Below are 57,671 nucleotides of genomic sequence, written 5' to 3'. Positions count from 1 at the left end.
GTGATCGTGCCGGCTTCGATTTCCTTCGGCTTCCGGAAAACAGTCTTCAGCGTGTTGGCCATCACTGTTCCGAAGCGGGTGAAAATGACAGCTTTGGTTTTGAATGTCAGATATACCCCTGTCCCCAGCATCAGGACCAACATGGGGATCCCCCAGATGATCGTATCGTTGAGCCATTTTACGATTTCCATTATGATTTCCTCCTTTGTCGGAGTACCAGCAGGAACAACAAGTCACTTCAGCGTAAGGGGGGGAGATTGCTCATCTGCCTTTGTTTTTGTGCCCGTACAAACTGTTGACGGTGAGAGAGGTGCCTACCAAGCCTAAAATAATGATATAGCCAGCGATGAAACCGGCCGAGATATACCCGCTGAGCGTCAATGCAAAGGCGGCCAACAGGTCAGCACCCTGGTAAGAAAGGGAGCTGAAAGCCAGATAGGAAGCTTGCTTATCTTCAGGAACAAGATCAACTTTGCGGGCGTTGATGTTCGGGGAGGAAGCCAACTCGCCGATCGTAGCCAAAACCATCAGCGGAATCAGGATATAGATATTGTTCATGACGGCAATCAATCCATAGCTGACGATATAGATCAAAAGACCGTAGAGGATGGTCGCCTTTTCGGATCGCTTTTCGGTGAAGCGCGAGACGAGGAAGGTGAATCCGACGACAAGGAGTGTATTGAGGACCTGCAGCAGGCTGAGCATCCTGACGCCGTCGATCGGAACCGCGAAGAGAGTCAGCGTTGCGAACTCTTTCGAAAGCCGGACGGCGGTATAGGTCTTCAGCGAAAACTCGGCCGTGTTGAACAGCGCCATGCCCAGGATCAAGAAGAGCCAACGGGTGTCCTTCGCGGCGATGCTGTAGTTCGAAAATAGGTCCTTCAGCCTGTTGTTATGCTGTTTCTGCGCGGTGGCATTCGTGTAGTCCAACTGGCTCCGAAACAACAGGGCCATCGCCAGTTGGGCTATCCCAGCTACTAGGAACAGTTGGAACAGGAAGTGCCGGAACAAGAATCCGCCGAGTGAAAATCCCAGCGCCATGGACAAGTTGAAGGTCCAATATTGCCATTGGTAGGCCTGCTTGCGATTTTCGATGGTGGTACAATCCATCAATACAGCATCGTACGCAGGCGAATAAAGATTGAAGGAAATACCGCAGACGAGGTAACCGAGAATCAACCAGCCATCTGCCGAAAGCAAGCCTAAAAATCTAAGGGCAATCAAAAGCAACGATCCGCCATACAAGGTTTGGAAAAGATACAGAATTTTCTTTCTTTGAAAATTATCGGCAAGGTAACCACCGATGATGCCTGCCAAAAAGCAGACGACCACATTTGTCATAACGAGCAAGCCGGTCAGTTGCGGATTGAAGATGCCGGCGAGATAGATGACCAGAAAAGGGATCGTGCAGGAATAGATCAAACTGTTTATGAAAGAACTGGCCAAAGTCGATCGGATGTTCTTTGAGAATGTTGTTGCCATAAATCACCTATCTTATTAAAGTTTCTATACATTGAAAGTATCATAGCTGCTGATATTTTTCCAGCCCGAACCGCCTATCCGCGCAAGACAGCTTTACTTTTTCTCCTGAAAAAATCTTAACTTTCTTTTTATGGACAAAACGCAGGGAAGTGTTTATAATCGGGGAAGAAAATCCGACTTTAGTCAGAGGCATGCACAGGGCGAATGCGTTATACTGAGGACACAGAAAAGGAAGCGTCGTCAATTGATTCGATTCACTGAATTGATAAGGTAAATTCACAGGAAATTAATTTTTGTAAGGTATAATCAGAAATAAGACAGCACCAAAAAGTGATAAGAGGTGAAAAAGTGGAATTGGAAAACACCACCCATCAAGGGATTGCATTGAACCGTAAGATCGTTCAGATTTCGACAGTAGTGGGAACAGTCGCGACACTTATCTTAGGCATTTGGATCTATCGGACAGGCTTTTTCGAAGCTGAGGGCAGTTTGAAAGCATTGTTGCATGGAATGGGGATATATGCGCCCGTCATTTTCTTGTTGATTCAAATTGTCCAGGTCGTCTATCCAATCATTCCGGGCGGAGTAACGGTCGTAGTGGCTCCTCTGGTGTTCGGTCCGTTGTGGGGCTTCATATACAGCTTCATCGGCGTGTTGATCGGTTCAATCATTAATTTCATCTTGGCCCGCAAATATGGGAAAACATTCGTAAGAGCCTTTGTTTCGGAAGAAACCTACAGAAAATATTATGGTTGGTTGATAAAAGGGAATCGTTTCGAATGGTTGATGGCCTCAGCTTTTGCGCTACCCGGCTTCCCGGATGATTTCCTCTGCATGGTTGCCGGTCTGACGAAAATGTCAATGAAGCGTTTCCTGGTCATATTCCTCTTGTTCAAGCCGATTACGCTGTATTTCTATGGCATCGGCGGGGCATCAATTGTGACATGGGTATTCCTGAATATGCCGACCCTCATCAAAGGGTGGCTTGCTATCCAACCGGTATTGCAGTGAAATCCAAAAAAAAAACGATGAGCCACAGAGGCTCATCGTTTTTTTTACGCTCATTTTCTGCGGACCTTCATCAGGGCAGTCGCAATGAATGGGGCGATTAAGCCGGCTGCGACGGCTTCGCCGATTCCGTTGGTTGCAACGATGCCAGCCAGCACTTTCAACAGGTTGGATGGATCCACATTCAGGGCTGTGGCGTATTCATTGCCATAGAAAAGGGCGATGAATCCTAGTACAAGCAGCGTATTAGTCAAGGATCCCAAAACAGCCGCGATTACCATCCCGCGTTTTTCCTGTTTGCGTTTCAGGAAAGCATGGAAAACAAGTCCGGCCACAAGCCCAACCATCACACGCGGAACGACTGCGATGATTGGGTTGGTCCAGAGCAACAGATCTAACGGTGAAGCCGGCAGCGTATAGGCTTTGACCATGCGCGCCAAACCCCAGACAAGCCCGATCAGCATGCCATCCTTCGTGCTCAGAACGAAAGCGGCCACGATGACCGTGATATGGATAATGGTCGGATTCAATGGCGGAATGGGAATGTTGCCCAGGAAGGGAACGAATGTCTGGATAATGATGAACGCAGACAGAATGCCCAGAATGGCGATGCGGTACGTTTTATTTTTTTGTGTATTCATGAAGGCTCAACCTCTTTTTATATATGCATTTCGGCAAGCACCGATATATAGGTATTCTACCAAATTGTTCCGAAAAAAAATAGCGGCAGCAGAAGTCCATTTATTATGATACGCAATTATTTTATTTTACAGAGAAAAAGGGTAAAATAGCAGTATAGAGCCAGAAAGGAAGCCGCCATGAAGAAAATTTTTATAGGTTTGATACGTGGTTACCAGAAAGTGATATCTCCACTATTCCCGCCGAGTTGCCGATACTATCCGACCTGCTCGAACTATTCGGTCCAAGCCATCCAAAAGCATGGTGCAATCAAGGGCAGCATAATGGGCATCTCACGCATTCTCAGATGTCATCCTTTTGTCAAAGGCGGCTACGATCCGGTGCCTGAACAATTCAGCATCCGCCGCAACAAAGAAGAAGAACACAGCCACTCAGAGCATGAACATTTCCACGAGCACTAAGATTTTTTGAATTTTCCCATTTCAACAATCAAAGGAGAGATTAAAATGGATGAATTAAAGAAGATTTTCTTAGCAGGTGTCGGCATAACTTCCACTTCGATCGAGAAGGCTGAAAAGTTGATTAATGAGATGGTCGAAAAAGGACGCGTTACGGTCCAAGAAGGAAAAGAACTGCAGACGGAGTTGACCCGGAAAGCTTCTACCATCGTACCAGCAACGAAAGCGGAGCTTGATAATCTGCCGTTCGCAAAAAAAGAGGACGTGGAGGCGCTGGAAGCCAAGATGGATGCCATCAACGCTAAACTAGATCAATTGTTGAGCAAATAAGCGATCGCAAAAGATGAAGGAGGAATCAGGATGGCAAGAGACGAACGGTTGCATGAAATAGTCCGGATCCTGTCTTCCTACGGGCTTCAATTCCTTTACCACAACCAGGTGAAGCCGAGCCGAAAAGATCAAGATCCGGAGAACCTTCGTCTTGCTTTCGAGAAACTCGGGCCAAGCTTCATCAAAATCGGCCAGATCCTTTCCACGCGCATTGATATTCTCCCGCAGGCCTTCGTTGAAGAGTTGGCGCATCTGCAGGACAAAGCGCCAGAATTTCCGTTTGCGGAAGTCGAACGCATCTTTATAGAAGAAACCAAACTTTCATTGGGCGAAGCCTTCCTATCCATCGATGAAAAACCGCTCGCCAGCGCCTCGATTGCACAGGTCCATCGGGCGGTTCTCCGCACAGGGGAGGAAGTGGTCGTGAAAGTGCAACGTCCGATCATCGACGAGCTCTTGATCCGGGATCTGGATATCCTGATACGGCTCAGCGGGAAGATCCCGAAGGAACTGGTTGAGGTGGTCGATCCCAAAGAAGCGTTGGAGCAAGTGAAGGCGAACACCTTGATCGAACTGGATTTCCGCAACGAAGCACAGCTCTTGCAACGTTTCCGGGACCTCAATGCCAGCATAGCCTGCATCGGCGTCCCGAAAATCTATTCCGGGCTTACGACACGCAGGGTATTGGTGGAAGAGTATATCGAAGGGACCAAAATCACCAACCGCGAACAGTTGGACTTGCTTGGCTATGATTCGGATGACATCAGTCGCAAATTGATGCTGGCTTATCTAAAACAAGTATTCCACGACGGCTTTTTCCACGGGGATCCCCATCCCGGAAACTTGATCATCAAAGAAGGCAAAATCTATTTCATCGATTTCGGCATCATGGGGGACCTGTCGGAGACCACGAAAAAATCGCTGAACGATATTCTCCAGGGATTGGCCTCTAAAGATCTGGATCGCATGGTAAAAGTCTGTCTGGAATTGGGGACGCCGAAAGGACGGGTCGATAAACGCAATCTCTATGCCGACGTTGAGATGCTGTTCGATATGTATCTTTCGAACAATATGCTGAACGTGAACCTTGGGACGTTCATCACCGATTTCATCAGAATGTTCAAACGGCATAACATCGCCATTCCGAGCGACCTGACGATCCTCGCGAAGTCTTTGTCGATACTCGAAGGCGTTTTTCTGGAAATTTCTCCTGAATTGAACCTGATTTCGATCGCGAAGGACTATCTGAAGGAAAGTTTTACGCTTACGACGCTGATGCAGAAATTTTCTGCGGAAAAGTTGGCTTTGCGGGGCTATGCATTCATCAAGGACAGCAGCGAGATCCCTAGCAGTCTTTTGTCTCTGCTGAAGCAAACGGCAAGCGGCAGGACCATGTTGCGGATTGATGTCGATCAGCTGGATGATAAGTGGAAGGACGTCAAAAAAATGTCCAACCGCGTCGTCATCTCCTTGATTGTTGCCGGGTTGTTGCTGTCATCCGCTATTATGTCCGGTACGCCGGGAGGACAATTCTTGGGGCAAGCGGGTTTTGTGATTGCCGGCTTGTTCAGCATCTGGTTGCTGATTTCCATTTTCCGGTCCGGGAACCTATAAGTGTAGAAGTTTGTACTTTTTCAGAGTTGTCACCTCATTAAAAACTTTTAAAAATTGAATTTGACCTCTTGAAAATCGATTGCCGCTGGTATATTATATATTGGTCAGCTTTTTAAGGAAAGCTAACGGAGGGATAGCGAAGTGGCTAAACGCGGCGGACTGTAAATCCGCTCTTTCGGGTTCGGCAGTTCGAATCTGCCTCCCTCCACCATTGGGCTATCGCCAAGCGGTAAGGCAACAGACTTTGACTCTGTCATTCGTTGGTTCGAATCCAGCTAGCCCAGTCATGCGAGCTTAGGAAGCTCATTGGAAACGAACGGTTTCTTTAAAAAGATGTTCCTGAAATCATTTTTGATGATTTTGGGGCATCTTTTTTGTATTCTGCGGTGTTGATTCCTACATGTCGCGATAGAAAAGTTCATAATTTAGTAAAAAGTTTAAACAAAAAAACATGATATGATGGATAAGGCGTATGTTCCAAAAAAAATAGACAATTATCGAAGAGAAAGTAGGGGAAATACAATGGCTAAATGCACAGATTGCAACGTTGGTTTAATTGAAGGCTTAGGTTTGTATTCGCAAGGGGTTTATCTTGTTGAGTTGGCGAAGGAAAAAACATTGAACGGACACACAAAAGCGGCATTGGAAGCGGCAGTTTGCCCACAATGCGGTAAAGTATCGTTCTACTTGCCTGAAGAGCAATTAATGAAACTGGTCGATTGATTCTTATGAATAGAAAAAACGAGCCCGGGATTAATTTCCCTGGGCTCGTTTTACTTTTCCTAATTAATGTTCATTTGGGTCGTTTCTAGCATCTTCATGGGTTGGGTGGACGGTTCCGGGAACATGGTCAGGGCCTGCATAGATTGTATACAGCTTGAGTGGTTTGTCCCCTGTGTTGATGATGTTGTGCCATTTGTCGGCAGGGACAAAGACTGCATCATCGTCGGAGACTTTCTGTTCGAAATACAGATCGTCCTCGGAGTCGCCCATCACGCACATACCATCGCCTTTTTCGATGCGGATGAATTGGTCGACGCCATGGTGGACTTCCAATCCGATATCATCGTTCGGTTGGATCGTCATCACAGTCACCTGTAATTTTTCGCCGGTCCAGATCGTTGTGCGGTAATTTTCGTTTTGCAGGGTTGCGTCCTCGATGTTCACTACGTAAGGTTTCTTGCCGTGATCTTTAAAATCGATACTCATTTGAATTCCTCCCAATTTAAATTAATTATCTTATTGTAATAAATATAAACTAAGTGTAGCAAAGTGAGCCAAATTTGCAAACGATATGCTTCAGTTGGGAACGCTAGCCCATCTGCCTCCATTGTAACGCTACTGAAGCGCTTTCTCAAGGGAACAGTACCATGAGCTCGGATTATTTGTGATATAATTGACGATATAACTTTGAACGTGGAGGTGCGCATGTGTCAATCAATTGGGGAGAAGTGATCACCTGGAGCAATGCCTTTGATATAGTGGATATCCTTTTGGTATGGTATCTGGTCTACAAGTTGATCATGATTTTAAAAGGTACGCGTTCCATTCAATTGCTGAAAGGGATCGGAATCATCGTGCTGATCAAACTGGCTGCGGTCACGCTTCAGTTGCAGACCATAGATTGGATCATGAACCGTGTTATCCAATGGGGTGTCGTAGCGGTCATTATTGTGTTCCAGCCGGAAATCAGAAGAGGTTTGGAGCATCTGGGCAAGACAGGATTCAGAAAGAAAGCCAAACGCTCGGTCAATATGAGCGAACGCTTGGTGACGGAGTTGGATAAGGCTGTCCAATACATGGCAAAGCGAAAAATCGGAGCATTGATATCCATCGAGCAGCAAGGTTTGCTGGATGAGTACGCTGCAACGGGGATAAGGATCGGCGGAGAGGTAACTAACCAGCTGTTGATCAATATTTTCATCCCCAACACGCCTTTGCATGATGGAGCAGTCATCATCCAAGATTACAAAATCGCGACGGCTGCCAGTTATTTGCCACTATCAGAAAGTTCCTTCATCCCGAAGGAGTTGGGAACAAGGCATCGTGCTGCAATCGGACTCTGTGAAGTCAGTGATGCCATCACAATTATCGTTTCGGAAGAAACCGGGGGTGTCAGCATTGCTCATAAGACGAGCCTTTTGCGGGAAATGAACCGTGAGGATTTTGTCGCCTACCTGACGGACCAGTTGGTCGTGGGGGAAGAGGAAGAAAAGACTACCAATTTCATTCAGGATTTCTTTGACAATACGAAATGGGGTGGTTCTGAATGAAAAAGCAGAACGAAGATAATTTTTTGGAAAACAAGTGGGTTGTCAGAGGACTCTCTTTCGTGATTTCCTTGTTGCTGTTCGCCTATGTCTACTCAGAGAACTATGGTTGGTCCACGAGTACCAGCAACAGTTCGATCAGCACCAGCAAGCGGGAAACCATTTCGAATGTCCCGATCCAAGTGAACATCGATACGGACGAATATTTCATTTCAGGATTGCCGGAAACGGTGGTGTTGACCATGACCGGTCCGGAGAGCCTACTCGTGCAGACGATTTCCGCTGCGGATTACCGCATTGTCACTGAAGACTTGGACGAACTGGGACCGGGCAACCATACGATCCAGTTGACGGCCGAAAATCTTTCGAATGAAATCGATTATTCGATTACGCCATCGCGTGTGAATGTAGTCATTGAAGAGCGAGTTGCCATCGAGAGCCCAGTGGAAGTCCGATTTGACGAATCATTGGTCGATCCGCAATATATAGCAGGCGTTCCAGAACTGAGTGTGGATACCGTGACGTTGACCGGACCCGCTTCTACCATAAAGCGCGTGGATAGTGTTTACGTGACGGTTGCGGCTGAAAATGGCTTGACAAATACTGTGAATATGAATACTGTAATACAAGTAGTGGATGCAGGTGGGAATAAGTTGAATGTTTCCGTCGATCCGCAAGAGATTTCCGTCAAGATTCCGATCTCTCTATACGGAAAAGAAGTGCCGTTGGTCATCCAACAAATCGGTGTTCCGCTTGAAGGCAAAATCTTTACGATTGAAATGGATGGGCCATCCAGTGTGACCTTGACAGGCGATAAGTCTGTGCTTGACGAGATTGATGAAGTGATTCTGCCTGTCAGTGTCACGGGTGTAGAAAGCAACACCACCCAAACGCTCACAATTCCGGTCCCGAATGACACTTTGACGGCTACGCCGACCACAATCAAGGTAAATATCCGCGTCTCTGATGCTGCATCTGCTGCAGCCGATTCGGAGTCTTCCGCTGATGAAAAGGCGTCCTCCTCCTCATCAGACGAAAGTAGCGCTATCGCATCTTCGGCCTCGGATAGTCAGGACAGCGAAAAGGGTCAATCAGAGAGCAGCTCATAAAATTAAAAATCAAACAAATCCATGCAAAGAAAATAAATGAAAAATCTAAAGGAGATTACAGGTAATGGGTAAATATTTTGGAACAGACGGTGTCAGAGGCGTTGCGAACAGCGAATTGACGCCGGAATTAGCTTTCAAATTAGGCCGTTTTGGAGGATATGTCCTAAGACAGCATGCTAAAGATATCGCACACCCGCTTGTGTTGGTTGCGCGTGATACGAGAATTTCTGGTCAATTGTTGGAATATGCATTGGTTTCCGGCTTATTGTCAGTCGGTATCGAAGTATTGCAATTGGGAGTCATCCCAACACCCGGCGTCGCTTATCTGACACGCATTCAAGGTGCCGTTGCTGGAGTCATGATTTCTGCATCCCACAATCCTGCAGGCGATAACGGCATCAAATTCTTCGGAGCTGACGGTTTCAAATTGTCGGATGAACAGGAATACGAAATCGAAGCCTATTTGGATCAAGAAGGGGACGATTTGCCGAGACCTTCCGCAGACGGCTTGGGTACGGTGGATGAATATCCTGAAGGCGTCCTGAAATATGCACAATATTTGCAGACGACCATCCCGGATGATCTTTCCGGTATCACAGTCTGCCTGGATGCGGCAAACGGCGCAGCATCAACGGTTGTCAATCGTTTATTCGCGGACTTGGAAACAGATTTCTATACAATGGGTGCAAATCCGGACGGCATCAATATCAACAAAGGTGTCGGTTCTACGCATCCGGATGTCCTAGGTAAATTTGTCGTTGAGAAAAAAGCGGATGTCGGCTTGGCATTCGATGGCGATGCCGATCGCTGTATCGCTGTGGATGAAAATGGGCGTATCATTGACGGCGACAGAATCATGTTCATTTGCGGTAAATATTTGAAAGAGCGTAATAAATTGAATCAAAACACAATCGTTTCGACGGTAATGAGCAATCTGGGCTTCCATTTAGCAGTGGAAGCGGAAGGCATGACTGCTTTGAAGACGCAAGTCGGCGACCGTTATGTTGTTGAAGAAATGCGCAAAAATGGCTATAATTTGGGCGGCGAGCAATCCGGACATGTTGTCTTCCTGGAAATGAACACGACCGGGGATGGTCTACTGACTGGGATTCAATTGTTGAACGTCATGAAACAAACCGGTAAAAAGCTTTCCGAATTGGCTGATGAAGTGACACTTTACCCACAAGAATTGGTGAACGTACGCGTTTCCGAAAAAGACGGTGTAATGGAGATTCCGGCTGTGAAAGCTGTCATCGAAGAAGTTGAAGCCGAAATGGCAGGTAAAGGCCGCATTTTGGTGCGTCCAAGCGGAACAGAACCGTTATTGCGTGTTATGGCGGAAGCTGAAACGGATGAAAAATGCCACGACTACGTTATGCGCATCGTAAATGTCGTAAAAGCCGAAATCGGCATCTAAGATACAGAACCAAACATTATAGGGTCGTGGAACACTGCAGTTGGGGTGCTCCACGGCTTTTTTGTTGTCAGTCGGCAGTGATTCCTGAACTTGACGGGGTGCCTGCATCCATCATCTAGGATAATGATTGCAAATGTACACAACCGCATGATTATATGTATAATGAGTTGGAAACATCCACGACAATGTAAGCGAAACCAATGCGGAACGGGTGTGGCCCAGAAAAAAGAAAGAGAGGTGTGATCATGAGAAGACCAAAAAGATCCTATGCGAAGGAAGCTACGTTTGACTTGCTGAAAATAAGACGGTTCGGCCATTATCTCAGCGGAATGATCATGCCGAACGTCAGCGTCTTCATCACTTGGGGGATCATAACGACGCTTATCCAGTATTTTCAGGGCCCGCTCCAACAATCATTTATTGAAATGGATCACCTCATGATTCAATTTCTGCTGCCGGTTCTGATTGCCTATACTGGGGGACGCTTGATCGAGAAACGGGCGGGGGTCGTGGCAGCCATCGCGGTGATCGGCATGCTCGTGGACTCAGAAGATCCGCAGATACTGGGAGCCATGGTGATAGGGCCGCTGACTGGCTGGAACGTTTTTCTCTTCGATAAGTATATTTTCCCGAGGGTCAAAGCAGGGTATGAAATGTTGGTCCGTAATTTTTCGGCAGGGATCATCGGCATGCTGCTGGGCTATTTGAGTTTGGTTTTTATAGGTCCGTTCATTGCGGGCATCACGCAGCAAATCAGTCTGTTGGTCGGCTGGTTGATCCAGCGCAATCTGCTTCTGCTGACGAACATTTTCATAGAGCCGCTGAAGGTCTTATTTTTGAACAATACGCTCAACCACGGCATTTTGACGCCTTTGGGTATTGAGCAGGCGGGGGATGCGGGAACGTCGCTACTGTTTCTGATCGAAACCAACCCCGGCCCGGGCCTAGGAGTTCTGTTGGCTTTCATTCTGTTCAGCCGGAAAGAACTGAAGGCCAGTGCCAGTGGGGCCTTTATGATCCATCTGATCGGCGGGATCCATGAGATTTACTTCCCGTTTGTTATGTTGAATACCAGGTTGTTTGCCGCAGTCATTTTGAGCGGGATGAGCGGTACGCTGGTTTTTGAGTTGTTTCAAGTGGGCTTGAAAGCACCGGCATCCCCTGGATCGATCGTGACGATTTTGGCAAATACGCCACAGGATATGTTGCTGGGGGTTGCCTGCGGCATTGGGGTAAGCACGCTGGTAAGTTTTTTACTGGCAGGCTTCGTGATCAGGAAAGACCAGACAAAAAAAGAAATTTCAGAAAAGGTGAAGAAAGTGACGGAAATTCAGAAAATCTTATTTGCTTGTGACGCGGGCATGGGCTCAAGTGCCATGGGGGCTAGCATTATGCGCCGGCAATTGAAAGAGAGCGGTGTGTCGATTCCCGTGGATTACACATCCATTTACCGCGTGCAGGACGATCCCCACCTGTTGCTGATTACCCAGAATGAGCTGAAGCATTTGGCCGAAATGCAGGCCCCAAACGCCCAAATCGTCACAATCGGGAATTTTTTGGATCGGACAGAGTACACGAAAGTTGTCGCGCTGCTGACTGATGAACAAGAAAATGAAATGATTCCGGAAGCGATTGGAGAAAAGCTGCCGTACCAGAAAGTCGTCTTCTTATATGCGGATGGTGTGCGTGGTTCGCAGACGATGGCCATGCAAGCATTCCGAAACTTAGCGGAAAAGCATAATGTGAGGGTAGACATCGAAAAGCAGCCATTGGAACAGCTGATTGCGGACCAAAGGAATCTGTACATCGTCACTGAGGCTTTTGCAGCTGAGAATGTCCTCCCGGAGTGTCCGCTGCTGGTCGTCGGGCATCTTATCGCTACGAATAAATACGAGAAACTATTAAGGGGAGATTTGTCAGATGTTTCTAACTCCTAGAGAGACCATCATTTTAAAAGAATTGCTGCATTCCGCCTCGCCGGTTACCGTGGAACGCTTGATGAGCCTGCTGAAAGTCAGCAAGCGTACGGTCTACCGCGAGTTGGCAAATCTCGAGCTTTCTTTGGAAGCCATCGGGGCAAAGCTTGAGAAAGAAAGCCGGGGCCGTTTCCGCTTGATTGCGGAGGGTGCCGCAAAAGCAAAAATCCTTTCCATTGTGTCTGAGGATGAACCTTCTGAATTATCCGCCACCGAACGCCAACATGCCATTTTGCTGCAGCTGTTGAACAGCGACGACCCGATCAGCATGCAGACGTTCCTGGATGAATACTTGATCAGCAACACCACGTTCTTTGCCGACATCAAACAGTTGGAGCTGCGTTTGGCGCGCTTGCCCTTGACGATCACGAGAAACCGCGGCTATGAACTTGCCGGCAGCGAAAAGTATCGCCGGCTCCTATTGGCCAATATTTTGGGAATCGAGATCAATGAGTACCACTTCTTCCACTTTTCGGAATTGGAGGATAAAGAAAGTTTCTTTCTGCAATTCGTCAACCAGGAGCAGCTGCTGTTTGCTCAAAAATTGGTGCGGGAAATCGTCGAACCCCGTTTTTCCGACTTGAGTGATCGGAAACTGGAATTTTTGATTTTGATGCTGACCATTTCCATGGATCGCGTGCCGCGAGGCTGCCAACTGGTGGAGGATTCCTATGCGGGACAAATCAATAAGGAACTTTTGGATTTGGCGAAGCAAATTTTTGCCAAAATCGCAGCGCACACGAAGCAATTGTACGCGGTCAGCGAAGTCGTCTTCTTCGCTAATCTGTTGGGCGATTTTTTCAGTGACTTGGACAACGATTTTTTTAACGAAAGCTTTGATACGCGTTTGGCTTATCAAGTGAAGCAATTGATCGAAAACGTCAGCCGCGATGCCGAAGTCAATTTCTTTGAAGACAGCAATCTGTACAAAATGCTCTTGACGCACCTTTCCGCGGCGTTGAGCCGCGCCATCCTGAACCAAGGAAGCCTCAACAATCCCATCCTGGAGCGGATCATGGGCCAATATTCGGAAGTTGCCGGTGCGATCCGCAATGCCTTGCCGAAAGTGTTCCCGCAACAGGAATTCTCAGAAGAGGAGATCGCCTATATGGTGCTGCATTTCGCCAATTCCCTGGAACGCAGCCCGAAAGTCATTGCGGTGGATATCGCCGGTATTTCCCCAAGCGGATTGGCTTCGACGCGGATGCTGGAAATGCGTTTGCGGAAACATTTTCCTTTCATCAATGAGATCGTCTTTTTCCGGATAGCCGACCTCGGAAAACTCAATCTGGAAGAAAAGTTTGATTTGACCATCTCCACTTCACTGTTGCCGGGATACAGCGGGAAATATCTGTTGGTTTCCCCGTTGCTTTTGGAGGACGAAATCAAGCAGCTCAAAGAGACTTTCCGCGCAATCGATCATACGAAGCGGCATGTTCAACCCGCGGCGAAGCCTAGCCTGCCGGAAAATGATGACTATCAGGAGGTCATGACGTTCATCGATGAAATCAACCAGTTGCTGAAGCACTTCTTCGTCAAGACGTTGGAAAACAGCGCCAGCATTTCTGAAACCGTCGCTTTGGCAGTGGGGAATATTTCAACTGAAATCGTTGCGGACCCGGCAAAAGTCCGGGATAAATTGATGAGCCGCTATCAGCAAGCGCCGATTGGGATACCAAATACCCATTTTGCTTTGTTCCACGCCTCCCACGCAGCTGTCCTAGAGCCTTGTTTTTGTGTCTTTGATCTGCAGACGCCACTGGAAATAGTCGGGATGGACAAAGAGATGATGAATTTAACGCGGATGCTGGTCATGCTGGCCCCCGATCCGATCGAAGAGAATGTCGCAAAGATGCTGGGGAAAATCAGTGGAGCGATCATCATGAACGATCTGGGGATGGAGATTTTCAATTCCGGCAATGAAGCGATCATCTACCAATTGCTGTCCGCCCTCCTGATCGAAGAAGTCAAAAAGTAAAGAAGTAATGCAGTAAGGGAGTGAAGAATCCGTATGATTACGATCAAAGATGAACATATTCTGCTGGATCAAACGTACAGCAACGCCGAAGCGGCGATTGTCGCTGCCGGGGAATTTCTGGTGGCGCAAGGCTTGGTATCTCCTCCTTACATCCAATCGATGCTGGCGCGCCACCTCAAAGTGAGTGTTTACGTCGGTAATTTTGTCGCTTTGCCTCACGGTGACAGTGACGGGAAGCCCTATATTGAAGAAGAAGGCATCTGTTTGATCCAAGTGCCGGACGGCGTCAATTTCGGCAGTGGACAGAAAGCGCAAATCGCGACTATCCTTTTTGTGGTGGCCCTGAAGGAAAAACAATTGGAAGCTTTGCAGGACATCGCTTTTTTCTGCTCGGATATCGAAAACGTGATGGCGTTGAGCGATGCCAAAGATCTGCGGGCGGTCCAAACCATTCTCCAAAACAGCTAATAGGCATAAATCGAATTAAATTCAAAAAGCAAGCAGCATCCCACCTGGTGGGAGGTTGCTTGCTTTTTTTGTTTTCGTGCGCCAGCTAACCGGAGGAGCGCGAAGGAATGAGGAATGAGGGCTCAGCTCCGATGAAGGATCTACTTCCTGGAGCACGCTGGTAATAATCCTACTTAACTCCGATGAAGCCGTGCTTATCGGAGGACACGAGCAGAATATGGGCCGAACTCCGGCGAAGCCTCCGTTCCCCGGAGAAGAATAGAGCGGATACCGGCAACGGCAACGGTGCCTCGAATACGAGTATCAAGACCTGGCACAAATAAACGTGCCAAAGCACGACTATAAACCGGAAAGGGAAGCGCATACAATAAAGACATCAAAAGAAACAGTTTGAAGGGAGAAACAAAAAGATGGAACAGACACAACAAGCCTCGCTGAAGGCAAAGGTTCAAAAGTTAGGCAGCACGCTTTCAAGCATGGTGATGCCGAATATAGGGGCACTGATCGCCTGGGGAGTCTTAACGGCATTATTTATCCCGGATGGCTATTTGCCGAATGAATCCTTCGCTTCGATGGTCGGCCCGATGCTTACGTATTTAATCCCTCTGTTGGTCGGTTATACAGGAGGTAAAGTGATCGCAGGCGAACGCGGTGCGGTAGTCGGCGCCATCGCCACAATGGGTGTGATCGTAGGGACGGAAATTCCCATGATCATGGGTGCCATGATCATGGGACCGTTGGGCGGTTTCACGATCAAGAAATTCGATGCGATTTTCCAGAGCAAAATCAAGACCGGTTTTGAAATGCTCGTCAACAATTTCTCGGCAGGCTTGATCGGATTCGCTTTGGCACTTGTAGGGTTCCAAGCAATCGGACCAGTAGTTGACCGTTTGACACAAGCAATGGCGGCCGGGGTTGAAACGATCCTGAACGCACAATTGATTCCTTTAACAAATATCTTCATCGAACCAGCAAAAATTCTTTTCCTGAACAATGCAATCAACCACGGCATTTTGACACCGTTGGGAACGGAACAAGTCAGCGAGACTGGTCGTTCGATCCTCTTCCTGCTTGAAGCAAATCCTGGTCCTGGTTTGGGCGTGTTGTTGGCTTTCACCCTGTTCGGCAAAGGTTCAGCAAAATCGACAGCGCCGGGCGCGATGATCATCCACTTCTTGGGTGGTATCCACGAAATCTATTTCCCTTACGTCATGATGAAACCGTTATTATTCTTGGCAGTCATCTCGGGTGGTGTTTCCGGAAGCTTTGTGTTCCAACTTTTAGGCGCTGGTTTGCGGGCTCCGGCTTCACCAGGTTCGATCATCGCGATTTTGGCTATGACGCCGATGGGTTCTTACTTGCCAGTCATTTTGGGGGTTGTCGCCGGTGCAGCAGCATCTTTTGCGGTAGCTGCGGTCATTTTGAAGGCCGACTCCAAAGAAGCAGTCGACACATTTGAAGAAAGCGTCAAAGCAACCCAAGCCGCAAAATTAAGCGCAAAAGGCTTAGCAGGACAAACAAGCCTGACTGGGATCCAACACATCATTTTTGCTTGCGACGCAGGGATGGGCTCAAGCGCAATGGGCGCTTCTATCCTACGCAAAAAAATCAATGCAGCCGGGTTACCGCAAGACGTCACCAACCGCGCCATCAATAATCTGACGGATGCAGCCAACACGTTGATCGTAACCCAGGAAGAACTGAAGAATCGTGCCCAACAGAAAGCACCGAATGCAACTTTTGTAGCGATCGAGAATTTCCTGAATTCGCCAAAATACGATGAAATCGTGGCCACCTTGTCCGGCACCGATCTGAAAGAAACAGTCGCTGCAAAACCAGCGCCGGTCCTGGACTTTGACTTGGCGAACATCAACGAAATCGTCTTGGTCCATGATGACCGCAAAGGCTCCGCCACTATGGGACAAAAAGTAGTGGAACGGATTTTGGAGAGGGAAGCATTGAACATACCTTTAAGAAAAGTGCATATCAACGAGCTTGAAGCAACACCGCAAACGTTGGTCATCAGCAAAAACAGTCTGACGCAAGCGGCAAAGCAAAAAGTTCCTGCAGCCGTCCATCTGTCAGTCGACAGTCTGATCACTACGCCTAAATATGAGAGCGTCGTAGCCAACTTGAAGCAAATCGCTTAAGGAGAGGAAGATTAAAATGAATAATTTAGATACAGAAATGATCGTTTTGAATAAAGCTTTTGCTTCAAAAGAAGAAGCCATCCGTTTTTGCGGCCAAAAATTAGTGGAAGCAGGCTGTGTGGATACGGATTATGTGGAGGCCATGGTGCAACGGGATCGGATGTTGTCAGTATATATGGGGAATTTCATCGCGATTCCCCATGGCACCGATGCTGCCAAGGACCACGTGAAAAAATCAGGCATCTGCGTTGTACAAGTACCTGACGGCGTTGACTTCGGCGACGAGCAGGAAGAAAAATTGGCGACCGTGTTGTTCGGCATCGCAGGGGTCGGCGATGACCACCTGCAGTTGATCCAAAAAATTGCGCTGTATTGCAGCGATGTGGACAACGTCGTGACTTTGGCCGACGCATTAACAAAAGATGAAATCACTGGCAGCTTAGCCATTGCATAGGGAGAGATGAAAATGAAAGCAGTACACTTTGGTGCCGGAAATATCGGCCGCGGCTTTATCGGGGAAATTTTGAATCACAACGGGTACGCAATCACTTTTGTGGATGTGAACGATACAATCATCGAAGCCTTAAAAACACGAGGCAGCTATACAATCGAATTGGCGGACGAGTCACGCGAACAGATCCAGATCCAGAACGTCACAGGCCTGAATAATGCCAAGGAAGCAGACAAAGTCGTAGAAGCAATCGTAGAAGCGGATCTCCTCACGACTGCCATCGGTCCGAATATTCTGCCTAGAATCGCGCAATTGATTGCGCAAGGGATCGCGGCGCGTGCTGCCCGGAACATCCAGCAGCCCATCGACATCATCGCCTGCGAAAACATGATCGGCGGCTCGACTTTCCTGGCTGAGGAAGTCAAGAAACATTGCACGGATACGGCATATCTTGACCAATACGTCGGATTTCCCGATGCGGCGGTGGACCGGATCGTGCCGATGCAGCAACATGCGGATCCGCTGTTTGTACAAGTGGAGCCATTCAGCGAGTGGGTCGTACAAGGGACTGCCTGCAAAAGCCCAATCCGTCTGGAAGGCGTTTCCTATGTGAACGATCTGGAGCCTTACATCGAACGCAAACTTTTCAGCGTCAATACAGGGCACGCTACGGTAGCCTATACAGGCGCTCTGCAGGGCTATGAAACCATCGATGAAGCGATGCAAGATCATCTGGTCGTCATCCAATTGCGCTCCGTCTTGCATGAAACCGGCAAATTGTTGATCGCGAAATGGGGATTCGATGCAGCGGAACACGAGAAATATATCGAAAAAATCATCGGCCGATTCCAAAACAAATATATTTCCGATGCTATCTCCCGTGTGGCGCGTACGCCTTTAAGAAAATTGGGCAACCATGAGCGCTTCATCCGTCCGATGGTTGAACTGACCCAAATCGATGAGATGCCTTTTCATTTGCTGGAAACAATCGGCATGGTCTTCAATTATTTCGACCCAGAGGATGAACAATGCCAAGAATTGAAAGAAATGATCCTGCAAAAAGGCTTGGATAAAATCATTCCGGAAATAACCGGGATAGACAATCAAAAGATTTTGGGTAGCATCAAACAGAACGTCGAGAAGTACGCGTATAAGGTGGCTTGATCACCGCAGTTCAATCAGCAACTTTCAACTATGCCCGTTGTGTCGGTCCCGCCGTCATTTGAAACATCTTGATGAAATCAAACGGCACAACGTGTGTAAGTTTTTCTTAAATAGCGCTCCAAACCAGCGTTACAAGTGAAACCGGACCAAAAACGCTTTGACAAGGTCACTGTTTGTAGGATAAAATGCATGTATTCTGGAAAATATAAAGCTAGGAGGATAGAGGAAGAACAAATGGATAGCGCCAGACTTCAGGGAGCACAGGAACATTGGCCCTGAAGTGACGAGGATTGGGTTTATCGAAGGATTCGGCGGATGACCCAAGGCAAGTGTAGTCTACAGGATTGAGGCAAAAAAGACCCTTATGCGGCTGCAGAGCCCGAAACGGTCTTACAGAGATCAATCCCCACACCCAGAAAAAATCGAGATAATAAAGGGGATTTTTACGCTTATGTGTGGAATAGTTGGATATGTAGGAAAAGGCAATGTACAAGAGGTATTGTTGCATGGATTAGAAAAATTGGAATACCGTGGTTATGATTCAGCCGGTATTTTTGTCGTAGACGCTGAAAACCAAGGTCATGTGTTCAAGGAAAAAGGCCGCATCGCGGATTTGCGTGCAATCGTCGACAGACAGGTCGATGCGCATGTAGGCATCGGACACACAAGATGGGCAACGCATGGCGTGCCGAGCGCAGAGAATGCGCACCCGCATCAATCCGCGGATGGACGTTTCACATTGGTCCATAATGGAGTGATCGAAAACTTCAAAGAAATCAAAGATGAGTATCTGCAGGATGTCACTTTCGTCAGCCAAACAGATACAGAAATCGTTGTGCAGTTGATCGGAAAAATCGCTGCTGAAGAAAACTTGGACGGAAAAGAAGCTTTGCGCCGCGCTTTATCGATCGTAAGAGGCTCTTACGCTTTCGCTTTAGTCGATGCACAAGCACCGGACGTCTTTTACGCGGCCAAAAACAAAAGCCCAATGTTGATCGGTTTGGGTGATGACTTCAACGTCGTTGCCAGCGATGCGATGGCTACTGTTCAGATCACGAGCCAATATGTGGAAATCCACGACGGCGAAATGATCACATTGACGGCTGATGGCGTCACAATCGAAAAATTGGATGGAACAACAGTTACGCGTGATCCATACACTGCCCAAATCGATGCCAGCGACCTGGAAAAAGGGACATACCCTTACTACATGTTGAAAGAAATCGATGAGCAGCCTGCTGTTATGCGCAACATCATCCAAAAATACCAAAATGCAGAAGGTCGCTTGACTGTTCCTGAAGAATTGGTCACTGCTATGTTGGAGGCTGACCGCATCCATATCGTGGCTTGTGGAACAAGCTACCATTCCGGTTGGGTAGGGAAACATTATCTGGAAAAAATTGCACAGATTCCGACAGAAGTGCATGTCGCCAGCGAATTTTCTTACAACCCACCACTATTGAAAGGCAACCCGTTCTTTATCTTCTTGACCCAAAGTGGGGAGACTGCGGATAGCCGCCAAGTATTGGTGAAAGTAAAAGAATGGGGATACCCAGCATTGACGATCACGAACGTGGCTGGTTCAACTTTATCACGTGAAGCGGACTACACATTGCTGTTGCATGCAGGTCCTGAGATCGCAGTCGCTTCGACGAAAGCTTACACGGCGCAAATCGCAGTCTTGGCAGTCTTGTCTGATGCGTTAGGCGCGAGAACGGGTCATGATATGGGAATCGACATGGTCCATGAATTAGGGATTGTCGCAAATGCAATGGAATCGATCATCGATGACAAAGAGCGTATCGCCGAATTAGCGGACATCTACTTGCCGAACACCCGCAATGCTTTCTACATCGGACGCGGTTTGGATTACTTCGTATCGATGGAAGCAGCATTGAAACTGAAAGAAATTTCTTATATCCAAACAGAAGGTTTTGCTGCCGGAGAATTGAAGCACGGCACTATCGCATTGATCGAAGAAGGAACACCAGTATTGGCTATCATTACCCAAGCAGATGTTGCCAGCCATACCCGCGGAAACGTCGAAGAAGTGCGTTCACGCGGCGCAAATACGTGTGTATTTGCAATGAAAGGTTTGGCTAATGACAACGACCAAATCATCTTGCCTGCTGTTCATCCAGCGCTGGCGCCACTGATGACAGTCGTTCCGACACAATTGATGGCTTACTACGCAACGCTTCACCGTGGCTATGACGTCGACAAGCCAAGAAACTTGGCTAAATCCGTTACGGTTGAATAAAGAACCGCAACTTATTCAAATCAAATGAACTGAGTAGAGCAGCATGGAACCCTTTCGGGGGATTCCGTGCTGCTCTTTTTGTTTTTCGGTTTGGGGTTGATTACGCTTGCCGGAGCAGAGCGGTGGAATCGGCATCAGCTCCGGTAAGGAGCACAGACGCCGGAGGACACCGGTAATTTTCGGCCGCAAGTTCGACGAAGCTCTTCTCATCGGAGAATAACTGGAAAATACGAGCTCTCCTCCGGCGAAGCCTCCGTTCACCGGAGGAGAGCTTAGAATTGCCGGATAACTTGATCTTGGCCGAAGCTTCATCTTTAATAATGTATGAGATTTTGAGAGTGATTTTTTTTATAGTTCCATAAATCTGATGCTTTGTTTGCGGTTGAATAGGGCTGATTAGTTCAAAGATAATAGCACTGTAGTGAAGGAATGGTTGCACTAATACGCTATTTTCATTGGAAAAAGTTTTGCGGCTCCTGAAACCGCAGGTGTAAAAAATCAATTTTTCCCTTTCGTGGCGCGCTTTTTACGGAATATGATCCATATAATTGTTTTAAATCCTCTCCCTCCAAATTCCAGCATTTGAATTAGTTCAAAAACCGGGCCCCATATCCGGGTCAAGGACTGTATTAATTTATTTTTTATTTGGTCTATACTCTGGAATATAGAGATTGAAAGGGGATACAAAACATTATGACAAACAACTGGTTGGAATTAGACGGAAAAACGGTTATCGTTACAGGAGGAAATTCAGGGATCGGATTACACATCGCGGATCACTTGAAAGCACAAGGCGCAAACGTCGTTGTGGCGGATTTAAGTGTTGAAACGGGAACAAGTGTTTATGGTAAACTGAATGTGAAGACAGACGTGACTTCCATCGCGAGCATCGAGGCAATGGTCGAAAAAGCTGTTGAGAAATTTGGCAAAATCGACGTTTTGGTCAATAATGCAGGTATGAACTTGCCGCGCTTATTGGTGGATGTCTACAGTGATGAAAGAAACTACGAAATCGATGAAGACTCCTTCAACAAAATGACAGCAGTCAATCAAAAAGGAATGGTATTCACTACACAAGCCGTCGTCAGAAACATGCTGAAGAACAAAGTGGAAGGCACGATCATCAATATCTCTTCCGAATCTGGCATGGAAGGTTCGGTCGGTCAAAGCATCTACTCTGCAACAAAAGGCGCTACGAATTCTTACACGCGTTCATGGGCAAAAGAACTTGGTAAATTTGGCATCAAAGTCGTCGGTATCGCACCGGGGATCAACGAAAAAACAGGATTGACAACTCCTGCCTACAATGAAGCTTTGGCTTACACAAGAAACATACCGGTTGAGCAATTGGATACAGGGTATGAAAAGAGCATTCCACTGGGACGCGTCGGAAAATTGGATGAAATCGGCTACTTGGTTGCATTCTTATCTTCCAACAAATCTGCTTATATCACTGGGACAACAATCAACATTACGGGTGGGAAATCTAGAGGATAGTATGGGGGCATTTACATGTCAACGGCAAGCGATAGAGAACTTTTGCTGAGAAGCTTACTTTCAAATAAAGACACAGATCTTCAAAGTCTCGAGGAAGCGTCGGGGAAAAACAGATACCAAATCAAAACAATCATTTCGGAATTGAACGATGTCTATGAAGGATTCTTAAAAATCCAACAAAAGGATGAATCACAAGTAGGCATCGTCAGAAAGGAGGGGGCGAACATATTCAACATGCTTCGTTACAATATCCATCAAGACTTCAATAAAGTAGAATGCAGGATTGCTTACTTGTTGTACCGCTTGATATGCACAGAAGAGTACCTGAATATCGGAGACCTCTCCGAAGAAATGAGCGTAAGCAGGAGCACGGTGAACAACGACCTGAAAAAGCTGAAGCAGCTTTTGGAGAAATACAATGCGAAAGTTGTCGGAATCCCGAACAAAGGCATCACCTTCCAGTGCAGTGAATTCGGCACCCGCTTGGTCCTGATCTATGAAGTCTTCGAGTTGCTGCAGATGACCTTTCTGCCGGACCAAGAAATCCAGACTGCGCTTGACGGACTCGTCCGGGACTACAAGCTGGATGAGCAGGCGAAAGAACTGCTTTATAAGGCACTGGCTGTAAGCGTTCACAGGGTGGCGCATGGGCATACGATAGATTCCGAGATTCCGATGTACAAAAACTTTGAGGCGGATTCGACCAATATCATCGCCTATACCCAACTGCTGCAGAAGAAATTTGCGGTTGCGTTGAATGACCATGAAATTGCTTTTCTTGCCTTCCCGATCAACACAAGGAACTCCGCTTACGTAAAAGGGACCGAAAATGCCGAAAACGAAGAGGTATTGAGGCAAGTAGTTGCCAGCATGCTGAAGACGGTACGCGATCAGGTCATGATCGAGATCGATGAAGAAGCCTTCTTCGAAAAAGTCAAATATCATCTGCTTTTCTTGATAAACAGGCTGGTCTTCCGGATTCCGAACACGGATCTTTATCTGGAACAGATCAAACTAAAATATCCTTTAGCCTTCGAACTGGCGAAGATTTCGTTGTCGGAACTGAACCGGTTGTACCAATTGAGCGCCAGCGCGGACGATATCAGCTATCTGGCTGTCTATTACGCACTGATGCTGGATGAAAGGCAAGCGAACGATTCCAAAGGGAAAAGCACAAGGGATGTCGGCATAATCACCAACCTTGGAAGAGGGAGTTTTGAGCTGATCTGCAGGCAGATCAAAGAGATTGTCGGAAGCGAGATGAATATCGTTCATATCAATACCGACAGTCTGCCGAAAGAAAAATTGAAGCGATTCCGGCTGCTTTTCACAACCGAAGAGATTTCCGTGGACACCGAGGTCCCTGTCATCAAAATCGACAGATTGGTCAGCCCAGACGATTTGGCCCAAAAGATTTATGCAGTGGAAAAAGATCAATATAACATCAAATACCTGACAAACGAGGATATCAGTTATCACCTCGTCAATCTGAAAGGTCAAATGGGTTACTTTGATTATGTTGAAGAAATCATGTCCTATCTTTCCAGAAGATACCATCTCTCCGAGGATATTCTGGACCGGTTTGTGGAAAAAGAAGAAAGACACACAATGATTTATGAAAACAAGGTAGCTTTCCCCCATTTGACCGACCCAAACATCAACAAGTTGGTGTTTGTCCTGGGGAACATCACGATGGCCAACCGCAACGATGCGTTTTCCTTGATGTTATTTCTAGTGACACCCGAGAAAATTTCTGAGCAGCAAGAGAGAATTTTGATGCAGGTATATGATTTTGTCTTTAAGGTCATCAATGATCCAACTCTGATCAATGATTTGAAAAAAGTGGATGATGCACAAGGACTTATTGAGATGCTGGAGAAAAGAGGTACGAAATAGATGAATAATATGCTTGCATTGGGTATTCTGGTTGTCGGCGCTTTTTTGATCCAAAGCGCACTGGGGTTTTTTCAGATCAAACATTTCGGCAATGAATACAACGAATTGAAGGCGGCTGGCAGAGTTGCGATAGGCAAACGGGCAGGGAAGCTGACTTCCGGAACGATCATCATGTTCCAACTGGATGAGGAAGGCGTCATCGTCAGAGGCAAAAAGCTTCAGGGGACCACAATCTTGGCTAGGTTCAAACCATACAACAATTTCAACGGCAGACTGATTGAAGCCATCAAGGCAGAGGATCCGGATGTGCTAGCTGAAATCAAGATCACCCGCAAAACCATCATGAATGCGGTCACTAATTACCGGATGTTCATAAACGGAGAAATCATTCCGGAGAAGGAATCCCCATTTAAGGAATTGACCAAAAAAATTACAAACATTAAGTTCGGGTAAATCGTATCAGGAATAATACATAAAATAAGGAGTGTTAAATATGGACTTTCTAGTTAAAGGTGCAGAAAGCTTTATCGGATTATTTCAATTAGGTGCAAATACATTTATGAGCTGGATGACAGGTATCGTCCCAATCGTATTGATGCTGATGGTATTCATGAACGTAGTGATCAAGCTGATCGGTGAGGAAAAAATCAATGGCCTCGCACAACGCTTCTCTAAATATTCCTTGGTCAGAAACTGTATCTTACCTTTCTTGGCAGCCTTCATGTTGGGGAATCCCGCATCATTCACCTTAGGAAGATTTTTGCCAGAATTCTACAAGCCAAGTTTCTATGCGGCACTTGCACAATACAACCATACGAGTAACGGTCTTTTCCCACATATCAATGCAGGCGAATTGTTCGTATTCCTGGGAATCGCTTCAGGTGTTGAGACGTTAGGATTGAGCACCACACCGCTGGCTATCCGATACCTTCTTGTCGGGCTTGTGATGAATGCTGTAGGTGCATACGTAACGGACTTCACGACTGCTTATGTCTGCAAAAAAACAGGTATCCAATTGAGCAAAACCGCGAAAGTTCAATAATAACGATCAAGAAGATGGTGCATAAAACAAATAGAATGCGTAAGAATGAGAGGGGTATTCATTATGACAAAATATAACAGCATCAAAGTCGAAAAAGGTTCCGGCGGCTGGGGCGGACCACTGATCATCACACCAACAGAGCAAAAACATAAATTCATCTACATCGTAGGCGGCGGGGAAAAACCTGCCATCGTCGACAGAATCGCTGAACTTACAGGTATGGAAGCCGTTAATGGATTCAAAACATCCATTCCGGATGATGAAACAGCTTTGGCTATCATCGACTGCGGCGGAACATTGAGATGCGGCATTTATCCTCAAAAAGGCATCCCAACAATCAATGTCGTTGCCACCGGCAAATCAGGTCCTTTGGCTAAATACATCAACGAAGATATTTACGTTTCAAATGTTGGCTTGAATCAGATCCAAGTCACTGGCGAGACAGCAAGCGTAGCAGCTGCAGAACCAGTAGTAGAAGAGAAGGTCGCTTACACTACAGACAAAAAGCTGACGCAACAAAACGCAGAAAAAGGCAGCATAGTGGCAAAAATCGGTTTGGCTGCAGGTAAAGGGATCGCCATCATGCTGCAATCAGCCCGTGAAGCAGTGCAGACGGTATTGCAGACGATCATCCCGTTCATGGCTTTTGTAGCGATGCTGATCGGTATCATCCAAGGTAGCGGAATCGGCAATCTGTTCGCTAAAATGATGATTCCATTGGCTGGGAATGTCTGGGGATTGATGGTCATCGGCTTCATTTGCTCCTTGCCTATCCTCTCTCCACTATTGGGACCTGGCGCTGTAATCGCACAAGTTATCGGAACGTTGATTGGTGTTGAAATCGGCAAAGGCAATATCGAGCCAAGCTTAGCTTTACCGGCTTTGTTCGCAATCAACACACAAAATGCTTGCGATTTCATTCCAGTCGGGTTAGGCTTGCAGGAAGCAGAGTCCAAAACAGTAGAAGTCGGCGTACCATCCGTTCTCTATTCTCGATTCCTGAACGGTGTGCCCCGCGTATTCGTCGCTTGGTTAGCAAGCTTCGGATTGTATTAAAAAGGAAGAAAAGCGGGACAAGCCCGCTCTGCCTCGAAAGAAATTTAGGAAATCTGGCCCTGAATGAGCATCGCAGAGCGCAATGGGTCAGATTTATCTAATTTCCGAGAGGCCGGCTTGGACCACTAGCCATCTTTTGGGAATGCAGAATATTTTGCAAATGAGTAAAACACCAAAGGTGATGCACTTCTGAGATTGAATATTTAATAAATTACTATTGCTTTAAAAACTAATAATCGGAAAAGGTGAAGAAAAATGTCAATTTATTCAACGGTAGTCACAGAAATCGGCCCCAATGCTAAGGAGTTTTTAGCTGAGGATATGATGGTATTGTTCGGAGACGATGCTCCAGAAGCATTGCGTCCTTATTGCTTCCTGATCGAACAAAATGCACTGGAGCAAGATATTCAACTGGGGCACGCGTTGGTTATCGGTGACGATAGTTATCGCGTCACAGCCGTGGGTAATGTGGTCAACAAAAACCTCAGGGATTTGGGACACATCACCATCAACTTCAGCGGAGAAACAGTCGCTGAATTGGCAGGCTCTCTATATGTTGAAAACAAAACAGTGAATGAAATCGCGGAAGGCACCATCATCAAAATCACTGAAACTGTGGGGTAGGGGCGTATGTACATAGATTCGAACGACATCAAAGCAATCGGAAGTTTTTTGAAAAGCGGATTTCTGAAAGGAGTCACCACCAACCCGACGATTTTGTCGACTGGTTCCGGCAGTCGCTTCAAACAATTACAAGATTTATTGGCTTTGGAGCCGACGGAACTTTTTGTGCAATTACTGGGTACGACTTCTGAAGAAATGTTTGCCGATTATGAAGCAATAAAGACATTTGATGCAAATCACCGACTTTCGATAAAAATTCCCGTGACACAAGCAGGCTTGGAAACAATCAACAAAGTGAAAAAGGATGATCCGGAGAGAGCGATCCTCGGCACGCTGATCTACTCTGCGGACCAGGGGATCCTGGCCGCTGCAGCCGGATGCGACTACCTGGCACCTTATGTGAACAGGATGCTGAACAATGCGATCGATCCCTACAAGGCAATCCGTTCTATGCGGACGTTCATAGATGCTAGAGGCTACAAGACCAAAATCATGGCAGCGAGCTTCAAAAATTCCCAACAAGTCATCGATTCCTTGGAGTCGGGCGCCCATACTGCCACGATTCCTCCGGATGTTCTGAACAGTATGCAGAACAAAGATTTGGCATTGCAGGCACTGCAGGTTTTTGAAGCGGACGGACAAGCGCTGTTCGGAAAATACGGAGCGTAAACTACCGAACTTGATCATGTGGATTTCACTTACAGAAAAGGGGGTGCATCAGAACCAGAACAGGATTTTCTGGATTTGATGCAGCCTCTTTTGTATGGAAATCGAATTTATGCTCAGAGATTCCCCGCCAAAACCACTTTGGCGGGGTAACGCGTCCGCGGGCAACACAAGATTCCCCGTTAAAACCATTTTGACGGGGAATCTACCGCCAAACTAAACTAAACAGAAAAGGCGATTTGGTCTAAGGGCGAGTTGACTTCCGGAAAAATTATGATACGATAGGAACAATAACAAATGAACTGAATATTCTTTTTTACCACTAGGGGTGCTTTACCGGCGGATGACTGTCCGCCAAAAAGCTGAGATCGAAGTAGGACTTCGAGACCCTTAGAACCTGATCTGGTTTGTACCAGCGTAGGGAAGTGGCAGCCTCTTTTTTGGCTAAGTAAGTCCCTATTACATAAGGAACATACAACCACTTTTTTCCGTTGGGAAGAGAGTGGTTTTTTTGTTTGCAAAAATCAAGAGCGGTCGTTCGGATAAGTCGGGACCCTGGCGGAGCGCTCACAGCATATGGAGGGAAATCAATGACATTTTCAGCACAAATCCGCCAAGCGGTCGAACCGATCTGGGCGGCCAGTATGCAGCATCCGTTTGTGAAAGGGATCAGGGACGGAACCTTGCCGTTGGAGAATTTCCGTTTTTATATCCAGCAGGATTCCTATTACCTGACGCGTTTCGCCAAAATTTTGGCACTCGGCGCGGCCAAAGCACCGGATATCGCGACGACCAACCAGTTCGCCGACTTCGCGAAGCATACGTACAGCGCCGAAATCAGCCTGCATGAACAATTTTCGAAAAGGCTGGGCATCACCGTGGAAGAAAAAGAGTGTTTCAAACCCGCGCCCACTACCTATGCCTACACTTCCCATCTCTACCGGGCCGGCCACGCGGGACATCTGGGCGATGTCATCGCCGCGGTGTTGCCATGCTACTGGCTCTACGCCGAAATCGGTGATGCATTCATTGATGCGGCCCCGGAAGAACCGATCTATCAGGAATGGATCGCTACCTACGGCGGGAAGGATTTTCAAGACCGGGTGGATGAGCAGATCGAGCGGCTGGATGAGATCGCCGCAGCGGTGAGCGAAGCCGACCGCGAAAGGATGAAAGAGCATTTCATCATCAGCAGCCAATACGAATACGCGTTTTGGGAAATGGCCTATCGCATGGAAACATGGCCGGTACCGTTGGAAAAATAAGCGACAAAATCAAACAAAAAGAGGAGACAGAATAAAATGAAAAAAGAATTGAAGCTTACAGATATTTTGGTGACGATCGTCATCGCCATCGCTTTCGGGATCGTCTACATCCTATGGGGAACGGTCTATTACGCGGTGCAACCGTTGGGTCTACATCTTGATCAGCTGCTTTACGGCATGTGGTTCATCGCCGGCACCGTCGCCTATTTCATTATCCGCAAGCCCGGTGTGGCGCTTTTGGCGGAAATCGCTGCGGCTTCAGGTGAATTTCTTTTGGGATCTCCTTGGGGTCTGACCGTCTTGCTTTCCGGTGTGGTGCAGGGGTTGTTTGCGGAATTGGTCTTCATGGCTTTCCGCTACAAACGTTTTGACCTGAAGGTTGCCGCGTTGGCAGCTTCGGCCTCTTGTGTGGGTTCGCTTTTGGTGGATGCTTTGAATGGGCAGATAGCTGAATTGGCTCCTTGGAACTTGGCGCTTTACTTGCTTGCCCGATTCGCAGGCTCGATTTTCTTTGCCGGCGTGCTGGCTTACTACTTGGCGGAAGTCCTGGAGGATACCGGCGTGACGAATCTTGTCCGTCCGCTGACGAGTGAAGATTTCTCAGATATGGATTAAGGAGGATGGCGGAGATGGCGCAACAAGCATATGTCGAGAAGCTGAAGCTGAAATTTCCCGGCGATGCTGATTTGTTGTTCAGGGACCTGTCCTTTTCGGTTACTGCCGGCGAAAAAGTGCTGCTTTTGGGTCCGTCCGGCTGCGGCAAATCCACGCTGCTGCAAGTGTTGAGCGGGCTGATTCCGCAATCGATCGAAGTGCCGATGAAGGCCGACAAGCTCGTGACGCCGGCTTCCTGGGGCTATGTTTTCCAGGATCCGGATAGTCAGTTCTGCATGCCTTACGTCGATGAAGAGCTCGCTTTCGTGCTCGAAAATCTGTCGGTTCCGCGCCAAGAGATGGCCGCCAGGATAGACGTTGCGCTCCGGCAGGTGGGCTTGGAATTGGCGGACAGCCACATCCCCATCGCGAGCCTTTCCGGCGGGATGAAGCAGCGGCTGGCGATCGCCTCGGTGTTGGCCTTGGATCCGGAGGTGCTCTTTTTGGATGAGCCTTCTGCGATGCTGGACCCGGAAGGGACGGAAGCGATATGGGAAGTCCTGCAGCAAGTCTGCAGGGACAAAACGGTCATCATTGTGGAGCACAAAATCGATCATGTCCTGGCATTCGCCGAACGCCTCGTATTGTTCGATGCATCCGGCAGCATCATCGCCGATGGGCCGAACGAAGAAATCTTCTCGGTCTACAAGGACGAAATGAAGGAGCAAGGCATCTGGTTTCCTGGGGTATGGGAACAGCATTTGGCAGAAACGCCGTTGCAACGAAAGCAGAAGTCCTATAGATTGCAAAGTCCGCTGCTGGAATTGCGCGAATTCAAGGGATTCCGCAATGGAGATATCAAAATCCAAGGAGCCGAGTTGGCGGCCTATCCGGGTGAATGGGTCATCATCCGCGGTCAAAACGGAGCCGGAAAAAGCACGTTCCTCCATGCCGTCATGCAGTTCATCAAAACGAGCGGGGACTACGAGCTGGCGGGGAAACCGATCAAAAAAGTGAAAAAGTTGGCCGAACGGGTGGCTTTCGTTTTCCAAAATCCGGAGTACCAGTTCGTGGCGAACACGGTCTATGAAGAGATGGCCTATTCGCTCCGAATGGACGGGAAGGGAAAATCGGAGATCGAGAAGCTTGTGGAGGAATATCTGACGCTCTTCCAGTTAACTGGACAGCGGGATAAGAATCCTTTCCAACTTTCGATGGGTCAAAAGCGCCGTCTGAGCGTAGCGGCGACAATCATCCAAGGACAGCGAGTGATTCTCTTGGATGAACCGACTTTCGGGTTGGATTCTAAAAACACCTTTGCTTTGCTGGGATTTTTGGAGAGCTACCGGAAGAAGGGCGCCGTCATCTTGATGGTGACGCATGATGAAGTGCTCTCCCGGAGCTATGGGACAACGTTTTGGAGTGTTGTAGATGGCGAAATCAGCAGTACGAATGAGCCTGCTCCAGCTGGACGAGCGGCTGGATGCGGCGAACTGCAGCTGGAAGGGGGGATATGCGGATGAGGGAATGGGAATTAGTCAAAGAAACCTGGCTTCACCGTGTCAATCCCAGCCTAAAATTAGGCATGTCACTGTTACTTTGCATCGCTGTTATGTTAGTCTGCAATCTGGAGGGCATGGCGGCGATCGGCATCGGGCTTTTAGTCCTGTTCCTGTTGTTTACGGGACAGCCCCTGAAGCGGATCTTGTTGCTGTTGATCCCTTTCTGCGCCATTTTCGTGTCTACAGCTTCAGCAATGATTATGTTCGGAAAAGGCGAAACGCTTTGGTTCGAATGGGGGTTGATCCGCATCACCGAGGAAAGTTTTTTGCGGGGCATGCTGATCGGCTTGCGCGCCATGGTATTCTCAGTTTTGGGTTTGACCTTCGCATTGACGACGCGGCCGGTCAACTTGTTTTATTCGTTGATGCAGCAACTTCAGCTGGATCCAAAATATGCCTACAGCTTCATGGCTGCGCTGCGGTTGATCCCGATTATGACGGAAGAGTTCGAAACAATCCGAAATGCCCGCAAGGTGCGCGGCAGCGAAAGGGTAAAAGGCTTGCAGGGTATCCTCTTCAAGATGAAAGTCTACACCATCCCGTTGCTGTCAGGCAGCATTCGGCGTGCGCATCGCATCGCCGTGGCGATGGAAGCGAAACGTTTTTCCGGCAAGGAGAGCCGAACCTACTATTATAATATCGGCTTTTCCGGCAACGATCTCGTGTTCCTGGCATATATGGTGCTGCTCGCGGGCATGAGTTATGGCGTGAATGGGTTGTTCGGAAATTGAATCTAAGCTTGAAATAACCCGCCAAAAACCCTTTGACGGGGAAAATCAGGTCAAATCACAGTCCAAAAAACCGCCAAAATCACTTTGGCGGGGAAAAACGTCCGCGGACAACACGAGATTCCCCTTCAAAACCATTTTTGCGGGGAATCTCGCCACGAACGCGAACCCCGGACCAGACAAATGAATCACCAAACAACAAAGAAGGGGCGGTCTCGCAATGAGACCGTCCCTTCTTGTTTCATAGCCTTAACACTAATGTGCTTGACTGTTATTCAGTTTGGCAAGATTGATCGCGGACGCCGTTTTTGCCGTCATTGTCCGTTTCATCCGTACCGTATTGGTTGCCGTCGCCGTCTGTCTCGCCGGTGCCGTTTTGGTTACCGTCCTGATTGGCTTGCGTACCAGTTCCGTCGCATGTTCCGCTTTTCTCGCGGGCACGTTTCATGGTTGCCTCTTCATTGCCTTGTTTTTTTGCGCCTTCATTTGTGCATTCGCCTGACTTGATCTGCTCTTGGGTCATAGTGCCGTTCTGGGCTGCCGTGTCGCTCGCTGCCAATACTGGTGCGGCCCCTCCAACAAATAAGCCTGCAACGGAAAGGATAGTCATGATTCTTGTCTTGTTCATTTTTGTTTCCCCCTGGAATGTTTTTTTGTTATTTCTTACTGACCTAAGAATAATCAAAAAGTATGGCAGAAGCGTGTTTTTTATGGCACATTTGTATGGTATTATCGGGGTGACAACATAATCTTGCCATATTTTTAAAGTATGATTTCCCCGAGGAGGGATTCCGATGGTAAAGCTATTGATTGCGGATGATAATAAACAGATAACAGCTATCCTGAAGGAGTATTCAGAAAAGGATGGCTACGAGGCGGTCGTCGCCTATGATGGCGAACAGGCGCTGCAGGAATTCGGGAAAGACAAATTCGATCTGATTCTGTTGGATGTGATGATGCCGAAAAAGGATGGCTTCGAAGTGTGCAGGGAAATCCGGAAAGTTTCCTCGGTCCCCATCATCATGGTGACCGCCAGAGGGGAAGATTTTGAACGGATCATGGGCTTGGATATCGGAGCGGACGACTACATCGTCAAGCCATTTTCGCCGGGTGAAGTGATGGCGCGCATCCGGGCAATCCTGCGGCGGTTGGATCAGACACCGGACAATAAGGACCATCATAAACTTTACGTCCATGAAGATCTGGAGATCCGATTGGACGAATTCATCGTAAAGGTCGCTGGGCACCAAGTCCATCTCACGAAAAAAGAGATCGAGTTGCTTTGGATTTTGGCAACGAACAAGAACAAGGTGTTCAGCCGCGACAATTTATTGGACAGCGTTTGGGGCTACGATTATTTCGGCGATAATCGGACGGTCGACTCGCACATCAAACGGCTGCGGGCAAAGGTCGATCAAATTCCCCATCCGTCGTGGGATATTAAAACCGTTTGGGGCATCGGCTATAAGTTTGAGGTGAATCCGGATGAAGTATAAGATCACCCGCAAGCTAGTCCTCTATTTCACTTCCGTCATCCTGCTGTTTTCCTTGGTTGTCGGAGGGGCCTTCCGGTTGCTGTTCACCCGGCATACCGAAGAGATTTATCGGGCGGATATGCAGGAACGGGCTGAGGCGATCGCGGCCGGCGTAGCCGATTATCTGGAAGACGGGAGTCCCGCTTTAGATGAGGTTGCGCTCACTGCCAAGGGCAATGCCATCGGAAAGCAAACAGGAAATAATGCTCTGCTCGCGCAAAGTGGTGCCACGGGTACGACCGGGCGCAACAATGTGAACGGATACAACGCCTATATCACGGCCATTCAGGATATCGCGATGGGCGAGGTGTGGATTGTCGATCAATCCGCGGAGACGATCAGTGTCGGGACCGGCAAAAAAGAGATCACTTACGCCGAACTCCCAGGCGCTGCGCTGGCGCTTGTCGACGAGGTATTCGAAGGGGAAGTCGCCTTCAGCGAAGGATTCAGCCCGTTATTGGAGGATACCTCCATCACGGTCGGGGCACCGGTGCTCTCCTCAGAAGGGGAGGTCATCGCTGCGGTCCTATTGCACGACTATATCGCAAACATGCAGACTGCCGTGCGGTCGGGATTTTCGACTTTGGGGATCAGTTTGGCTTTGGCTTTGATTGCCGCGGTCGGGATAGCGGTCCTGTTGGCGAAACGGTTCATCCAGCCGCTGAAGAGGATGGAAGAAACGACACAGCAGTTGGCGGATAACCATTACGAAGCCCATACGGGGATCATCCAGAATGATGAAATGGGTTCGCTTGCTGCCAACATCGATATTCTGGCGGACAAGTTGGCTGAAGCTGCGCAAGAGAGCGCCAAACTGGATAAGATGCGGAAGGATTTCATCACGAGTATTTCCCATGAATTGCGCACGCCGGTCACGGTCATCCGCGGCTCTCTGGAGGCATTGAACGATCATGTGGTCGAGGATCCCTCCAAAATCGATGAATACCACCAGCAGATGCTGACCGAAAGCATCCATCTGGAGCGGATGATCAACGACCTGTTGGAACTGTCGCGGCTGCAGAACCCGGACTATCAAATGGAAATGAGCTCCTTGAATTTTGTGGATGTCGTGGAGAATGCCATCCGTTCCGTGCGCTATATCGCAAGGGAAAAGGGTATTACGCTGACTTTCTCGAAAGAGCCGCTTTCGTTCATGTTGATGGGGGATTATACCCGGCTGCGGCAGATGCTGCTTGCCGTGATGGAAAATGCCGTCAAATTTTCAGCCGAAAAGAGCGAAATCCGGATCACGTTGACTTCCTTGGGTGAAGGCTGCCGATTAGCTGTCAGCGACAACGGGCAGGGGATTCCTGAAAAGGATCAACCGTACATCTTTGAAAAGTTCTTCAAATCAAACGAAGAAAGCAACAAGCAGGGCACCGGTCTGGGTTTGGCTGTCGCCAAGCAGATAGCTGATCGACACGGCATCGCTTTGTCGGTCGAAAGCACACCGGGAAAAGGTTCCACCTTCCTTTTTGATCTGAACCAATAAAAAAATCAGCTGCAGTGTTTAACGCTCTGCAGCTGATTTTTTTGTTTTTTTTCTAGTATATGTTCTATGAGTCCAGTAGTGTTTGTGGCAAGATAAACGTACATACTTGCCACAAACAGAAAGAGAGTATTATGATTATGAGCTACTATTCGGCCAATGCGCAAATGAATTTGATATATAAAATCTATTTATAGGTAATACTTGCCGTTTTTACTCAGGTTAGAATTCAGGTAACATAGTATACTAATTTCAAGTTGAAAAAGTATGAATCATTCAGGATTACAATCCGATTTTTTTTGATTTATTAGTACACCACAATTTTTTCTATATTAAACTCATGGAGGCGATTTTAGATTATGTTCAAGAAAAATATATTATTAGGGGTGCTCTCTCTCATTGCTTACTTCAAACACTATAGTTCCCTTGTCTGTAGTGGCTGCGGCAGAAATAGAACCTTCCCGCTCGTTAGTAACAAATAGCACTTCGATTTTAGAAAAAATAAATAGTAATTATACGCCCACAAGTACTTTGGAAAAAGATTTTAATACTGTAGAAGAGAATTATATTATTTCTTCTGAGGATTTAGCAGCTCTAAATGCTCAATTGTTTCCAACTCAACCAGGCAAATTCTCCACGATGTATGTTGGAGGAGATTACCCCAAAAGCACAGTCAGAGTATTATCGGGAAAGGTAAACCTCTCAACAGTTTCAGCTTTAGCTGCATTTCTCGTTACTAAAGGTAATTTGAAGTATGCTGCTGCCATAGAAGTTGCTAACATTGTATTTGGTACAAACCTCCCCTCTGTTTATTACACTGTAAACCAAACAACTTGGAGGACGAACGGTATAACTTATGTTGAAGTGAAGACCACAGTCTGGAAATACAGCAACTTTACTGGATATATTGGTCAGGGGATATCTTTAAAAACCTATTCAGATAACGGAATGGATTGATAATATTGAAAAGAAAATTTAATCGCTTCTATGGGCTTATATTTATAAGCTTAATTCTTTGTGAGTATGCTGATACACCTTACATCCGCTGGGTACAATACCTTTTAGGAGCAGTATTTTTAGGATTACTGATTTTGGAAATATTCTATACAAAGAAAAGAGAAAATAGGATTAAAATAGATTCCATCATCATTCTCGCTATTTTTTTAATCTTAGCTTTTGTTTTTGGAATCAAGTAACTCAACTTTACTACATTTGAACGAAATAAGGTCTACCTCTCGCGATCACTGTCATTAACTTAAGTGATTTAACAATTGTAAAAAAGGGGAAATTAAATTATTTAGGAGAGTGGCACACTCATCCTAATATCTCTCCTATACCTAGTCCGAAAGACAAGAGGTGTTCGTGTAGTATATCCCTTACTTCATTCAATAACATTCTGTTACGACACCAAAAGGGAGCAAATAACTGAATTACCAAAGCTGGACATCGCTGGAAGAGCTATAGCAACAAAAATATAAAACTTTATAAAGAGGCAGATTTGAGGTTTAAACATCATGAATTTTTATAAGAAATTTTATCAGAAACATCCGTATCTTAATGTCCTAATAATATATTCTATAGCAAGTCTAATAGGAATTGCTATAGAATATATTATTAATAGAGATTTCATTGGTTCTGGATTCTATACAGCATCATTTTTGACGCTGCTTGAGTTGTTAAGAGTTAGACGTGAACGGAATAAACTTAAATCAAAAGAAAAGTTTCAATACGATGTAGATGGAGAAAAAGATTAGATAGTTAAAAAATAAGAAGGGGCAAACAGAAATATTTGTTTGTTCCTTCTTATTTTTTTAACATGAATTCCCAGAATCTATAATGAAGAGGGATAACGGCCTTGTGTAACTCCTTCTGCTTCATCGTAACCTTTCCCAACGCGCTAACTTCGGACGAAAATTTCATTATTCTCAATTTGATATAATCGTTCAGCGCGGGCAGTAATAATCGTAATCGCATTAGTTAAAAATATTGAAATCTGTTCTATGTACTCTATCTTCTTTTCTTCTGGAAGTTTACTAAGCCTTGAATAACTATACGATGGAAAAAATTCCTTCGATGGTGCAAGTGTGACAATAAAGGCCATTCCTTCATGTGATCTGAAACTTCGTACATCAGTTAGCATTATTGTAGGCGAACATTGATAATGCCCAATTCAATCGCTTTAATTACTGATTCAACAACAGTACTCGTTTGTAGTTTCTCACTTACAGAATACATGTGATTTCGAACGGTCCTTTCCGAAATTCCCAGTTCAGATGCAACCGCGGTTTGTTTAACTCCTTGAGAGATCAGTTGTAAAATTTCTTTTTCTCTGTCTGTTAAAAGGATTCGCCCTTTAGCCTTAAATTCAGGGAAAATTTTCTTGTTTTCAAATTGAATGATTTTCAGATTATCCACTAAATCATCTGCTTCGATGTGCTTATCAAAAAAACCATGAGCACCAATCTTAAAAGCTCTCTCCTTATATTCTATCAGGCTAAAGCCTGACAAAAAAACCAGTTTTACCGGGTATTTTTGTAGTATTAGGCTCCCGATTTCTAGTCCGTTGTATTCGCCCATGTGAATATCCATTAAGATGATGGATGGCATGTAGGAATCTACAACTTCGAGGGCTTTCTTTGGATCAGATAGGTAAAAAAAATCTGATATTTCAGAATAACTTTTGAGCGATATCTCCAGACTTCTTCCGATTAAGTGATGATCGTCAATTAACAGTATTCTCATAAGGCTTCACCTTTTTCAAAAGGAATGTTTATTTCTATGATGGTTCCAGAGTTAACTGTTTCCATTGGAGAAATCTCAAAAGATCCATTTAACCACTTTAAATCATTTTTTATAGAAAGAAGTCCGATATGTTCTTTCCCCTTAAATAAATTTTTTTCAATTTTAAAGTAATCATGTATTCCTTTTCCATTATCTTCAATGACTATTGATAGAATATTTTTTTTATTGAGTATTTTGGTTATTCCATAAGTAGCTTGTGAGTGTTTCCCAATATTTTCGTTGAGCTCTTTAATGACTCTATATACAGGAGCTACTAAGTGTTTGGGTAGTTCCCCATTTAACTGATAAATCAATAAATACTCAATTTCAGGATACTTGTGATTGAAATCTTCTATTAGAATTTGAATGTTTTCCTCAAAACTTAAATAATATAATGTAGATGGCGAAATATTAAAAACTTCATCTCGTATAGATCGAATTAATTTTGAAAACTCTATGCGTACTAAGGATTCTATTTCATCATCTCCATGAAGATTTGAGACAAGGGTATGTAATCCGATAACGGACTGTAGGACGCTATCGTGCAAGTAATGCGTATATTTTGTTTTTTCTTTTTCAAGATTATTGAATAGTTTTGCTTGTAGTAATTCGGTTGTTCCTAGTGATGAATCAATATATTTTTGCTGGTTAGTATGCATTTTCCTGATAGTCGTAATAATCCCTTCGTATTGATGAAGGATATCTTCTATATGATCTAAATCAACCGAATAGTCTGTTTTTTCTATAAAGACAAATAACTTTTCGTGAAATCTTGAAACGGATAAATAATGGTAAGTGTTTCCACGTATAGTTACTTCTTGCTTTGAAGAGAGCGACGAAAAGAGTTCTTTTTTTATTGCTCGAGAAATTCTGTTTCCGGACTGACAGAGTACAAATCTTTGATTGTTCGATTGCATCATAACTAATATTGTCGAACTTTTTGTTTCACCTTTCAATCGATTCAGCAGTAAATTGGACACGCTATTCATAAAATTAGAGTACGTAACCTGATTCAGGAGTTCTATTTTTTCATTATTCAACTCTTCAATATTTTTTTCGGCTCTCATTTTTTTAAAGTGCTGAATAAATTGAATCAAAAAGTGAGAGAGATAACAAAAGAAATAAAAAAGCAGCGTGATTATCAGTTTGTTTTGCAAAGAAACTTCCAACCAACTGATGATTATAAAAAAACAAAAGCTTAAAATATTGATTGCCATATTCAAAATAAGGTTATCCGGTAACGAAATCGTCTTCATATAACTCAAGATACAGGCAATGCACGTCGGAAATACCAAAACTAATAAAGCTGTCCTCGGATCGCCCAATACGCCAGACGAAAAGACCGCTGGCAAAGAATAACTAACGATGAATGGAATAAAGGCCAACAGAACAGAAAAACTTAAAAATTTAAAACTTAATGAACTAAAGAACAGTTTACGTTCCTTATATATAGTTATATAGCTTGTAGTGGTTGAAATAGATAACAGTAACAGCAAGGTGAATTCCGGATAAATTTTGAGAATAAAAGAAAAAAACGAATAAATTGAACTACCTGTTAAAATTAACATACTTATTTTAAATAGTTTTCTATTTTCTGATTGAATAAATGAATATAGAAATAAATAAAGCGAAACTGGGCAAAGACACAAAAGCAATAACCCAGTAAAATTAAGCCAAGGGACGTTAGAGTAAATAAACAAGAACATCAAAGCCATAATCGTAGTTAAATTATAAAACCTGGATGAGGAAGGATAGTCGGGTATATTTAAATAAATAAAACTGCCTAACGAAAAAATATAGGCGCCAATAAAGAGATAAATAAAATCCGTTTGTTCCATTGCGGTTAGGTAATAAAACATATAGGTCAGTATAATAAGCCAAGGCATTGTAACGCTAGCTATTTTCATTATTTTCAAATCCATGTTACTCCTTTAAATAGCTCTTTAATAAGGTGAAAACTTCTACAGAAATGTTAGAATTATTCTTTAGAATTTGAAAAGCTTCTTCAAAGTAAAGCGAGGCAGCTCTTAAACAATATTCAACCGCACCGCATTCTTCCATATAAAATGCTAAGAAAGCTAGAGAATCCTCATCAGTTATTTGATGCTCAATAATAGTGAGAAACCTTTTATCGGTGTGTATCCTTGCGTATTCAAGGGCCTTTATGAAGGGAAGCGTTTCCTTGAATAAAACCAAATCCGACTTGCTCGTGTCCATGCAGTCTAGCGCATCGTTTTGCAGTTGAAAGGCAGTAGAGAGATTTTGTGCACAGTCTTTCCAAATAAGTTCATTATCAGGACAAGCAAGGTAGAAGACCAGTTGAACTAAAGGAGTAGATTTCTGTAGCATTTTAGAAAAATAAACTTCTGCAGAGGAATCTTCTGAAAGTGTTGAATAAAAATCGAAACGCTCTCCGTTTATTGATTCTGTAAGAAAAAATAATATTTTAGAGGTATCGAGATAGTTTTTGTTGAGTTCACAAAGCTCTCCTATACTTATAAAAAGTAGAGACATAGCAGTAATGAGCAACTCATTTTTTGGCAAAGTAATCACACTGTCCCCGTCTAAAATATCATCAAGGTAATCACACAAAATAAAAAGAATATCCAGTCTGACCGCAATCTGATTCTTTGTTGGAAGGGACTGTAGTTTATTTTGATCCAAAGAAAGAAACAAATAAACTTTCCCTAACGACAATCTGTCCGTATTTTTTTTGACAACTCCATTTCCACGAGATCCACAAAGGAAGAAGAAAAATTCTTCTTAAATTCTGATAAGTAGGCAGTTAAAGCTACACCATATTCCTCTTCAATTTTATAAGTTCCCATATTCTTGTATATCAATTTTTCGAACCCAGTTGTTTTCACCATTCAACGAGAAGGATACATTTCCGTTTTTCCTGATATCAAACAATGGATTCTTTCTCTTTAACAGTATCTCCTCCTCAATTTTTTTCAACTTCTCTTCGATTACTTTATCCATACAGCCGCTCCTTTTTTTCATTTTACGTTCAGTATGTAGTCTTCCAATAAATATTCTATCTTTTCAAAGATGAGTATGTCCATGAATACATAGGGGGTTGCCGGTTTTACTCATACCTCTCGATATAGGAATCATTTAAACTGACTTTAGGAACATGGGCTTTCTGAAGTCTTTTTAATGTCAATTTGAAACGGAGGTATTGGTTCATGTAAATGTCATAACACCATTATTTTTCTGTGAAGATAAAGCCGAGAAAAATGTTGGTTGCTGCTTAACAAACTAAAAGCATTAAGGAGGAGGCTCACTGCACTTTTTTGAACCTTCAGCTGTTATTATAGCACTTTTTTTACAGAATAATGTGTGAGTATCTCAATAAAATTATATATTAAGAATGGACTCCGACTCCCGGGATAAAATCCAACAACAAATCAAGAAAGGAAGGCACTTATATGAAAATTTCAGAGGTAATGCTTTTTTTCGCATTGCTAGCTACTTTTTTTCTGATTTATTTGGACTTTCAAGTTAATAGACTTGATTATCGATTAATATTAGTATGCATTTGTTTGATAGTCACGCTGATCATCAATCGAAATAGTATCACTACAAGTTTAATGGCTCTGATGATGATTGTTTTACTGTCCAGGCTGCAGTTTAACTTAATCGCATTTATGGTACTTACGATATTCTTTGGAACATACTACTTTTTAAAAAATGAAAGCTAATCCATGCGGCTGACCTTGAAATCAGTATTGGTAACTGTCATCAACCAAATATCAAAATATATCAATGAAAAGGTGTGTAATCTTAAATGAAGACAAAAGACAAACAGGGTTATCTTAAAAAGGCTAAAAATTGGAATATGGTTTTATTAGTTTTAAAAGCTCTGGGGCTGCTCACATCAATTTTAGGGCTGCGGGGAATTTTAAATCCTGACAAAGCGCTCTACACAGAAGACGTTTACGGATCTTCAGCCACGCAATTATATGAACAAGCAAATAGTATCGGAACAAAAGCTTATGCCGTTATCGGCGTCATCTTCTCGATTGCAATCCTGATCATGCTCATATCTGCACATAAAAAGCTGAAAGAAGGCGTCGCGACCGCAAAAACGCCTTACTACCTCCATTTATTTTGGATCGTAACCGGGATCATCTATTCCTTGCTGTTCACTCCCAAAATAGAAATTCAAGGATTTACCGAATTTGCCAGCATGATCTCGATCGTAAGTATTGGTCTACAAGCGCTTGTTTCCCTACCAGCGATTTTGTCCATAATCTACCTATTTAAAGCCGAAACAGAGGCGTAAGAAATGAAGAGAAACAAGGCAAAGGAAGAACAAACGAATAAAAAAGGCTTTAAAATGAAACCACTGTCCAAAAAGAAGCGCATAATCTTTAGTGCCGTATGGGGAGTGATCGCCATTTTAGCGATCAGTACGGCATTTTTTTTCAAACAAAAACAGCAGCAGGAACCTGCAGTGGCTTCCTATGACGCGGTAACGATAAAAAAAGCCGATGATTTAATTTTTAACGGATCCGTCTCGGCTCAAAATGTTGAGGAATTCTATTTTGATCAGACAAAGGGTCAGGTTTCCGATATTTTAGTATCCAATAATCAAGAAATCAGTGCAGACACGGTAGTCTTGGTCTATCAAAACGAAACCGTACAAGATCAAATAACGGAACAGCAACAAACGCTCGACAAACTAACTTTAGCGGTGAACAATGCACAAGAAAATCTAGACAACACGTATGCAAAAAAACAAAATATTCAAAATAGTTTGAATGAAGCATTAAGTAAATTCAATAATGCAGATGCCGATTCAATGGAAGGGCAAGTCATTCGCCAAGAAGAACAAGCTAAAATGGATCAGTATAAAGAAGCTATCTCTTCCCAGGAAGAAGTCATCTCACAAGCCCAGCAAGCACTAGATTCCGCAAATTTAGATTTATCCACTTCCACTCAAAATATCGAACTTGCCAAGAATAAAATTACAACAAATGTAGCAGCAACAACTGACGGAACCGCCATTGTGGAACCGAAAGGGAAAACAAATGCGAGTGTTCCCGTTATTAAAATTTTAGGCAAAGACACAATCATAAAAGCATTAGTTTCCGAGTATGATTACAGACACTTAGCAACAGATCAAGCTGTGGAAATCAAATTGCTGAACAGTAATAAAAAAATTGCAGGTACGATTACAGAAGTCAGTATATTGCCGGAGTCTACGGCTACTGAGGGGACTGCAACTGCACAATCTAATGTGGCAAATTATTCCTTCAAAGTAAAACCATCAGAAAATTTACAATATGGGTATAGTTGCCAAATTTATGTACCCGTTAATGAACTGCGTATACCCGAAAAGGCAATCTTGAACGAAGAGGATAAGCAGTATGTTTTTGTCTATTCCAAAGGAACTGTCAAAAAACAGCCAATCCTGTCAGAAAATAGAGACGGTGTTTTTGTTGTCACAGAGGGATTAAAAGAAAAGGATCGAATTATTTCCAATCCGTCCCAAGATTTAAAAGACGGCCAAGAAGTGATGGTGAATTAGATGATCAGTTTGGTTAATGTGAATAAATACTATAAGAACGATGAAGAAAGCCTGCATGTCCTAAAAAATATTAATCTGGCGATTGCTCCAGGTGAAATGATTGCCATTATGGGCCCATCTGGCTCGGGTAAATCAACCTTAATCAATTTACTGGGATTCATCGATAAACAATTCGAAGGACAGTACTTATTTGAGGGAAAGGCTTTATTGACTTCATCGGATGAAATCCTCTCAAAAATTCGAAATCAAACCGTAGGTTTTGTGTTTCAAAATTTTAGCTTGATCGAAAATAATACTGTTTTTGAAAATGTTGAATTGCCCTTGCTTTACAATGGCTATAAATTTCATCAAACAGAAGAAAAGGTTAGGGCTGTTTTAAAAAAGGTGGGCCTATCCGATAAAGCGGATAAACACCTGAAACAGTTATCTGGTGGTCAACAGCAGCTCGTGGCAATTGCCAGAGCGTTGATTAACCAGCCTAAATTCCTCATCGCGGATGAACCGACAGGGGCATTGGACTCCCATACTTCTGAGGAAATTATGAAGTTGTTTGTGGATTTGAATACCCAAGATCAGGTTACGATTATTCTCGTTACACATAACCCTGATATGGTCCCTTATTGTTCAAGGTTAATAAGTATTCGCGATGGCGAGATTATTGAAGACAAGGCGTTACGCCAATGAATGTATACGTTAATTGGCGAACCGCTACTAAAGCAATCTTAAAAAACAGAAAACGAAGCCTGTTAACGATATTTGGCATTGTGATTGGTATTGCCTCCGTCATCACTATTTTATCAATCGGCCGCGGATTTGAGAAAGAAACGTTAAAGAATTTAACCAATGGTGAATCGGATGAAGTGAACATACAAGTAAATTATGCCCCAAGTAACGATAGTCTGAGCTACAGCAGTTTGGATTATTTCACTGATGTGGACATTGCAACCGTAAAGCAAGTTGAGGGAGTGAAATCCGCAAATTACCCTGACCCCGATTATTCGAACATTTATAAAGGCATTTACATCAAAGGCAAAAAACAAAATAAACAGGTTTCTTTAATAAATGATCTGGGTAAGGAGCCCATTATCGGACGCCAGCTGACCGCATATGAAAATGAAACGTTGGATAAAGTAGCTATGATAGATTCCGTTACCGCAGAAGAGATGTATGGAAGTGCTGAAAACGCATTGGATCGTGGCATTGAATTAGATGGCCATTTATTCAAAATAATCGGGATTTATCAAGGCACGGAGTCAGAAAGCCTATTTTCGATGCCAGAAAGCAACATTCAAGTTCCCCAAAAAACTTATCTGCACTATTTCAATGATACAACTGAAAAATCTTCCTTGACCGTAACCTTAGAAAAAGGGGTGTCTCCTAGTTCCGTGACAACGGATGTGATTGAACAACTCAAGGAAAAGGGCGCAATGAAAGCCTTTGGTGAGTATCAAGTATTCGACACCGCCTTATTAACTGACGGGATCAGTAAAATCCTCCGCACGATCACCGTATTTATTTCAGCGGTTGCCGGAATATCACTATTTATTGCAGGTGTAGGTGTAATGAATATGATGTATATTTCTGTCTCAGAAAGGACAAAGGAAATTGGGATTCGACGTGCGCTAGGAGCGACCCAAAATTCCATTCGGATGCAATTTCTTTTGGAGGGAGTCACACTGACCTTGTTTGGAGGGGTTGTGGGCTATATTGTAGGCATAAGTTTGGCATATATCATTGGATCTATCATTGATATTCCAATTTCGATTGAATTTTCAACTGTTTTTTTAGCAATAAGTGTATCGACTGGGATCGGTTTAATTTTTTCTGTCATGCCTGCTTCAGCAGCAGCTAAAAAAGACCTGATTGAAACATTAAGATAATCCAAGAGGTGCCATTTTAGGTGACACTGAATATTTGGAGGTATGACGTATGAAAAAATCACTTTATACAATCGTTAATTTCATATTTGGGATAGTGTTCATTTCATTAGTTTTTATTTTTTTCTTAGATTTCTCCGAAAACGTAAGTAAGAATACTTATGTTTTCGGAGGAATATTATTGATGTTGGGAATAGTGTTTAATTGGTATATGTTTATTAGGATAGTCAAAAAAAGAGGGTAGACACATGGAGAATAGACGAAAAAAATTAGGGTTATTAGTAACTCTATGCTGTGCTTTATTTATAATATTTTTATCATTTTTCTTAAATAAATAGAGTGACTACTTTACAGACGGAAGCTGGTTTTTTGTTATTTATTCAAGTCTGCACCTGTGAAGTCCCACTGCATATGATCATAGACATGCCCGCTCAAAATCCGCTCGGAAACGGTCCTGAAGCCGACTTTTTCGTAAAGTTTTTTTGCCTGCTGATTATCCTTTTCGCAATTCAGGCCGATGACGGTTTCATCCACTGCTGACGCGAGTGTCGGCAGTGCCTGCAGCAATTGGTGGGCGACACCTTTTCCGCGCGCTGACTGCTTCGTCACGATGGAATCCAAATACCATTCTCCGGCAAACGTTTCGCTGTCGGAGAAAAGTCTGGGCGCCGTGACGTGCATTTCCTCAAAAGCTGTCCGGAGTGCGGCATCGATGATGGGTTCGGAAGCTCCCGGATAGCCGAAACAACAGCCAAGGATTTCACCGTTTTCTTCATAGACAAGACCATTCCGGTAACTGAATCGGTAGACGTCCTCGTGCATGGCTCGAACCATCGCGGCTTTCAGAACATCCGGTTCCAGGAGGTCGAGCAGCGGCAATTCCATATCAACGAAAATCTCGTGAATCAGGTCGTAGAGTTTCGGGCAATCCTCTTTTTGGGCTTTTCGTATCATCTTGCATCGTTCCTTCCGTTTTTTTAATTCCAGTATACCATTAGTTGCGGAGGCGCATCAGTTACTGTTCACTGCATTTCTGCTGTGGTAAACTGGTCGATAGAAGAGGAAGTCTCGTTTAAAAGGAGGGGTCGGTTTGGCGAAGATTAAGGCCAGCGGGAGTGGGAAGGCAATGAAGAGGATTGTCGTCATCGGCTGCAGCGGATCGGGAAAGTCCACTTTTTCACGCAAGCTGCAGCAGTTGACGGGACATCCCTTGCACCATCTCGATAAACTGTATTGGCTGCCCGATTGGGAATTGTGCTCTGATGCGGAACAGGACCGGATCCAAAAAGAACTGGTCAAAGAAGACAGGTGGATAATCGACGGCAATTACCAACGGAGTCTGCCGATCAGGCTGGAGCGTGTGGACACGGTCTTCTTTTTCGACTACCCAAGAAGATTGTGCCTTTACCGCGCCTTGAAACGCGTCGTTTTGAACCGCAAAGTGACCCGTCCCGATATGGGAGAGGGTTGCCCGGAGCGCTTCGATTGGGAATTTATGAAATTCATTTGGAACTTCAACAAAAATAACCGTCCGGGTTTGATTGCTTTATTCGATCAGGCGCCGGCCGGTATCGAAATCCAACATTTTCGCAGACCGCGCGAGGCGGCCTATTATTTGCGGGCATTGGAGGAACAAAAAGAAGAAGAAGCCGCATAAAACAGCGGCTTCTTCTTCTTTTTGTATTATTGGTTTCCTTGACGACGGTATTGCGAAGGCGTGCAGTTCGACAATTCCCGGAATGTTTTCGAGAAATGTGACGGTGACTGGAAGCCGACCAAGTGTGCAATATCGGCGATTGCGATATTGGTGTTGCGCAACATTTTTTGCGCTTCATCGATACGGATATGGATCAAGTAGTCGATCGGCGACATGCCGACTTCCTGTTTGAAGATACGGATCAAGTAGAATTTGTTGATGTGGACCAGATCCACCAAATCATCCAATGTGATGTTCTTGTGGTAGTTCACTTTCATGTAGTTCTTCACCGTTTGGATTTCTTTGTGGTTCTTTTTGTTCAGTGAGTTGCGGATCGAGAATTCTTCCAGACGCAACAAGTGGATCAGGATGATCTCGACGAAGCGTTTGCTGACCTCTTCGTAGCCTTGGTTGCGTGTGCTCATTTCATCCAGCAACAGATTCAGGAAAGTTGCGGTTTCTTTTTCACCGTCGTTGTGGCGGTAGTAAGAGAAATCGCTTTCTGCGTCCCCGATTTTTGAGAACTCCAGACCGTGGATGCCGACTTCGATGATCTCTGCTGCTTTATCTCCTGTCAGGTCCCAATAATACTCTACATTTGGATTCAATAAGATCAATTGATCTTTTGAAAGCTTTTCCGTCGTTTCTTTCATTATTAAAGAAACATCCCCAGATGTAACGTAAAAAAGTTTAACATAAGGGAATTTTTGGTAGTTAGTAGGTTGGGCGGCTGTGATTGTATTCTTCTCAGCAAGTACAATCTTCAAGGAGAGGTTTTTTATGTTGGACATGGTGTACATAGTAATCCTCCTAACGTAATCTATCTGATAGCAACGGTTCGACAATTTGAAAATTAATTGACTCAAATTCCATATCATCCGAACGAGCCAATAACAATAATAATATACTATTTTTTTTGTTTGTCTAGTATATTTTATAAAAATATAAAAATTTAATCCTTGTCATAAAAAGGCTTATTTGTAATATGTATGTAATTTAATCTGACATGTACAAACTAGCGTCTAAAAATGATAAGTTTATTGCGGAAAGTATGTTGCCGTTAACGAACCCAATTTATTGATGCGACAAAGGGGGCAAATATTTTGCCATTAAAGCTTATGGATTGAGGGATCGGTGCCGCTCCTCCCAATCGCGGCCGACTGCAAAAAAAGTATCTGGCTACAGGATCACTATCCAATTTTGGCGTGCAATTTAATGGCCACTTCAACATGAATTTCTGTTCCAAAGGCAACAGAAATATTTTAGGAGAGTAATCGACATAAAGTCTGTTTTTGTTTATTAAAAACAGGTGCAAAAACAAAATAACTACAGTGATTTACACTTGGAAGCCCGCTTAAAGGCTTTTTTAGCGATTTCAAATGATTTGAAATCGCAATATAGCTGATGTAAAAATATTTGTTTTCTGGATACTAGGATTTCTGCTCATTAAAAAGTGAGGGACAGGAGAGGCCAGGAAGGGATACTTTTCTGGAAATGCTTATGGGTTGGGATTCCTCAGGTGCTGTAGTATATTTGTACCCTAATGCGATAAACGGTATTTCATGTATAGTATAGCACCATCACGTGAAAACGTCATTAAATAACTGAACATTTTTATATCAACTGAACGGAATTTGTATAAATTTTTATAAATTCTATGTAGGATGTTTGTTTCAGCTTTCAGTTAATTGCACAATTTTCAGTATTTGGCAGCCAAACGAGTCAGGTGCGTAGGCTTTCTTGCTTTGTTTTGTAAGCAATATGGTAAAATAGATTTAGAATTGTAAGGGATTACGGTCCGGAGGTGCAAAAGATGAAAGGTGATTATAGTCTCTTTTTTGAGTATTATTACGCGATTTATGATTATGTGCTGGATGACAAAATCGCGGTGACAGAGCATACGTTGCATGATTTCCTGCATACGCAACAATACTATCGATTATCTCATGAGGCGCAACGTTTCGCGAAGCGGTTTGCCGAAGAAGACATTTCTGTGGACCGACTGTTGCTGAACGAACGAGAAGCGCATGAGTGGTATCTCTTCTATTACAAACAAAACTTTCCTGCAGGATATCCTTTCAGTCATGCGAATCTGGAATTCATGGAAGGGGAGTATGAGCTGAAAGACTTTTCACCGATAATCGGGCCACTCGGACACCAGCCCCTGCATGCGGGGGTTTTGCGGAAAAGGGTAAATGAGGATTATTTTATTTTCCCTTATTTCAAGAATCAAGTGAAGCTGTCGCACCTCATTCTCAGGCCTATTGTAAATAAATTAATGATAGAAAACAAATACAATGTCAGGAAGTCGATTGAACTCGTTCAGTTGTTTGAAGCTGAAGCAATCGGATCGGGTTGGGAGCGGACCAGAATCAAGGCGCAGATGGAAGAAGTGTTGCGACAACAGTTACATTATCGCGTCAGTTATTCTGATATAAAAAAACTGTGGCTACAGATGATTTTCATCAGCTTCCGTTACGAAAAGGATGAGGCGAGTTATATCCAGTGGGAGCATCATGATTATGCGGATACGGTCCGGAAATTAGAAAATTTCGCGGCGGTTTTGGATGGCAATCCGGACATTCAGCTGACTGCTGAAGAAGGCGCGTTGCTGAAATGGGTACGTTTCGTCGTCTTTCGATCCCGTGGCATGCATGACAGGGCGAAGGAAGAGGCACATAAGCTCTTGGAACGCGAAGAATTGGTTGTGGGTGCAAGCCGGCAGCCGTTGTACACTAAGTTGGACATTGTGCCCGTCAATGATACCTACAAAGATTTGGTGGTCCGTAAACTGTCGATCGATTTTCGGGATATTTTGGTTTCCTATTTGTTGGATAACTATATCGCCGATCGGAAATATGAAGCAGCTTTTTTCTTGTTGCAACAATCCGATCCTTATTTCAAGCATTTTATCCCTCGGTATTACCGGAGTGCAAACCGCAACAAGTGGATGCCTGGGGAGGGCGAAGTTTCCATCGAGCAGCTTTTTCGGGAGCAGTTCCAACGGGTGCGGATTGTCCTCGGGGATCATTGGGTCGATGCATTGCATAAGGAGATCGATCAAGAAATGAAGGAAGGCGTTAGCCTGAAGAAGGACGCGTTTGATTGGTTGTTACGATACTTGTATAATGTGATGAGTATTTTCCATGAAATGCAAGAAAGCGAATTGGCCGATCAGATGAACACCTTTTATGCGCAAATCCGCCTGGCGGAATAAAAAAAGAAGCAGCCGGCTCAAAAGTCGGACTGCTTCTTTTTGTTGCTCGTAGTTGAACTCTGAATTGCAGGGGGTTCCGCCTAAGCTGACAACCACACACGGACAAAAAACGTCCGCTTAGTGTTTGTCCTCTTAGTGCTCGCCCCCTACCCGCAATTCATCTTATCCTGTAGTTGAGTTCTGATTCGCAGATACCACTACCGTTTCGCACCCCGCGGAGTGAACAAAAGAGGTTCACTTCGTGGGGGACTCCAACGTCCGGGTATCTAAACGCGAATCATCACATCCTGCAAGTTGAACTCTGAATTGCAGCGGGTTCCGCCTAAGCTGACAACCGCAATTCATCGTATCCTTTTTCTTAATCGTGGCGGAGGGCTTCTACTGGGTCCAGGCGGGCTGCTTTTTGAGCTGGCATCAGGCCAGCGACCATGCTGATGATCACGCTGGTGACGATACCGAATACTGCAAAGGCCGGTGTCATATTCAGGATGGCCGTGTCAAAAAGATTCTCCACAACGATGTTTCCGACAACGGTGATGAGGTAGGCGATGCCTACGCCCAGAATTCCGCTGAACAGGCCGATCAGGAAGGACTCGGAAACGAAGATGCGGCGGATATCTTTCTTCCGGCCACCAATCGCTTTGATGACGCCGATTTCTTGTGTCCGTTCCACAACGCTGATGTAGAGCACTGTCAAAATCATGATCGCGGATACGAACAAGGATATGCCTGCCACCCCGGAAAGGATGTACGTGAAGATATCCAACATCTGGGTGAACGTGGAAGCCAGGGCATCCGCTGATGAACCGCGGTAACCTAGAGCGGCTACTTCATCTTTGATGGATTGGGTATTTTCAGGATCCTCAGATACCAAGTAGACAACATTGGGCTCCACTTCCATATTGTTCTCTGCAGTCAATGTTTCAAAGGAATCAGCTGACATGTATACGGACTCGAATGCGCCGATGGCTTGGCCGGCTGTGTAAATGCCGCTGATTATGTAATTTTTTTCCAACGACTCACCATCTATCGTAACGTCCAGAGTCACTTCTTTTCCGATGGCTTCTTCTGTAGTAGCGCCCATCTGATTGGCGATGCCTTCTGTGACCAGAATCTCGCCTTCTTCAGGAAATGCCCCGAAAAGGATGTTGGAATCGGTCATACCAGAGGTCGTCCCGAAAGTCATGAAGGAGTATTTATTATCTTCAAAGATAACGTTATCGCTTCCGATCGTAAAAGAAGTATAGGCCAGATTGACTTCGGCGACATGCGGAATATTCCGCAATTCCTCAATGTTTTCTTCTTCGAACGGATCGGACTGCGTTACGCCCGTAGGAGGACCCGATGGCGTAGAGCCGGCAGGTATCTCAGCCCCGGTAGGAGTCGTGATCATCATAGATGAATCGGTGTTTTCGCTATTGTTGGTTTCGATGACGACGGGCATCTGGACTTCACTGACAAGCGGATTGACATTGGCGTTCATCGTTTCGGTCAGGTAGTCATTGACGCCTTCGCCAAGGGACAGCATCACGATGATGCTCATGATTCCGATGCTGCCGCCAAGAGCGATAAGGATGTTCCGGGCCAACTTTTCCTTCATATTAAGAAGAGCCAAGCGGATTGCTGCAAGAAAAGTGAGATTTTTACTCTTACTTTTCTGTTGTAATTCAAACGCGTTGTCGTGCAAGGCAATCTCTCCTTGACGGATATCGCCGATGATTTTTCCGTCATCGATTGTGACGACGCGTGTGGAGCGGGCCGCTACCTTCTCCGAGTGGGTGACCATGATGACGAGTTTGCCGGTTTTGGCGATATCTTGGATGATGTCCAGCACCTGATCCGTTGTCTGCGAGTCCAAGGCCCCGGTAGGTTCATCGGCAATGATGATATCCGGATCATTGACCAATGCGCGGGCTATGGCCACACGCTGTTTTTGCCCGCCTGATAACTGGCTGGGTTTCTTTTTGTATTGATCTTCAAGGCCGAGTTGTTTCAGGACTTCTATCGCCCTTGCGACCCGTGTTTTTTTGTCGACATTCGACAGCGTCATCGCCAATGTGACGTTGTCCAGCACGCTGAGGTGGGAAACAAGATTGAAACTCTGGAAAACGAAGCCGATTTTCTCTTTGTGGTAATTCACGAAATCTTTTTCCTTGAACGTGCTCATTTTTTGGCCGTCAATGGTTATTTCGCCTGAAAACTGGCTATCCAGACCGCCCAATAAGTTCATCAAGGTTGATTTTCCGCTGCCGGATTCGCCGACGATTGAGACCAATTCGCCTTTGTCCAAGGAAAGGTTGACGTCCTTGAGTGCCTGGAAATCTTCTGCGCCGCTGATCGGGTAAAATTTATTCAGATTTTTTAGTTCGACAAAAGCCATAGTTATGGGATGCCTCCTTATTATTTTAAAAGAAATGACGATGAGTGAGTATTTACTCACCGTTTGATTAGTCAAGTATAGCGATTCGGGAACGGGCTGTCAATGCTATTGCTTATCAGGTTTCAGTCCTTTGACGATCTGCTGGGTCAGATAGACGATTTCGGCTTCTTTGTCGCGCTTTGTATCCGTGAAAAGGACGTAATGGGTCAGGTGATTGCCGAACAGGATACTCATGATGAATTGCCAAATGACGGGATTCGGCCAATCGACGATTTCATGTTTTTCTTTATAGCCGTCGAGGATTGCGTAAATGCCTTCTATCAAGTCCTTGGGGATCATCGTGATGAACTCTTGGCAACGCTGTTTATCGTACATCATTTCAGTTAGAAAAATTTTTCCTGACTGGAAATGCTCTTCCGGCATCATAACATCCTTGCGCACGATGAATTCCACGAACCGCTCAAATGGCGCGTTCTCTGCAGAATTGCGGAACCGCTTCACTTGGATGAGCGCTTCCGTTGAGATGATATCGCGCAGAATCGGGAAAATTGTAGCGTAAAGCAAATTTTCCTTCGTGCCGAAATGTTTGTAGATGGTTCCTTCAGCAACATTGGCTGCTTTTGCGATGTCCTTTGTGCTGGTGTTGGAGAATCCTTTCGTCGAGAACAGCACGACACAAGCATCCAGAATATCCTGCATCTTGGGCGACAAACCCTCTTTACTGCGAATTTTTTGTTTTAAAGCTTCCACAAACTTTTCCATTTAACGTATGCTCCTCTGAGTGATGTTGCTTCCATAGTACTCGGACCGACGGATTATTGCAAGCCGACACCGTGAAGGGCCCTCTTTCACGAAATACATGTGATAAATCACTAAAAAGGTGCTAAGATGAAAGTATGATGAGAAATGGAGGGGAAAAGATGCACAAAAATAAACTTGTTGTTGTGGGTGTGGGTCACGTGGGTTCCTATGTGTTGGCTGATGCAATGAAATTGAGATTATTTGCGGAAATCGCGACAATCGATATTCTAAAGGATGTTGCCCATGGGGAAGCCTTGGATCAGGCACATGCGACCGCATTGACCTATATGTCCAATGTGGATGTACACGCTGGGGATTACGCCGATTGCGCGGATGCGGACATCATCATTATCGCTGCCGGACCGAGTGTCATGAAGGATGATAACAATCCGAATGCCGTTCCAGATCGCGCCTCCTTGACCGGCAAAAATGCGGCGGTCATCCGTGAAGTGATGGCCGAAATCATAAAATATACAAAAGAGGCCATCATCATTCTGATCACAAATCCATTGGACACGGTGACCTATATTGCGGCCAGCGAGTTCGACTATCCGGAAGGGCGGATATTCGGGACTGGCACCATGCTGGACTCAGCCCGTCTGCGGAAAGTGATTTCGCAACAATACGGTGTCGATCCTAAAAGCGTGACCGGCTACATGATGGGCGAACACGGATTCACGGCATTCCCGGTGGTGAGCCGGTTGGCGATAAACGGCATCCGCTATGAGGAGTTCGCAAGCCATTTCCCGGAAGTGGAGATACTGGATCCTGAAGCGATCGGTGCAGCGGTTGTGAAGTCGGCCTACGATGTCTTGAACGGGAAAGGGTGGACGAACGCAGGAGTTGCGCAATCGGCCATCACCTTGGCGCAATCGGTCCTGTTGGATGAAAAGAGCGTCCACCCCGTCTGCACGATTCTTCGCGGACAGTACGGTCATGACGGCGATGTTGCTTTGAGCATGCCTTGTCTGATCGGCCGTAATGGCGTAGAAAAACAATTCGGGGTCGCTTTGGATGAGTGGGAATCCGCCAAACTCAATGCTTCCATCGATTACATCCAATTGGCGATGAAGGATGCGAAGACGGGTCCATTCAAACAGTAATCACAAGGGAGCACGGCCACAGGCTATGCTCTTTTTTTTATGGCGCCTTTTTTGTTGCTAAGCCCTTAAAGGCATCGCAAAATTTGACAAAGGTGCGCATGGATATCCATAATTATGATATAGACGTTTCGTTTTGTCAGCAACAGGTCTAATGTTGGATGCGCTCACCTTATTTTGTTGGGAAGGCAGGCATAGAGATGGCAGCCATAATCAATGTGAAAAATTTCTCGAAATTTTATGGGGATTACCTTGCAGTGGAGGATGTTTCTTTCGAAGTAGAAGAAGGCAGCAGCTTTGCTTTTCTGGGTCCGAACGGTGCGGGCAAGAGCACGACAATTAACGCCCTATGTACGATAATCGATAAAACCTCAGGAGTGCTTTTGATTGATGGAGAAGATGTTTCTAAGCAACAGAAAAAAGTTCGAAAAGCGATAGGCATCGTTTTTCAAGAACCTACATTGGATCAGCAGATGACAGTGCAAGAAAATCTGGTTGCTCACTGCATCCTATATGGGGTACCAAGGGATGAAATAGGGGAACGAATCGGAATACTGTTGGATCTCGTTGATTTGTTGGAATGGCGGAATAGGACGGTCTCTACCCTTTCCGGCGGGATGAAGCGTCGTGTGGAGATTGTGCGCGCGTTGGTCCATTATCCGAAAGTTCTTTTTTTGGACGAGCCGACGACGGGGCTGGATCCCCAGACACGAAATCGCATGTGGGAATATATCATGAAGCTGCAGAAGGAGAAAAATATCACAATTTTCTTGACGACGCACTATATTGAAGAAGCGGAAGTGTGCGATCGAGTGGCTATCATGGACGACGGAAAAATCATCGTCAATGATACCCCGCAAGCTTTGAAAACCCGGTATACCAAAACGCGGGCCGTATTGAAAGTGAAAGATTCCCGAAAAGCTGAAATCTATTTACTGCAGCAGGAGTTCCGTTATGAGAAAAGCGGGGAATACTTGCACCTTGAGGTAGATGACATGGAAAGATTTATTGAGACAATCCATTCATTGAAGGATGATGTTCTCGACTTGGAGGTTACGAAAGGGAGTCTGAATGACGTTTTTCTTGAAATCACAGGCAAAAAAATCCGTGAAGGCGGTGATGCAGGGTGAGAGCCATCTGGACATTATGCTTGCGCAATCTGCGTAACTTTATGCGCAACCGCATCCGCTTGCTGATTACTTTTCTTACGCCTTTTGCTTTCATTTATGTATTGTCCTCCCTTTTTCAAAACCAGCTGCAAGAAAATTCCGTCAATCATGTCATTGCGGGCGTGACAATCGCCACCGTATTTCAAACATCATTGAATATCGCGGCGACTACGATTGAGGACATCAGTTCAGGGTACATGAAGGAAATACTGGTTAGCCCCATCAATCGTTTCCAGGTAGCGTTCGGACAGTTGTTGGCAGGCGCCCTGATTGCGACGATGCAAGGCTTCATCATTTTTGTGATTGGGATGTTCACCGGTCTGGGATTCGAAAAGCCGCATACAATTGTGTTGGTCTTCCTGTCCATGTTCTTGGTAGGAATGGTCTATTCTGCCTTGGGGCTGTGGGTTGCCACCATCGTTCGGGATGCGCAAACCTACCAAATCGTTGGACAAGCGGTAGTTCTCCCGCTGGTTTTTTTATCCGGTGCTTATGTTCCCGTGAGCCTTTTTCCGACGTTTTTGGAATACCTGTCTTATGCGAATCCCATGACCTATACGACCATGTTTTTTCGGGCAATTGTCTTGGAAAACAACGGAACAGATGCCGAAATGGTCAAAAATGGATTAGCGCTGAATATAAATGGATTCATATTCAGGCCATGGATGAGCGGCCTCGCCGTATTCGGTTGCGGCCTCGTATTCCTCACTATGGCAACAGTTACGTTTCAACGAGCAGATTTTACGCATAAACGAAAGAGAAGCAGGAAAACAGAGAGGGTTGAATAGCATTCTTTTCGCATCAGCGAAATTGTAAGAGAGGGGTGGCAAAAATGAAATTTAAAGACGCGTTTTGGAAAGCCTACAAAGGAATGGGGCGTTCCATCAGTCGTTATCCGTTGACCGTGCTATTTTTGATCGCGGTCGCAGTTTTGAACAGCTTCATGATCGAAAACCCGCGCGAGGATTATGCCCGCTATCTGTTCACTTTTTTGGTAGGGGCGATGCTGAGCATCGTTGGCCAAATGGTTTATGAACGTTTCTTCACGCAACTGAATGCCCGCTATCTGCTGATGGGTGGGGCTGTGTTGCTAACGACCGGCTATTATTTCGCGGTCGGCCCGCAGACGCAGTACAATATAGCCATTAATGTCAAAACGGGTGTGGCGCTGTTCGCACTTATGATCGCCTTCATTTGGATTCCTTCAATAAAGAGCGTGAAGGTTCCGTTCCATCGGAGCTTCCTTTCGGCGCTGAAGGCATTCTTCACGACGGTGCTCTTCACGGGGGTATTGGCAGGCGGAATCAGCGCCATTTTTTACGCCACTGATTACCTTCTCTTCAATCTTGATTTCAAAATTCTCACGCATCTTTTGAATATTGTAGGTTCCTTGTTTGCGCCGATCTATTTCTTATCGATGACGCCGCTGTATCCGGGCAAACGTGAAGAATTGATACCGGATGAGGCATGGGCGAAGCGCGGGGAAACGCTCGATCGTCAATTTATGGTGCCGCGCTTCCTGGAAATCCTGATTTCCTACATCATCATTCCTTTGACGGCCATCTACACGTTGATCCTTGTGATCTATGTCGTCATGAATATCAGAGGGGAATTCTGGACAGACAATCTTATGGAGCCGTTGCTTGTTTCCTATGCGATCATCGTCATCATCGTCTATATCCTTGCCTGCAATCTCGAGAATAAATTTGCCGACCTGTTCCGCAAGATTTTTCCTAAGATCCTGATTCCGATAGTCGTCTTCCAGACCGTCGCCTCCTTCCTGAAAATCAGGGAGATGGGCGTCACGCACGGCCGCTATTATGTCATCCTGTTCGGCATCTTCGCGACGATAGCCGGTGTGATCTTCAGCTTCATGAAACCGAAGCATAATGGTTTGATCGCTATCGCATTGCTTGTGTTGTCGGCCATTTCCATCATTCCGCCGATCGATGCCTTTACTGTCAGCAAGAACAACCAGATTGGCTTTTTGGAACAGAAACTATTGGAAAATGATATGTTGGTGGATAACGCAATCGTTCCGAAAAGTGATGTTTCCATCGACGATAAGATCGTCATCACAAAGGTCGCGTCCTACATCGACAACATGGGCTACAATAAAGAGGTAGCCTACTTGCCGAGCGATTTCAATGTCTACAGTGATTTCAGCGATACCTACGGATTTGACATGACCTATTCCGAAACGGAATATCCGCAAGGTGAGGGCGAATTCGTCTATCTGAACTGGGATGCCGATCCTGTTGTGGGAATCGCAAATTTCGATGTCATGATCCATCAGTATCTCTACTATTCCGAAGTCGAAACTAGCCCCGTCGAAACTACCGATTTTGAAGTGAACGGCCAACCATACCAATTGGAAAAAAGATTG

General features: G+C 45.2%; 54 protein-coding genes, 2 tRNA genes and 1 riboswitch (2 of these 57 running past the window's edge). Of the genes, 43 read left to right on the top strand and 13 right to left on the bottom strand.

What is annotated here, in order from left to right:
- Both BLV66_RS11475 and BLV66_RS11470 read right to left on the bottom strand, forming a co-directional pair.
- Window positions 1-191, bottom strand: the start of a protein-coding gene (locus BLV66_RS11475) for an alanine/glycine:cation symporter family protein (protein ID WP_086986295.1). 1,216 nt of this gene lie to the left of the window's left edge; the window shows 191 of its 1,407 coding nt (coding positions 1-191); it begins with the start codon at window positions 189-191; its stop codon lies beyond the left edge, outside the window.
- 70 nt (window positions 192-261) lie between these two features.
- Window positions 262-1,482, bottom strand: a complete 1,221-nt coding sequence (locus tag BLV66_RS11470; RefSeq protein WP_086986294.1) for an MFS transporter — start codon at window positions 1,480-1,482, stop codon at window positions 262-264.
- A 348-nt stretch (window positions 1,483-1,830) separates the two neighbouring features.
- On the opposite strand from BLV66_RS11470, the gene BLV66_RS11465 reads away from it, so the two are divergent.
- A complete protein-coding gene (locus BLV66_RS11465; protein WP_245826688.1) occupies window positions 1,831-2,493 on the top strand; it encodes a TVP38/TMEM64 family protein in 663 nt (220 codons plus the stop codon).
- Window positions 2,494-2,543: 50 nt separating this feature from the next.
- Here BLV66_RS11465 and BLV66_RS11460 read toward each other — a convergent pair whose 3' ends face one another.
- Window positions 2,544-3,131 (bottom strand): ECF transporter S component, encoded by a 588-nt coding sequence (locus BLV66_RS11460; RefSeq protein WP_086986293.1) that lies wholly within the window; start codon window positions 3,129-3,131, stop codon window positions 2,544-2,546.
- Window positions 3,132-3,308: 177 nt separating this feature from the next.
- On the opposite strand from BLV66_RS11460, the gene yidD reads away from it, so the two are divergent.
- From yidD to BLV66_RS11430, 6 genes are all read left to right on the top strand, one after another.
- Entirely contained in the window at window positions 3,309-3,590 is a 282-nt protein-coding gene (yidD, locus tag BLV66_RS11455) for a membrane protein insertion efficiency factor YidD (RefSeq protein WP_086986292.1), read from the top strand.
- A gap of 45 nt (window positions 3,591-3,635) precedes the next feature.
- A complete protein-coding gene (locus tag BLV66_RS11450) occupies window positions 3,636-3,917 on the top strand; it encodes a phasin family protein (RefSeq protein WP_086986291.1) in 282 nt (93 codons plus the stop codon).
- A gap of 30 nt (window positions 3,918-3,947) precedes the next feature.
- The gene (locus tag BLV66_RS11445; RefSeq protein ID WP_086986290.1) at window positions 3,948-5,531 is read left to right on the top strand and encodes an ABC1 kinase family protein; all 1,584 of its coding nucleotides are present in this window, start codon (window positions 3,948-3,950) and stop codon (window positions 5,529-5,531) included.
- Window positions 5,532-5,658: 127 nt separating this feature from the next.
- Window positions 5,659-5,742 (top strand) — tRNA-Tyr (locus BLV66_RS11440).
- A 1-nt stretch (window position 5,743) separates the two neighbouring features.
- Window positions 5,744-5,815, top strand: a tRNA-Gln gene (locus BLV66_RS11435).
- Between the two features lie 238 nt (window positions 5,816-6,053).
- On the top strand, window positions 6,054-6,254 hold the full coding sequence (locus BLV66_RS11430; RefSeq protein ID WP_086986289.1) for a hypothetical protein: 201 nt from the start codon (window positions 6,054-6,056) through the stop codon (window positions 6,252-6,254).
- Between the two features lie 63 nt (window positions 6,255-6,317).
- Here BLV66_RS11430 and BLV66_RS11425 read toward each other — a convergent pair whose 3' ends face one another.
- Window positions 6,318-6,740: a cupin domain-containing protein gene (locus BLV66_RS11425; RefSeq protein ID WP_086986288.1), complete on the bottom strand. Its 423-nt coding sequence runs from the start codon at window positions 6,738-6,740 to the stop codon at window positions 6,318-6,320.
- 221 nt (window positions 6,741-6,961) lie between these two features.
- On the opposite strand from BLV66_RS11425, the gene cdaA reads away from it, so the two are divergent.
- The 21 genes from cdaA to BLV66_RS11315 all read left to right on the top strand — a co-directional run bounded on the left by cdaA (window position 6,962) and on the right by BLV66_RS11315 (window position 31,707).
- The gene (gene cdaA, locus BLV66_RS11420; protein WP_086986287.1) at window positions 6,962-7,804 is read left to right on the top strand and encodes a diadenylate cyclase CdaA; all 843 of its coding nucleotides are present in this window, start codon (window positions 6,962-6,964) and stop codon (window positions 7,802-7,804) included.
- Complete coding sequence (locus tag BLV66_RS11415; RefSeq protein WP_086986286.1) at window positions 7,801-8,910, top strand: CdaR family protein; 1,110 nt, start codon at window positions 7,801-7,803, stop codon at window positions 8,908-8,910. The genes cdaA and BLV66_RS11415 overlap by 4 nt, the downstream gene beginning before the upstream one ends.
- Window positions 8,911-8,974: 64 nt before the next feature.
- The gene (gene glmM / locus BLV66_RS11410; RefSeq protein WP_086986285.1) at window positions 8,975-10,327 is read left to right on the top strand and encodes a phosphoglucosamine mutase; all 1,353 of its coding nucleotides are present in this window, start codon (window positions 8,975-8,977) and stop codon (window positions 10,325-10,327) included.
- 245 nt (window positions 10,328-10,572) lie between these two features.
- Window positions 10,573-12,264 carry a PTS transporter subunit EIIC gene (locus tag BLV66_RS11405; RefSeq protein ID WP_176974247.1) on the top strand — a complete coding sequence of 564 codons (1,692 nt, stop codon included), beginning with the start codon at window positions 10,573-10,575 and terminating at the stop codon, window positions 12,262-12,264.
- Window positions 12,248-14,281: a BglG family transcription antiterminator gene (locus BLV66_RS11400; RefSeq protein WP_086986283.1), complete on the top strand. Its 2,034-nt coding sequence runs from the start codon at window positions 12,248-12,250 to the stop codon at window positions 14,279-14,281. The genes BLV66_RS11405 and BLV66_RS11400 overlap by 17 nt, the downstream gene beginning before the upstream one ends.
- Window positions 14,282-14,314: 33 nt before the next feature.
- Complete coding sequence (locus BLV66_RS11395; RefSeq protein ID WP_086986282.1) at window positions 14,315-14,749, top strand: PTS mannitol transporter subunit IIA; 435 nt, start codon at window positions 14,315-14,317, stop codon at window positions 14,747-14,749.
- A gap of 410 nt (window positions 14,750-15,159) precedes the next feature.
- Complete coding sequence (locus tag BLV66_RS11390) at window positions 15,160-16,899, top strand: PTS mannitol transporter subunit IIBC (RefSeq protein ID WP_086986281.1); 1,740 nt, start codon at window positions 15,160-15,162, stop codon at window positions 16,897-16,899.
- Between the two features lie 16 nt (window positions 16,900-16,915).
- The gene (locus BLV66_RS11385; protein WP_086630053.1) at window positions 16,916-17,353 is read left to right on the top strand and encodes a PTS mannitol transporter subunit IIA; all 438 of its coding nucleotides are present in this window, start codon (window positions 16,916-16,918) and stop codon (window positions 17,351-17,353) included.
- A 12-nt stretch (window positions 17,354-17,365) separates the two neighbouring features.
- Complete coding sequence (locus tag BLV66_RS11380) at window positions 17,366-18,514, top strand: mannitol-1-phosphate 5-dehydrogenase (RefSeq protein WP_086986280.1); 1,149 nt, start codon at window positions 17,366-17,368, stop codon at window positions 18,512-18,514.
- Between the two features lie 451 nt (window positions 18,515-18,965).
- Complete coding sequence (gene glmS, locus BLV66_RS11375) at window positions 18,966-20,774, top strand: glutamine--fructose-6-phosphate transaminase (isomerizing) (RefSeq protein WP_086986279.1); 1,809 nt, start codon at window positions 18,966-18,968, stop codon at window positions 20,772-20,774.
- Window positions 20,775-21,467: 693 nt separating this feature from the next.
- Entirely contained in the window at window positions 21,468-22,271 is an 804-nt protein-coding gene (locus BLV66_RS11365) for a sorbitol-6-phosphate dehydrogenase subunit (protein ID WP_086986277.1), read from the top strand.
- Between the two features lie 15 nt (window positions 22,272-22,286).
- Window positions 22,287-24,167, top strand: a complete 1,881-nt coding sequence (locus BLV66_RS11360; RefSeq protein ID WP_086986276.1) for a BglG family transcription antiterminator — start codon at window positions 22,287-22,289, stop codon at window positions 24,165-24,167.
- On the top strand, window positions 24,168-24,620 hold the full coding sequence (locus BLV66_RS11355; protein ID WP_086986275.1) for a transcriptional regulator GutM: 453 nt from the start codon (window positions 24,168-24,170) through the stop codon (window positions 24,618-24,620).
- A gap of 40 nt (window positions 24,621-24,660) precedes the next feature.
- Window positions 24,661-25,209: a PTS glucitol/sorbitol transporter subunit IIC gene (gene srlA, locus BLV66_RS11350; RefSeq protein WP_086986274.1), complete on the top strand. Its 549-nt coding sequence runs from the start codon at window positions 24,661-24,663 to the stop codon at window positions 25,207-25,209.
- 63 nt (window positions 25,210-25,272) lie between these two features.
- Window positions 25,273-26,265: a PTS glucitol/sorbitol transporter subunit IIB gene (srlE, locus tag BLV66_RS11345; RefSeq protein WP_086986273.1), complete on the top strand. Its 993-nt coding sequence runs from the start codon at window positions 25,273-25,275 to the stop codon at window positions 26,263-26,265.
- 255 nt (window positions 26,266-26,520) lie between these two features.
- Window positions 26,521-26,889, top strand: a complete 369-nt coding sequence (locus BLV66_RS11340; RefSeq protein ID WP_086630045.1) for a PTS glucitol/sorbitol transporter subunit IIA — start codon at window positions 26,521-26,523, stop codon at window positions 26,887-26,889.
- Between the two features lie 6 nt (window positions 26,890-26,895).
- Entirely contained in the window at window positions 26,896-27,558 is a 663-nt protein-coding gene (locus BLV66_RS11335) for a transaldolase family protein (protein ID WP_086986272.1), read from the top strand.
- A gap of 311 nt (window positions 27,559-27,869) precedes the next feature.
- A riboswitch (TPP riboswitch) is annotated at window positions 27,870-27,996 on the top strand.
- 149 nt (window positions 27,997-28,145) lie between these two features.
- A complete protein-coding gene (tenA, locus tag BLV66_RS11330; protein ID WP_086986271.1) occupies window positions 28,146-28,820 on the top strand; it encodes a thiaminase II in 675 nt (224 codons plus the stop codon).
- A gap of 36 nt (window positions 28,821-28,856) precedes the next feature.
- Window positions 28,857-29,435, top strand: a complete 579-nt coding sequence (locus tag BLV66_RS11325; protein ID WP_086986270.1) for an ECF transporter S component — start codon at window positions 28,857-28,859, stop codon at window positions 29,433-29,435.
- 14 nt (window positions 29,436-29,449) lie between these two features.
- Complete coding sequence (locus BLV66_RS11320) at window positions 29,450-30,937, top strand: ABC transporter ATP-binding protein (protein WP_086986269.1); 1,488 nt, start codon at window positions 29,450-29,452, stop codon at window positions 30,935-30,937.
- Window positions 30,934-31,707: an energy-coupling factor transporter transmembrane component T family protein gene (locus tag BLV66_RS11315; protein WP_086986268.1), complete on the top strand. Its 774-nt coding sequence runs from the start codon at window positions 30,934-30,936 to the stop codon at window positions 31,705-31,707. The genes BLV66_RS11320 and BLV66_RS11315 overlap by 4 nt, the downstream gene beginning before the upstream one ends.
- Window positions 31,708-31,975: 268 nt before the next feature.
- On the opposite strand, the gene BLV66_RS11305 is transcribed toward BLV66_RS11315, so the two are convergent.
- Window positions 31,976-32,332 carry a hypothetical protein gene (locus tag BLV66_RS11305; RefSeq protein WP_086986266.1) on the bottom strand — a complete coding sequence of 119 codons (357 nt, stop codon included), beginning with the start codon at window positions 32,330-32,332 and terminating at the stop codon, window positions 31,976-31,978.
- Window positions 32,333-32,498: 166 nt separating this feature from the next.
- On the opposite strand from BLV66_RS11305, the gene BLV66_RS11300 reads away from it, so the two are divergent.
- The 5 genes from BLV66_RS11300 to BLV66_RS11275 all read left to right on the top strand — a co-directional run bounded on the left by BLV66_RS11300 (window position 32,499) and on the right by BLV66_RS11275 (window position 36,482).
- The gene (locus tag BLV66_RS11300; protein ID WP_086986265.1) at window positions 32,499-33,200 is read left to right on the top strand and encodes a response regulator transcription factor; all 702 of its coding nucleotides are present in this window, start codon (window positions 32,499-32,501) and stop codon (window positions 33,198-33,200) included.
- Window positions 33,190-34,731 (top strand): sensor histidine kinase, encoded by a 1,542-nt coding sequence (locus tag BLV66_RS11295; protein WP_086986264.1) that lies wholly within the window; start codon window positions 33,190-33,192, stop codon window positions 34,729-34,731. The genes BLV66_RS11300 and BLV66_RS11295 overlap by 11 nt, the downstream gene beginning before the upstream one ends.
- A gap of 396 nt (window positions 34,732-35,127) precedes the next feature.
- On the top strand, window positions 35,128-35,685 hold the full coding sequence (locus BLV66_RS11290) for a hypothetical protein (RefSeq protein WP_086986263.1): 558 nt from the start codon (window positions 35,128-35,130) through the stop codon (window positions 35,683-35,685).
- Window positions 35,686-35,968: 283 nt separating this feature from the next.
- On the top strand, window positions 35,969-36,157 hold the full coding sequence (locus tag BLV66_RS15905) for a Mov34/MPN/PAD-1 family protein (protein WP_086986925.1): 189 nt from the start codon (window positions 35,969-35,971) through the stop codon (window positions 36,155-36,157).
- 85 nt (window positions 36,158-36,242) lie between these two features.
- Complete coding sequence (locus BLV66_RS11275; protein WP_086986261.1) at window positions 36,243-36,482, top strand: hypothetical protein; 240 nt, start codon at window positions 36,243-36,245, stop codon at window positions 36,480-36,482.
- A gap of 385 nt (window positions 36,483-36,867) precedes the next feature.
- Here the strand turns inward: BLV66_RS11275 and BLV66_RS11270 are convergent, their stop codons facing one another.
- The 4 genes from BLV66_RS11270 to BLV66_RS15605 form a co-directional block, all read right to left on the bottom strand.
- Window positions 36,868-37,470, bottom strand: a complete 603-nt coding sequence (locus BLV66_RS11270) for a response regulator transcription factor (protein WP_086986260.1) — start codon at window positions 37,468-37,470, stop codon at window positions 36,868-36,870.
- Window positions 37,467-39,425, bottom strand: a complete 1,959-nt coding sequence (locus tag BLV66_RS11265) for a sensor histidine kinase (RefSeq protein ID WP_143033131.1) — start codon at window positions 39,423-39,425, stop codon at window positions 37,467-37,469. The genes BLV66_RS11270 and BLV66_RS11265 overlap by 4 nt, the downstream gene beginning before the upstream one ends.
- Before the next feature lie 7 nt (window positions 39,426-39,432).
- On the bottom strand, window positions 39,433-40,185 hold the full coding sequence (locus BLV66_RS11260; protein ID WP_086986258.1) for a polyprenyl synthetase family protein: 753 nt from the start codon (window positions 40,183-40,185) through the stop codon (window positions 39,433-39,435).
- 138 nt (window positions 40,186-40,323) lie between these two features.
- Window positions 40,324-40,491 carry a hypothetical protein gene (locus BLV66_RS15605; protein WP_176974246.1) on the bottom strand — a complete coding sequence of 56 codons (168 nt, stop codon included), beginning with the start codon at window positions 40,489-40,491 and terminating at the stop codon, window positions 40,324-40,326.
- Window positions 40,492-41,299: 808 nt separating this feature from the next.
- Between BLV66_RS15605 and BLV66_RS11250 the strand changes: the two genes are divergently transcribed.
- From BLV66_RS11250 to BLV66_RS11235, 4 genes are read left to right on the top strand one after another with little or no spacing between them, the layout of a single operon-like run.
- Window positions 41,300-41,797 carry a hypothetical protein gene (locus BLV66_RS11250; RefSeq protein WP_086986256.1) on the top strand — a complete coding sequence of 166 codons (498 nt, stop codon included), beginning with the start codon at window positions 41,300-41,302 and terminating at the stop codon, window positions 41,795-41,797.
- A gap of 3 nt (window positions 41,798-41,800) precedes the next feature.
- Window positions 41,801-43,045, top strand: a complete 1,245-nt coding sequence (locus BLV66_RS11245; protein WP_086986255.1) for an efflux RND transporter periplasmic adaptor subunit — start codon at window positions 41,801-41,803, stop codon at window positions 43,043-43,045.
- Complete coding sequence (locus tag BLV66_RS11240; protein ID WP_086986254.1) at window positions 43,046-43,729, top strand: ABC transporter ATP-binding protein; 684 nt, start codon at window positions 43,046-43,048, stop codon at window positions 43,727-43,729.
- Window positions 43,726-44,925 carry an ABC transporter permease gene (locus BLV66_RS11235; RefSeq protein WP_086986253.1) on the top strand — a complete coding sequence of 400 codons (1,200 nt, stop codon included), beginning with the start codon at window positions 43,726-43,728 and terminating at the stop codon, window positions 44,923-44,925. Before BLV66_RS11240 ends, BLV66_RS11235 begins: the two co-directional genes overlap by 4 nt.
- A gap of 369 nt (window positions 44,926-45,294) precedes the next feature.
- On the opposite strand, the gene BLV66_RS11225 is transcribed toward BLV66_RS11235, so the two are convergent.
- Complete coding sequence (locus BLV66_RS11225; protein ID WP_086986251.1) at window positions 45,295-45,876, bottom strand: GNAT family N-acetyltransferase; 582 nt, start codon at window positions 45,874-45,876, stop codon at window positions 45,295-45,297.
- Window positions 45,877-46,012: 136 nt separating this feature from the next.
- On the opposite strand from BLV66_RS11225, the gene BLV66_RS11220 reads away from it, so the two are divergent.
- Window positions 46,013-46,579, top strand: a complete 567-nt coding sequence (locus tag BLV66_RS11220; RefSeq protein ID WP_086986250.1) for a P-loop NTPase family protein — start codon at window positions 46,013-46,015, stop codon at window positions 46,577-46,579.
- 26 nt (window positions 46,580-46,605) lie between these two features.
- Here BLV66_RS11220 and BLV66_RS11215 read toward each other — a convergent pair whose 3' ends face one another.
- Window positions 46,606-47,418, bottom strand: coding sequence for an AraC family transcriptional regulator (locus BLV66_RS11215; RefSeq protein ID WP_159072203.1), 813 nt, complete (start codon window positions 47,416-47,418; stop codon window positions 46,606-46,608).
- 1,013 nt (window positions 47,419-48,431) lie between these two features.
- Between BLV66_RS11215 and BLV66_RS11210 the strand changes: the two genes are divergently transcribed.
- Window positions 48,432-49,835, top strand: a complete 1,404-nt coding sequence (locus BLV66_RS11210) for a hypothetical protein (RefSeq protein WP_086986249.1) — start codon at window positions 48,432-48,434, stop codon at window positions 49,833-49,835.
- Window positions 49,836-50,193: 358 nt separating this feature from the next.
- Here the strand turns inward: BLV66_RS11210 and BLV66_RS11205 are convergent, their stop codons facing one another.
- Window positions 50,194-52,215 (bottom strand): ABC transporter ATP-binding protein/permease, encoded by a 2,022-nt coding sequence (locus BLV66_RS11205; RefSeq protein ID WP_086986248.1) that lies wholly within the window; start codon window positions 52,213-52,215, stop codon window positions 50,194-50,196.
- Window positions 52,216-52,320: 105 nt separating this feature from the next.
- Window positions 52,321-52,977, bottom strand: coding sequence for a TetR/AcrR family transcriptional regulator (locus BLV66_RS11200; protein ID WP_086986247.1), 657 nt, complete (start codon window positions 52,975-52,977; stop codon window positions 52,321-52,323).
- Window positions 52,978-53,135: 158 nt separating this feature from the next.
- Between BLV66_RS11200 and BLV66_RS11195 the strand changes: the two genes are divergently transcribed.
- From BLV66_RS11195 to BLV66_RS11180, 4 genes are all read left to right on the top strand, one after another.
- Entirely contained in the window at window positions 53,136-54,119 is a 984-nt protein-coding gene (locus tag BLV66_RS11195; RefSeq protein ID WP_086986246.1) for a lactate/malate family dehydrogenase, read from the top strand.
- Window positions 54,120-54,316: 197 nt separating this feature from the next.
- A complete protein-coding gene (locus tag BLV66_RS11190; RefSeq protein ID WP_086986245.1) occupies window positions 54,317-55,246 on the top strand; it encodes an ABC transporter ATP-binding protein in 930 nt (309 codons plus the stop codon).
- Complete coding sequence (locus BLV66_RS11185) at window positions 55,243-56,073, top strand: ABC transporter permease (RefSeq protein ID WP_245826687.1); 831 nt, start codon at window positions 55,243-55,245, stop codon at window positions 56,071-56,073. Before BLV66_RS11190 ends, BLV66_RS11185 begins: the two co-directional genes overlap by 4 nt.
- 44 nt (window positions 56,074-56,117) lie before the next feature.
- Window positions 56,118-57,671, top strand: partial view of a DUF4153 domain-containing protein gene (locus BLV66_RS11180; protein ID WP_086986244.1) — the 5' portion only. 255 nt of this gene lie beyond the right edge of the window; only the first 1,554 of its 1,809 coding nucleotides appear in the window; its start codon is at window positions 56,118-56,120; the stop codon falls past the right edge of the window.

The sequence above is a fragment of the Trichococcus collinsii genome, from assembly GCF_900107505.1.
GTDB lineage: Bacteria > Bacillota > Bacilli > Lactobacillales > Aerococcaceae > Trichococcus > Trichococcus collinsii.
This window is presented reverse-complemented; position numbering and strand designations above follow the sequence as displayed.

What these genes read in the sequence shown, in the direction of transcription:
- BLV66_RS11470 (WP_086986294.1), bottom strand. Translation starts at nt 1,482, where the DNA reads ATGGCAACAACATTCTCAAAGAACATCCGATCGACTTTGGCCAGTTCT.
- BLV66_RS11305 (WP_086986266.1), bottom strand. Translation starts at nt 32,332, where the DNA reads ATGAACAAGACAAGAATCATGACTATCCTTTCCGTTGCAGGCTTATTT.
- BLV66_RS11325 (WP_086986270.1), top strand. Translation starts at nt 28,857, where the DNA reads ATGAAAAAAGAATTGAAGCTTACAGATATTTTGGTGACGATCGTCATC.
- BLV66_RS11315 (WP_086986268.1), top strand. Translation starts at nt 30,934, where the DNA reads ATGAGGGAATGGGAATTAGTCAAAGAAACCTGGCTTCACCGTGTCAAT.
- BLV66_RS11415 (WP_086986286.1), top strand. Translation starts at nt 7,801, where the DNA reads ATGAAAAAGCAGAACGAAGATAATTTTTTGGAAAACAAGTGGGTTGTC.
- BLV66_RS11245 (WP_086986255.1), top strand. Translation starts at nt 41,801, where the DNA reads ATGAAGAGAAACAAGGCAAAGGAAGAACAAACGAATAAAAAAGGCTTT.
- BLV66_RS11340 (WP_086630045.1), top strand. Translation starts at nt 26,521, where the DNA reads ATGTCAATTTATTCAACGGTAGTCACAGAAATCGGCCCCAATGCTAAG.
- BLV66_RS11215 (WP_159072203.1), bottom strand. Translation starts at nt 47,418, where the DNA reads ATGTACACCATGTCCAACATAAAAAACCTCTCCTTGAAGATTGTACTT.
- BLV66_RS11250 (WP_086986256.1), top strand. Translation starts at nt 41,300, where the DNA reads ATGAAGACAAAAGACAAACAGGGTTATCTTAAAAAGGCTAAAAATTGG.
- BLV66_RS11360 (WP_086986276.1), top strand. Translation starts at nt 22,287, where the DNA reads ATGTCAACGGCAAGCGATAGAGAACTTTTGCTGAGAAGCTTACTTTCA.
- BLV66_RS11425 (WP_086986288.1), bottom strand. Translation starts at nt 6,740, where the DNA reads ATGAGTATCGATTTTAAAGATCACGGCAAGAAACCTTACGTAGTGAAC.
- BLV66_RS11195 (WP_086986246.1), top strand. Translation starts at nt 53,136, where the DNA reads ATGCACAAAAATAAACTTGTTGTTGTGGGTGTGGGTCACGTGGGTTCC.
- srlA (WP_086986274.1), top strand. Translation starts at nt 24,661, where the DNA reads ATGGACTTTCTAGTTAAAGGTGCAGAAAGCTTTATCGGATTATTTCAA.
- BLV66_RS11225 (WP_086986251.1), bottom strand. Translation starts at nt 45,876, where the DNA reads ATGATACGAAAAGCCCAAAAAGAGGATTGCCCGAAACTCTACGACCTG.
- BLV66_RS11405 (WP_176974247.1), top strand. Translation starts at nt 10,573, where the DNA reads ATGAGAAGACCAAAAAGATCCTATGCGAAGGAAGCTACGTTTGACTTG.
- tenA (WP_086986271.1), top strand. Translation starts at nt 28,146, where the DNA reads ATGACATTTTCAGCACAAATCCGCCAAGCGGTCGAACCGATCTGGGCG.
- BLV66_RS11300 (WP_086986265.1), top strand. Translation starts at nt 32,499, where the DNA reads ATGGTAAAGCTATTGATTGCGGATGATAATAAACAGATAACAGCTATC.
- yidD (WP_086986292.1), top strand. Translation starts at nt 3,309, where the DNA reads ATGAAGAAAATTTTTATAGGTTTGATACGTGGTTACCAGAAAGTGATA.
- BLV66_RS11390 (WP_086986281.1), top strand. Translation starts at nt 15,160, where the DNA reads ATGGAACAGACACAACAAGCCTCGCTGAAGGCAAAGGTTCAAAAGTTA.
- BLV66_RS11320 (WP_086986269.1), top strand. Translation starts at nt 29,450, where the DNA reads ATGGCGCAACAAGCATATGTCGAGAAGCTGAAGCTGAAATTTCCCGGC.
- BLV66_RS11395 (WP_086986282.1), top strand. Translation starts at nt 14,315, where the DNA reads ATGATTACGATCAAAGATGAACATATTCTGCTGGATCAAACGTACAGC.
- BLV66_RS15605 (WP_176974246.1), bottom strand. Translation starts at nt 40,491, where the DNA reads ATGGATAAAGTAATCGAAGAGAAGTTGAAAAAAATTGAGGAGGAGATA.
- BLV66_RS11240 (WP_086986254.1), top strand. Translation starts at nt 43,046, where the DNA reads ATGATCAGTTTGGTTAATGTGAATAAATACTATAAGAACGATGAAGAA.
- BLV66_RS11430 (WP_086986289.1), top strand. Translation starts at nt 6,054, where the DNA reads ATGGCTAAATGCACAGATTGCAACGTTGGTTTAATTGAAGGCTTAGGT.
- BLV66_RS11210 (WP_086986249.1), top strand. Translation starts at nt 48,432, where the DNA reads ATGAAAGGTGATTATAGTCTCTTTTTTGAGTATTATTACGCGATTTAT.
- glmS (WP_086986279.1), top strand. Translation starts at nt 18,966, where the DNA reads ATGTGTGGAATAGTTGGATATGTAGGAAAAGGCAATGTACAAGAGGTA.
- BLV66_RS11400 (WP_086986283.1), top strand. Translation starts at nt 12,248, where the DNA reads ATGTTTCTAACTCCTAGAGAGACCATCATTTTAAAAGAATTGCTGCAT.
- srlE (WP_086986273.1), top strand. Translation starts at nt 25,273, where the DNA reads ATGACAAAATATAACAGCATCAAAGTCGAAAAAGGTTCCGGCGGCTGG.
- BLV66_RS11445 (WP_086986290.1), top strand. Translation starts at nt 3,948, where the DNA reads ATGGCAAGAGACGAACGGTTGCATGAAATAGTCCGGATCCTGTCTTCC.
- BLV66_RS11335 (WP_086986272.1), top strand. Translation starts at nt 26,896, where the DNA reads ATGTACATAGATTCGAACGACATCAAAGCAATCGGAAGTTTTTTGAAA.
- BLV66_RS11235 (WP_086986253.1), top strand. Translation starts at nt 43,726, where the DNA reads ATGAATGTATACGTTAATTGGCGAACCGCTACTAAAGCAATCTTAAAA.
- BLV66_RS11275 (WP_086986261.1), top strand. Translation starts at nt 36,243, where the DNA reads ATGAATTTTTATAAGAAATTTTATCAGAAACATCCGTATCTTAATGTC.
- BLV66_RS11200 (WP_086986247.1), bottom strand. Translation starts at nt 52,977, where the DNA reads ATGGAAAAGTTTGTGGAAGCTTTAAAACAAAAAATTCGCAGTAAAGAG.
- glmM (WP_086986285.1), top strand. Translation starts at nt 8,975, where the DNA reads ATGGGTAAATATTTTGGAACAGACGGTGTCAGAGGCGTTGCGAACAGC.
- BLV66_RS11460 (WP_086986293.1), bottom strand. Translation starts at nt 3,131, where the DNA reads ATGAATACACAAAAAAATAAAACGTACCGCATCGCCATTCTGGGCATT.
- BLV66_RS11270 (WP_086986260.1), bottom strand. Translation starts at nt 37,470, where the DNA reads ATGAGAATACTGTTAATTGACGATCATCACTTAATCGGAAGAAGTCTG.
- BLV66_RS11385 (WP_086630053.1), top strand. Translation starts at nt 16,916, where the DNA reads ATGAATAATTTAGATACAGAAATGATCGTTTTGAATAAAGCTTTTGCT.
- BLV66_RS11365 (WP_086986277.1), top strand. Translation starts at nt 21,468, where the DNA reads ATGACAAACAACTGGTTGGAATTAGACGGAAAAACGGTTATCGTTACA.
- BLV66_RS11295 (WP_086986264.1), top strand. Translation starts at nt 33,190, where the DNA reads ATGAAGTATAAGATCACCCGCAAGCTAGTCCTCTATTTCACTTCCGTC.
- BLV66_RS11355 (WP_086986275.1), top strand. Translation starts at nt 24,168, where the DNA reads ATGAATAATATGCTTGCATTGGGTATTCTGGTTGTCGGCGCTTTTTTG.
- BLV66_RS11450 (WP_086986291.1), top strand. Translation starts at nt 3,636, where the DNA reads ATGGATGAATTAAAGAAGATTTTCTTAGCAGGTGTCGGCATAACTTCC.
- BLV66_RS11380 (WP_086986280.1), top strand. Translation starts at nt 17,366, where the DNA reads ATGAAAGCAGTACACTTTGGTGCCGGAAATATCGGCCGCGGCTTTATC.
- BLV66_RS11205 (WP_086986248.1), bottom strand. Translation starts at nt 52,215, where the DNA reads ATGGCTTTTGTCGAACTAAAAAATCTGAATAAATTTTACCCGATCAGC.
- BLV66_RS11190 (WP_086986245.1), top strand. Translation starts at nt 54,317, where the DNA reads ATGGCAGCCATAATCAATGTGAAAAATTTCTCGAAATTTTATGGGGAT.